We start from the raw sequence: 57314 nt of genomic DNA on the forward strand, positions 1-57314 counted from the left end.
GGGCCGCTCCCGGCAGCGCGGTTCTGCCCGACGGGCGGCATCGCCGCGGCGTCGGCCCCGTCGTACCTGTCCCTGCCGAACGTCGGCTGCGTCGGCGGTACGTGGATGGTCCCGGCGGACGCGCTGGCGGCCAAGGACTGGGACCGGGTCGAGTCCCTGGCCCGCGAGGCGGCGACGCTGCGGGAGACACGCCGCCCCTGAACCCGGCTCTGCGGGCCCGAGGCCGGCGCGTTCCCGTCAGCGCAGATGTGACGTGTCGTTCAGCAGCCGCACCGACGCGTTGCCGTCCGCGTAATACGCGACCACCGACACAGAAGCGGCGGACAGCTCCATCCGGAACAGCGACTCCAGGGGCGCGCCCAGGGCCAGTTGCACCAGCGTCTTCACCGGCGTGACGTGCGTGACCAGCAGCACCGTCCGGCCCCGGTACCGTTCCAGCAGCCGGTCGCGGGTGGCCTCGATACGGCGGGCGACCGTCGCGAAGCTCTCGCCGCCGCCCGTGGGGGCGACGGAGGGGGAGGCGAGCCAGGCGTTCAGGTCGTCGGGGTAGCGGTCCCGCGTCTCCGCGAAGGTCAGCCCCTCCCACGCGCCGAAGTCCGCCTCGCGCAGGCCGTCCTCCACGGTCACCTCCAGGCCGAGCCGGGCGGCGACGGCGGCGGCCGTCTCGCGGCAGCGCCGGAGCGGTGAGCTGACGATGTCCTGGACGGTGCCGCGCTCGGCCAGGGACGCGGCGATCGCCTCGGCCTGGCGGCGGCCGACCGGGGACAGTTCGGGATCGGTGCCGCCGCTGCCCGAGAAGCGCTTCTCGGGCGTGAGGACGGTCTCGCCGTGGCGGAGGAGGACGAAGACGGCGGGAGGGCCGAGATCGGCGGGGCCCCAGCCGACCGACGAGGTCTCGGTGCTGAGGACGGCGGGGCCGCTCTCGGCCACGGCCGCCGTGACGCCGGTACGGGCCTCCGTGGCGACGACCGCGCCGGTGCCCGCGCCGACGTCCGTACCGGCCTGCGTGCCGGCGACGTGCGCGCCGGAGGCCGCCGCGACCGTGCCCGCGTCCGCCGGGGCCGCGTCCACCGGGGCCGTTCCGGCCGGCCCGGCGGTTTCCGCCGCCGCGACCCCGTCCGCGGCCTCGACGCCGGTTCCGGGCCCGGCCCCGTCTGCGGACCCGGACCCGGACACCGCCGACGGCGCCTCCCACCGCTCGCCCCGCACACCCGCGTCCATCGCCTCGTTGGCCAGCCGGTCCGCGTGCTTGTTCCGCTCGCGCGGTATCCACTCATACGTGACCTGCGCCGCCGGGAAGACCCGCGCGGCCTCGGCGGCCAGCGGCCGCAGGTCCGGGTGCTTGATCTTCCAGCGGCCCGACATCTGCTCCACGGCCAGCTTGGAGTCCATCCGCACCCGGATCCGCGCGGCCGGGCCGAGCGCCTTGGCCGCCTTCAGACCGGCGAGCAGGCCCCGGTACTCGGCGACGTTGTTCGTGGCGGTGCCCAGGTACTCGGCGACCTCGGCCAGCGCCCGGCCGGTGCGCGGGTCCAGCACGACGGCGCCGTAGCCCGCCGGGCCCGGGTTGCCCCGGGACCCGCCGTCCGCCTCGACGACCAGCTCCGCCACGTGCCCCGGGTCCTCGGCCCCCGGTGTCGGCACGCCCATCGGCTACAGGCCCGACTCGGCGGTACGGACCAGGATGCGGCGGCAGTTCTCGCACCGCAGCACGGCATCCGGGGCCGCCGCCCTGACCTCGTTGAGCTCGGTGATGTTCAGCTCCAGCCGGCAGCCCTCGCAGCGGCGCTGGAACAGCCGCGCCGCCCCCACACCGCCCTGCTGGCCGCGCAGCTTCTCGTACAGCTTGAGCAGGTCGGCCGGTACGGAACCGGCGACGACCTCGCGCTCCTTGCCGACGGACGCCGCCTGGGCGTCGAACTCCGCGAGCGCGGCGTCCCGGCGCGCCGTCGCGTCGTCGGCCTTGACCTGGACGGCGGCGACGCGCTCCGTCAGCTCGGCGACCCGCTCCTGGGCGGACTCCCGGCGCTCCATCACCTCCAGGACGACGTCCTCCAGGTCGCCCTGGCGCTTGGCGAGGGAGACGATCTCGCGCTGGAGGTTTTCCAGGTCCTTGGGCGAGGTGACCGCGCCGGAGTCCAGTCGCTGCTGGTCGCGCGCGGCGCGCTGGCGCACCTGGTCGACGTCCCGCTCCGCCTTGGTCTGCTCGCGGGCGGTGTCGCTCTCCTCGGTGGTGGCGGCGACCAGCAGGTCGCGCAGCTGGGCGAGGTCCTTGGTGAGCGACTCGATCTCGGCGTGCTCGGGCAGCGAGGTGCGCTTGTGGGCGAGCTGCGACAGTCGTACGTCCAGGGCCTGGAGGTCGAGGAGTCGGATCTGGTCGGCGGGCGCGGCGTTCAGTTGGGGGCTCCTGGGGTGTCGACTGCGGCGCGCGAAGCGCTCGTCGGGTGGGTGGACTGGGACGAGTGGGTCGCCGGGTTCGGGGCGGGGTGGGTGACCGGGTGGGTGGAGGTGGGGGCGAAGTGGGAGGTCCAGGGGTCGGTGACCGTCTTCGAGACATGGACCCGCAGGTCCCAGCCGTGCCGGTCGGAGATCTCGTCGAGCTGGGCGGCGGCCTGCTCGCACCAGGGCCATTCGGTGGCCCAGTGCGCGGCGTCGATCAGGCCCAGCGGGGAGTGCTGGGTGGCCTCCGAGACCGGGTGGTGGCGCAGGTCGGCGGTCAGGAACGCGTCCACGCCGGCGGCTCTGACCTGGTCGAAGAGACTGTCGCCCGAACCACCGCTGACCGCGACCGTGCGTACGAGAGCGTCCGGGTCGCCCGCGATCCGCACCCCTTGGGCGGTGGCGGGCAGCCGGTGCGCGACCCGGGCGGCGAGGTCGCGCAGGGTGGCGGGCCGGTCCAGCTCGCAGACCCGGCCCAGGCCGCGCCGCCCGTGCGGGTCGGTGGGGTCCGGTACGAGCGGCCGGACGATCCGCAGGTCCAGCGCGCCGGCGAGGGCGTCGGAGACCCCGGGGTCGGCGGTGTCGGCGTTGGTGTGGGCGACGTGCAGCGCGATGTCGTGCTTGATGAGCGTGTGGACGACCCGGCCCTTGAAGGTCGAGGCGGCGACGGTCGTCGTACCGCGCAGATAGAGCGGATGGTGGGTGACGATCAGCTCGGCGCCCAGCTCGACGGCTTCGTCGGCGATTTCCCGTACGGGATCGACGGCGAAGAGCACCCGGGTCACGGGCGCGTCGGGGTCGCCGCAGACGGTCCCGACGGCGTCCCACTGCTCGGCCCGCTCGGGGGGCCAGAGAGCGTCGAGCGCGGCGAGGACATCGGACAGTCGAGGCACGGAAGACACAGCACAAAGGCTACCCGCCCGAGGGAACCCCCGACCCGGCCGTGGACGGCCCGGGGGCGGGGGCCGGTCGGGAGCGCGCCGGGGTCCGTACGCGGACGTACGCCGGTCGCGCCGACGGGCCGCCCGTCCGACACGTCGGCGGTCGCCTCGGCCCGCCTCGGCCGGCCTCGGCACACGTCGGCACACGTCACGGCGGCCGACGCGGCCACGCACACACCCGGCCGCGCGGCCCGCGCGGTCAGTGCCGTCCGCGCGGTCACTACCGTCAGCGCGGTCAGTGCGGTCAGCGCGGTCAGTGCGGACCCGGCGGACCGTGCCGGCCGGATCCGTCACTTCGCCGTCAAGTACCCCCGCAGGTCGGCCAGGACCTGGTCGGCCGCCGTCACTCCCAGGCCCAGGTACCACGTCTCGTCCTTGACGTCCTTCGCCCGGCCCTCCTCGACCGCCTTCAGGTTCTTCCACAACGGGTTGGACCGGGCCGTGTCGCGCTGGGTCTTGTCCGGGTCCCCGTACACGCCCGTGAAGATCCAGTCCGCGTCCGCCTCGTCGATCTTCTCCGGGCTGATCTCCACCGCCAGGTCCTCGACCTGCTGGTTCTTCGGCCTCGGGAGACCGACGTCCGTCAGGATCGTGCCGATGAAGGACGCCTTCCCGTACAGCCGCAGCCGGTCCGGCATGTAACGCACCATCGAGACCGTCGGCTTGTCCGCGCCGAGCTCGTCGCCCAGGGACTTCGCCTTCCGCTCGTAGTCCGCGAGTTCCGCCTTCGCCTCGGCCGTACGGTCCAGCGCCTGGGCGTTGAGGAGGTAGTTCTCCTTCCAGGTGAAGCCGGGCCGGATCGAGAACACCGTCGGGGCGATCGCCGACAGTTCCTTGTACTTGTCGGCCGCGCGCAGCTGGCTGCCGAGGATGAGGTCCGGCTTCAGACCGGCGATGGCCTCCAGGTTGAGGTTGTTGATCGTGCCGACGTTCTTCGGGCTGCCCGCATCCTTCTTCAGGTAGCTCGGGACACCCTCGTCACCCTCGGTCGGCGCGTAACCGACCGGCTTGACGCCCAGGGACACGACGTTGTCGAACTCGCCGACGTCCAGCACGACCACGCGCTCCGGGCGCTTTTCGAGTTCGGTCTTCCCCATCGCGTGCGTGATCGTGCGCGGGAACGCGCCCGGCGCCGCGTCCGTCCCGTACGACGCCGTCTTCTTCGCGGCGTCGGCGAAGTCCTTCCCGCCCGTCGCCACGGCTGCCTTCTTTCCGTCCCCGTCGCCGCCGGATCCGGATCCGGCCTTGTCGGAGCCGCCGTCGGCGGAGCCACCGCAAGCGGCGAGGGAAAGCGCGGCGGCCAGGGCCATGACGGCGGCGGTACCACGGGTCCTTATGGACATCTCTGGTGCTCCCTTGAGGGAAGGGCGGGGTGGTTAGGGCGACCTAACCCTAAGCTCCCGTCCGCCGCGCAGCACACCCACCCCCGCACTCCCTGATGAATCACCCTTCGGCCACCCATATAGGTGAAGTGCCGCCGGTGCTGTTGTTCGGGTGGAAGTGCGAAAACTAGCTTCGTCACCGGAGGTGACCATCCGATGACGGCTTGTGTTGCCGAGCGGCGCACGGCACTCGCGATCACTGCGGACGGGAGCTACGCCGCCCGGCTGACGCTCCCCTCGGCGTCCCCGGGCGCCGACGGCGGAGCACCAAGGGCAGAAGACGGCGGAGGCGGCGGTGGCGGCAGTGGCACCGGTGGCTGTGGTGGCGGTGGGGCCCGGGGAGATGCCAGTGGGGCCCGGGACATCGCGTACGGAGAAGGCGGCGGGCAGCAGGGGGACGGCTCCGGCGACGCCTGGTTCCCCGAGCGGTGGACCCTCGACGGGCCCGAGCCGTACGCCGTACCCCTCCCCCTCGACCAGCCCGAAGAGCCCGACACCGATGTCCTGCCGCTCGCCGACGGACGCGTGCTCGTACGCCGCCGGGTGGCGGACCGGCACGACTTCTGCCTGCTCTACCCGACCGGGCGCGCGACCGGCTGCCTGACCGGCCCCCCGGCGGCCGGGAGCGGGACCGGATACGGGTACGAGGTCGGGGACGGCGGCGGGGCCGGATACGGGGGCGGACAGCGGGCCGGCCTCGGCGCGCGCGGACGGCCGGCCGGATCCGCGCACGGGCGCCCCGCGGGCCCGGGGCATCCGGCCTGGCGCTCCCCCGCCGGCCGGGCCGGCGGCCCGGTGACGGGACAGCTCCCCGTGGGCGGTGTCGCGTGCGAGGAACTGGACCTGCTGCCGCCCTCCCCCGACGGCCGCCGCGCCTACGCCCTCACCTACGGCCCGCACTCCACCACGGTGTGGCTGGTCGCCGGCGCCTCGTCCGGACCGGAACGGATCGCCGAGGTACGGGGCCGCTGCTCGGGCGGTGTCTGGCTCGACCGTACGGGGCGGATGCTCGCCCTGGACCGGCGGTCGGACGACGGCGTGGTGAAGGCCGTCGCGGTCGACCTGGCACGGGGCGGCGAGGTGACCCCGCTGCTCCAGATCACGGACGAGAGCAATGACCGTCTGCTGCTCGCCGACCCGGACAGCGGCCTCCTGCTGATCCGGTCCGACGCGCCCGGCCGGGAGTGGCTGGGCTGGGGCGTCCTGGGCAGTTCGCTGCCCGTGCGCTTCCCCGAGTGCCTGCGGCCGGCGGACGGCCGTACGGTCACGCCGTTCGCCGTTCAGCCCGGTCAGGCGCTGACCCCGGAGGGGTGCGCCGTGGCGCTGCGGATCGACGGGGGCGGCGGGAGCTGGATCGGCGTGTGGCGTCCGGCGGGGCGGCGCCTGCACGAACTGCCCGCTCCGGAGGGATGGCTGGCGGGAGCGGGGCTGTGGACCCGGGACGGTGTGCTGCGGCTGCCGTACGCGACGGGGGCGGTGCCGTGCGGAATGTCGTACCTCACCGTTCCGTCGGACCCGCTCGGCGGAGGACCTGCGCCGAAGCGGGCGCGGAAGCCGGAACCGAAGCCCGAACCGGAGCCCGAACGGGAGCCCGCCCCCGGGCCCGGTGCCGCCCCCGAGGAGGAGAACGGACCTTCCGCCACCCCCGCTCCCCCCGCTCACCGCCCGGCGCACAGGCCCGTTCCGCTCCAACAGGCACCCCTCATCGGCCGGCGGCCGCCTGGTTAGACTTTCGCCGGGGCCCGCCCGGGGACCGCGAGGTGAGCGGTGCGCCCGTCGTACCGCCGGGGCGGTACGGGACGGCGCGGGCCCTGCGCCACAGAAGAAGCGATCGCAACGGGGTGACTTCCCATCATGTCTGAAGCCCGAACCGACACGGTCCAGGAGCGTGCGGGAGCGGCGGCCGCCGAGGGGGACGGCGGCGGCCTCGGAAGGCACCGAGGGGGTGCGGCGTCGACGGACGACTCCACGGCCCCCGTACACGGCCGTCACCGCCGCCCGGCGGGGTCGGACGGCGGTGACGCGACCTGAACATCGCCCTGTTCCGGTGGCGGGCCCCCGGAACAGGGCCTGTCGGCACACCACGGCAACGCCACCGGTCAACGCCACAGGTACCGACACGGACACCGGCGCAGAAACCGGCGCAGGGCAAGCAGACGAGAGGCCGTCCCGGCAACCCCGCGGCGGCCTCTCGCCGTTGTGGGCCACCTCCGCGTGACAAGGTGGCCGCCACGGCAGTTGAGCGACCCGCCGAACAAGCGGTTGCGCGATTCGCGCAATAGTGACGGCGTCGCGACCCGATACCTCGTCAGGCGGGCCGGCGCGGCGGGCTGGGCCGCGTCCCAGGACCGGAACCCGGGCCAGGGACCGGTACCAGGAACCAAGAACCAGAAACGAGGGACCACGCCTGCCCCCCCTACGCCCCTTCGCCCGCGAGCAGTGTTCACACCTACGGCATCGTCGGCCGATCATGACACAACATGCGCGGAACGCGCGAGACCTCTTGCGCACTTCGCGCGACCATGCGATCTTTTCGGCGCGAGCCGCCGCCTTGTCATCGCTCCTGAAAGGTCGAGGACCATGCCCGATGCCCTGCCCGAGCCCGGTACCCCCGCCGCGTTCGCCGCCGCCCTGCGCCGCCGCGAACGCCTCGTCGGCTACTGGTCCGTCCTCGACTCCCCCGTCTCCACCGAACGCATCGCCCGTCTCGGCTACGACTACGTCGCCCTCGACGCCCAGCACGGCCTGATCGAATACTCCGGCCTGCTCGCCTCCCTCACCGCCATCGACACCAAGGGCAGCACCGCCGTCGGTCTCGTCCGCGCCGAGGCCAACGACCCCGCGCCCATCGGCCGCGCCCTCGACGCGGGCGCGGCGGGCGTCATCGTGCCCCTCATCGACACCGCCCAGGACGCCGCCGACGCCGTGGCCGCCGTCCGTTACCCGCCGCACGGGGTGCGTTCGTACGGCCCCATGCGCGCGGCCCTCCGTATCGGCCCCGACCCGGCCGAGGCGCACGCCCAGACCGTCGTCCTCGCCATGATCGAGACCGCCCAGGGGCTGGCCAACGTCACCGACATCTGCGCCACCCCCGGCCTCGACGGCATCTACATCGGCCCCTCCGACCTGCGCATCGCACTCGGTGGCGCGAGCTCCACCGACCCTGCCCTCGACGAGCCCTTCGAGCGCGCCCTCGACACCATCCGTCGCGCCGCCGAGCAGGCGGGTGTCGCCGCGGGCATCCACACCGCCGACGGTGCCACCGCCGCCCGCCGCCTCGCCCAGGGGTTCACGTTCGCCACCGTCTCCAGCGACCTCACCCACCTCGAACAGATCGCCCGCCACCACCTCGCCGACGCCCGTACCGCCGGCGGCCAGGCATGACCGGAGCAGCCGGCGGGGGCGGGCTCGGGGCCTCGGCCACCACCACACTCGTCACCACGCCCACCTTCGCCCGCTTCTCGCCCGACCCCTGGGAACTCCTCGACCGGGCGGGCGCCGGACCGCTGCGCCCCGTCGAAGGCGCCGCACTGCCGGCCGGTGAACTGCTGGCGCGGGTCCCCGACGCCGACGCCCTGATCGTCGGCATGGACGCGATCACGGCCGAGGTCATCGACGCGGGACCCCGGCTCAAGGTCATCGCGAAACACGGGGTGGGCGTGGACACCATCGACCTCGACGCGGCGCGCGCCCGCGGCGTCCAGGTCGTCTGCGCGCCGGGCAGCAACTCCCGGGCCGTCGCCGAGTTCACGTTCGGTCTGATCCTGGACGCCTCGCGCCGCATCACCGCCTCGCACACCCGGGTGGCGGGCGGTGACTGGCCCAAGCTGTTCGGCCCGGAACTCGCCGGGAAGACCCTGGCCGTCGTCGGCTTCGGCCGGATCGGACGGCTGCTCACCGGCTACGCGCTGGCCTTCGGCATGACCGTGCTCGCCCATGACCCGTACGTCGGCGGCGCGGACATCGAAGCCCTCGGCGCACAGCCCGCCGCGCTCGACGACTGCCTCACCCGGGCGGACGTCGTCAGCCTCCACCTGCCCGCCGACCCGGCCGCCGGCCCCCTGCTGGACCGCCGTCGGCTCACCGCCATGAAGCCGGGCGCGCTGCTGGTCAACGCGGCACGCGGCGGCCTGATCGACGAGACGGCACTCGCTGAGTTGCTCGACGACGGGCACCTGGGCGGGGCCGCGCTGGACGCGTTCGCCCAGGAGCCGCTGGGCGACAGCCCGTTGCGCCACGCGCCGAACGTCCTGCTCACCTCGCACATGGCCGCGTGCAGCAACGAGGCGAACCGCGCGATGGGCATGCTGGTCGCCGAGGACGTCGTACGCGTCCTGGCGGGCGAACCCCCGCTGCGGCCGGCTCTCTGACCGGTGCCGGGAGGGGGACCGGGGCGTCCCTCCTCGCCCCCCTCGGCCCCCTCGGCCCCGGCCGGGCCCTGGCCGGCGTGGCCGTCCGTTCCCGCACTGCCGACGCCGGCCCTCCTCGGTCGCACTCCCCGCTCGCCCCCGCTTCCCGCGCCCGTCTTCCCTCACCTCCCGATCTCCCGATCTCCCGATCTTCTCCCCCTCTCCCCGTCCCCGCGCCGGCGACGATGCCGGCCGACGCAAGGATCCGTCATGCCGAAAACGACGACACGGACGTCGACGTCCGCCGCCCCGGGTGCCACGGCAGAGCCGCCCGACCCGTACGCGCTGCGCGCCGAGGACGTCCGCGAGGCACCGACGACGTTCGCGGGCCGGCTGCGCCACCTCGGCCCCGGCTTCGTCCTCTCCGCCGCCGTGGTCGGGTCCGGCGAGCTGATCGTCACCACCTCACTCGGCGCCAAGGCGGGCTTCGCCCTGCTCTGGCTGGTGGTGATCAGTACCGGAGTGAAGGTCTGGGTCCAGATGGAACTGGCCCGCTGGACCATCCTCAACGGCCGTACGGCACTGGACGGCTACCGCGAGATAGGCCCCCGCGTCGGGCCCGTGAGCTGGATCAACTGGCTCTGGATCGGCATGGACTTCGCCAAGATGTTCCAGCGCGGCGGAATCATCGGGGGGACGGCGGCCGCCTTCTCCATCCTCTGGCCGATCACCGGTGAGCCGCTCAGTCACCAGTCGCTCGCGGTGTGGGCCGTCCTCGTCACCGCCTTCACCGTCACCCTGCTGAGCACCGGCAGGTACGGCATGGTGGAACGGCTGTGCGTCGCCTCCGTCGTCGTCTTCACCCTCGCCACCCTGGGGCTGGCGCTCGGCCTGCCGATGACCGAATTCGGCTACGGGTCAGCCGAGTTGGGAGAGGGCTTCAGCTTCCTCATCCCGGTCGGCACCGCCGGTGTCGCGCTGGCCATGTTCGGCATCACCGGGGTCGGCGCCGACGAGATGACCACGTACACGTACTGGTGCCTGGAGAAGGGCTACGCGCGCTGGACCGGCCCCGACGACGGCAGCGAGGACCGGGCGCGCCGGGCCGCCGGCTGGCTGAAGGTGATGCGGCTCGACGTCGCCGCGGGCTGGCTGGTCTGCACGGTGTGCACGCTCTCCTTCTACGTGATCGGCGCAGCCGTCCTGCACCCGCAGAACCTGGTGCCCGAGGGCAACTCGATGATCACGACGCTGTCGCGCATCTACACGGACACCATGGGGCCGTGGGCGGAGTACGCGTTCCTCGTCGGTGCCATCACCGTGCTCGGTTCGACGCTCATCGGCTCGGTCGCCAGCGTGCCGCGCCTGTGGACGAACACCCTCGGACTGCTCGGTGTCATCGACTGGAGCGATGTGCGGGTCCGGCTGCGCACGATCAGGATCCTCACCTTCTGTCTGCCCGCCGCCTGGACCGTCCTCTTCCTCTTCGTGCAGTCGCCCGTCCTGATGGTGCAGATCGGCGGCATCGGGGGCGGTGTGTTCCTGCTGGCCGTCGTGATCGCCGTCTGGCGGCTGCGGTCGACGGGTGTCGATCCCCGTTTCCGGGGCAGCGGGTGGCTCACGGTGGCGCTCGGTGTCAGCAGCGCGGCGATCGTGTTCCTGGGGGTGTACGGCGTCCTGGACGTGCTCGGGATCAGCCTCACGGGCTCCTGAGCTCCCCTCCGCGCGAGGCGAGTAGACCGACCGGGCACGCCTGAGTACACGTACTCATGAACGGTCCCCCCGCCTCGTACAGGCTGGTCGAACAAGTCAGCCAGAAGGAGCCAACTGTGCGTACCAGCAGCCGAGTTCACCCCACGTCGTCCGCGACGTCCCGCCGTCGCACTCGTGGTCGCGGTCGAGTGACGCGCTCCGTATGGGGCCTCGCACTGGCCGGCGTGACCGCCGCGGTGCTGACCGGCTGCTCGATGGAGGAAGCGATCTGCAGCGATGGCGAGTACCCGGTCATGACCGTCGGCGGCACCGGCAGCGCGTGCGTGGCGAACGACGAGGAGCCGCCGAAGGGCTACGTGCGCTACCCGGAGGGAAAGGTCCCGGAGCACGTCGGCGACAAGTGGGACACGTACTGGGACACTCACACCGTCGACGAGAACGGCAAGATCATCGACGCCCCGGGCGAAGGGGAGTGAGCGGGCCCCTCGATGGACGCGAGGTGAACGGCCGATGTGGCGTGACGGCCGGGGCGGCGTAACGGCCGACGCGGCGTAGCGGTTGCGGAGTCGGCGGAAGACGGAAGAAGGAAGGCGGCATCCCCGGGCGGACCGGGGGTGCCGCCTTCCGCGTCGTGCGGGGGCACGCGCGGTCACGCGCCCTCACGGGAAACGCGCCCCGGACACCTCGGCCGGGCCCCGGGCGCGCCCTCCCCGCCCGGCGGCACACCCGGCGAACTACCTGACGCCTCATCAGGTGTCGGCTTCGGCGGAGCATCGTGAACATCGAATCGCGTTCGTCGCGCGTTTCCCGGAATATGGCGGAGGGCCGGAAGCGTTCACGATGCATCCACTTGGCGGCCGAGGCCGTCCATCGACGCCGAAGCACGCCCACGCGCGCCACATACGCCCATATTTGCCCCTTATTCCCTACCCGGAGGCCGCACATATGCCAGAGACGACGACCGATCAGCACGCCGGAGGCGCCGCCGGCCGGCCGCTCCCCGAAGTGGCCGAGCCGCGCGAAAGGCGCACCGGCGCCGTCGTCCCCGTCCTCGCCTTCGCGGGCATCACCGTCGCCGTGATGCAGACCCTGCTCGTCCCCGTCATCAAGGACCTGCCCGCCCTCCTGGGCACGGCGCCCGCCGACGCCACCTGGGTCATGACGGCGACCCTGCTCGCCGGCGCCGTCTCGACCCCGATCATGGGGCGGCTCGGTGACCTCTTCGGCAAGCGGCGGATGCTGCTCGCCAGCCTCGCCGTCATGGTGATCGGCTCGATCGTCTGCGGATTCACCGACGACCTCGTGATCATGATCGTCGGACGGGCGCTCCAGGGCTTCGCCATGGGCGCCATACCCCTCGGCATCGGCATCATGCGCGACGAGCTGCCCCCTGAGCGGCTCGGCTCGGCGATGGCGCTGATGAGCTCGTCCATCGGCGTGGGCGGCGGGCTCGCCCTGCCGGCCGCCGCGCTCGTCGCGCAGAACGCCGACTGGCACGCCCTGTTCTTCGGCGCGGCCGGGCTCGGCGCGCTGTCCATGCTGCTCACCGTCGCGTGCGTGCCGGAGTCCTCGGTACGGGCGGAGGGCACCTTCGACTGGCTCGGGGCGATCGGGCTGTCCGCCGGGCTCGTCTGCCTGCTGCTGCCGATCACCAAGGGCGGCGACTGGGGCTGGACCTCGGGCACGACCCTCGGACTGTTCGGGCTGGCGGTGGCCGTCCTGCTCGCGTGGGGCGTGCTGGAGCTGCGCAGCTCCGCCCCGCTGGTCGACCTGCGGACCACGGCCCGCCGGGAGGTGCTGCTCACGAACCTCACCTCGATCATGGTCGGGGTCGCCTTCTACGCGATCTCGCTCGTCCTGCCCCAGCTGCTCCAGCTGCCCGCCTCGGTCGGCGGCCTGGGCCAGTCGATGGTCGTGGCCGGTCTGTGCGTGGCGCCGCTCGGCCTGACCATGATGTTCACCGCGCCGGTGTACGCCCGGATCTCCGCCCAGCACGGCCCCAAGGTCTCGCTGATGCTGGGCATGCTGATCATCGGCATCGGGTACGGTGGCGGGCTCGGCATGATGGGCGCCGCCTGGCAGACGATCGTCGTCTCGGTGGTCGTGGGCGCGGGCATCGGCCTCGCGTACTCCTCCCTCCCCGCCCTGATCATCGGCGCGGTCGACCCCTCGGAGACCGGCGCGGCCAACGGCCTGAACACCCTGATGCGCTCCATCGGCACCTCGGTGTCGAGCGCGGTGATCGGCATGGTGCTGGCCCACACCTCGGTCCGTACGGACGGGGTGACGGTGCCGACGCTGCACGGCTTCCGGATCTCGTTCCTCATCGCCGCCGGCGCGGTGGCCGTCGGTCTGCTGCTGGCGTTCTTCCTGCCGTCGCGGCGGGCGACGGTGGTGAAGAAGTCCCTGGCGGTGCGCCCCGGCGAGGGCGAGGCCGACGACGCGGAGCCGGTACGGGAACCGATGCCGACGCTCGTCGCGGGCTCCGGCGGCTTCCGCGGGCGGGTGCTGGACGCGGACGGTACGCCGGTGGCGCGGGCGAACGTCACACTGATCGACCGCCGCGGCAGGCAGGCGGGCCTCACCACCGCCGACGCGGACGGCCGTTACGCCCTGCTGCCGCCGAGCAGCGGCTCCTTCGTGGTGGCGGGTTCGGCGACCGGCCACGCGCCGCAGGCACGGCCCGCGGTGTACGCGGGTGACGGCGTCCCGGTCGAGGTCGACCTGGTGCTGGGCCCGCTCGGTTCACCGGCCGCGACGGCGGCGGCCCCGACGACGGCCTCGGCGGCCCCCACCGCGGCGTCGGCGGACAGCGCGCCGTAGACGGGCCGCCGCCCCGCAGCAGGCTCGTCGAGCCGATCGCGCTCGCCGGCGCCGAGCGCCGTGGCCGGACCTGAGCACGTGGGCGCCCCCGAGCCCCACAGGCCGGACCTGAGCGGGTGGCCGGGCCCGGGGCCCACAGGCCGGACCGGGCACGGCAGCAGGGGCGAGGAGCGCGAGAGCCGCCCGTCCCACCTTCGTGCCCCGGCCGACCGGGCGGCTCGGGGCGTACGGCAGCATGGGCGGCCAGCATGTCGGCGGGGCCGCGCTCCTGCCCGGGGCGGAACTCCGTACCCGGGCCGACGCGCGTACCCGTAACCGCGTCCGCGTCCGCCGCCGCGGACGTATACCCATCCGTACCGACCCGCCCCGCAGGAGACGAGCCGATGCCCACCCCCACCGAACCCGCGCCGGCTCCCGCGCCGGAGACACTCGCCGCCTTCCGGGCCGCCAAGGGCTTCATGCCCGAGCACGAGGGGCTCGCGCTGTACGCCGCGGCGGCCGGGGCGGCCACCGCGCTGGGGCTGCCGCTCCTGGAGGTCGGCACGTACTGCGGCCGCTCCACGCTCCTGCTGGCCGCCGCGGCCCGTGACGCCGCCACGGTGGCGGTCACCGTCGACCACCACCGTGGCAGCGAGGAACAGCAACCCGGCTGGGAGTACCACGATCCGAGCGTCGTGGACCCCGACACGGGCCGGACGGACACGCTCCCCGCCTTCCGCCGCACGCTCCACCACGCCGGTCTCGAGGACCACGTCGTCGCGGTCGTCGGCAGGTCGCCGCAGGTCGCCCGCCTCTGGGGCAGGCCGCTCGGCCTGGTCTTCATCGACGGCGGCCACACCGACGAGCACGCGACCGGCGACTACGAGGGCTGGGCCCCGCACCTCGCGGAGGGCGGGCTGCTGGTGATCCACGACGTGATCCCCGACCCGGCGCTCGGCGGCCAGGCGCCCTACCGCGTCTTTCTCCGGGCGCTGGCGTCCGGCGCCTTCGCCGAGGTCTCGGCGACCGACACGCTCCGCGTGCTGCGGCGGACGGCACCGGGCATCTGACCCGTACCCGGTCTACGATCGCCGCGTGTCGTACGACGAGAGCCCCCCGCAGCCCGTCCGCCGCCGGCCCGGCCGGTCCACCCTCACCCTCGCGGCCGCCGCCCTGGTGCCGACCGCGCTGGCCGGGTGGTTCGTCTGGCACGGTGCGAGCGGATCCGACGACGATCCCCGCACAACAGCGGCCGGATCCGTTTCCGCCTCTTCATCCGCGCCGTCCACAACCGGCGCACAAGATTCACAAGGCGCACGGGACAGCCAGAACAACGGCAGTACCGGCAGTACCGGCGATAACGGGGATTCGGGGGTTACCGGCGGCGCCGGTAACCCTGGGAACTCCGGGAACCCCGCGCACGCGGGGAAGCCCGGCGACCCCGGAAACGCGGGCGGCGGGCAGGACGGGAAAGAAGCTCCCCCGACCGGTCCGCTCGCCGGGAAAGTCGTCGTCGTCGATCCCGGGCACAATCCCGGCAACCGCGATCACACCGAAGAGATCAACAGGCCGGTGGACATCGGAACGAACAGCAAAGAATGCGACACCACCGGCACCTCCACCAATGCCGGTTATCCGGAAGCCACTTTCACCCTCGACGTGTCCCGCCGGCTGCGCACCCTTCTCCGGGAACAGGGCGCTACCGTCACCTTCACCCATGACGCCGACCGCCCGTACGGCCCTTGTGTGGACGAGCGGGCCCGGATCGGCAACAAGGCGAAGGCCGACGCCGTCGTCTCCGTCCACGCGGACGGCTCGGCGCCCGGCAACCGAGGCTTCCACGTCATCCTTCCGGCGCTGGTCAAGGGCGGTGGGGCGGACACCGCGCCCATCGTCGGACCGTCCCGCGATCTGGGCGAACACATCGTCGGGAAGTTCGCCCGGGCGACGGGCAGCGCCCCCGCCAACTACCTCGGCGAGGGGACGGGTCTGGACGTACGGGACGATCTCGGCGGCCTCAACCTGTCCACCGTTCCCAAAGTCTTCGTCGAGTGCGGGAACATGCGTGATTCCAAGGACGCGGCGTCGCTGACCGACGCGGAATGGCGGCAGAAAGCGGCCCAGGGTCTCGCGGACGGCATCGGGGGCTTCCTGAAGAAGTGAATCCGGAGAAATGGATCCGGAGAAATGAAACGGTGAACCCGCGCGGGACCGGCGCCTCGCGCCCTCCCGCGCGATTCACACGGGCCCCCGCGCCCGGTCGTCCCGTATCGCCTCGTAGCGGCCTTCTCCACGGTCGGTCTTCGTCACGGCCTTGGTGACAACACCCGTAACGCGCCCCGGAACAGCCCGCGCGACGAGCGTCGCGACACCGATTCGCAAGGGACTTCGTACGCGCTTCGTAACGGGTGGATAGCGGCCCGGATACCCGGCAGACGTCCCGTACGGGCAGACGATAGATTCATCCGTACGATAGGGAGCCGCCCCCGAGCTTCGCACCGTGCACCGCCGCGCCATACCGGCGGCCGCGACGACCGCCCCGACGAGACGACTGACGAAGGACTTTCACGTGAACATCCGCTCCCTCACGAGAGGTGACGGCGTGGTGATCGGAGCAGCGGTGCTGCTGTTCATCGCCTCGTTCCTCAAGTTTTACGACTCGGCCTACAGTTCCTCGAAGGCGTGGGACATCCTGGGCGTCGTGATGAGCATCCACCTGGCCGGAGTCATCGCCGCGGCGCTGATCGTCACCGCCCGCGCCCTGCCCCAGCCTCGGAAGCTCGCGGGGCTGGACATCGCGCAGTTCGGCGTCGCGCTGGCGATCTTCGCCGCCTGGACCTCGTTGTGGTACCTCATCGGTGACGGCACCGCGGGCGCCGGCCAGATCCTCGGCTTCATCGGCGCCGTGGCCCTCGCGGGCGCCGCCGTGGCCACCCCGCTCGTGCCGCAGCTCCAGCCCGCCCTCGTCGGCGCGCCGAAGCCGCAGACGCCGCAGCCGTACGGCGGCCAGCCCGGCGCCCCCGGCCAGGGGTACGGCTACCCGGGCGGCCCGCAGCCGTACGGTACGCAGGGCCAGCCCCAGCAGTACGGTGCGCAGGGGCAGCCGGCGGCGGACGGGAACGCGCCCGCGGGCGACTTCTCCCCGTTCTGGTTCGCGGTGCCGGTGGCGCGCCCGCTGTTCGGCGAGGACGGCGCGCCGTCGCCGATCGCCGAACTGGCGCCCGGCACCTGGTACCTGGCGGTCGAGCAGCGCGGCGCGGGCCTGGTGGCCCAGACGCAGGACGGCCGCCGGGGCGTGCTCCAGGACACCTCGGGCATCCAGCGCGGCTGACGCCCGTCGCCGGGCCGCCGCCGTCCGACGAGACGGCGACCGGCACGACATGACATGACATGACCGTGGCCCCCGTTCCACTCCGGACGGGGGCCACGGTCATGTCATGTCGTGCGCGCACGGCGTCCGTCCGACGGTACGGACGCCGCCGGGTGGGCTCCGTCGTCTCAGCCGAACGACGCCCTCTCCAGCCACTGGTCCAGCAGTTCGGCGTCACCGACCACCTCGACCAGCTCGCTGTCCACGGGCAGCCGACGGTAGAAGGCGCGCAGCACCTCGGTCAGCGGGCCGCGCAGGGTGACCTCCGCCTCCGGCGCCTTCTCCGCGTCCAGTGCCTCCTCCGCCCCCGCGGCCACCGCTGTCCCGCGCCACTCCCCCTGTCCGCGCCGCCAACGGAAACCGCCGTCACCGAACTCGAACAGCCAGTCGGCGTCCAGCCCCTCCGGGGCGTCGGTGGCGGTCAGCCGGATCGTGCGCCGCCGACCGCTCCGCAGGGAGGCGAAGCGCGGATCCTCACCCGCGGCCACGAAGCCGACGAGCTGGAGCCACTCGTCGATGGCGTCCGCCGCGACCCACGGATCCGCCTCGTAGCGGACACCCGCGGCCACGGCGGCGTCCGCCCGGTGGATCAGCGTCTCGTGGGTCATCCGGCGCGCCCAGAAGGCGGTGCCGCGCTCCCAGGCCCAACTCCACACATCCGTGCCGGGACCGGCCTCGCGCAGGGCGGCGACGGCCTTCTCCGCCCCGTCCGCCAGCCAGGCGTCCAGCGCGGCCGGGCCGTCGGCGTCGGGCTCGGTCCCGGTGACCTGCTCCGTCGGAACCGCTTCCGCGGCCCTGGTCCGCACGATCAGTTCGACCCAGCGATGGGCACCGCCGACATGGCGGGCGAGTTCTTCGAGCGTCCAGTCGGGGCAGGTCGGCACGGTGACCGAGAGATCGGCACCGGTCAGCGCCGCCCTCAACGCGGCGGTCTCGTCGAGGATTTGTGCGCAGTAGCGGTCATAGTCCAGAAGCGTCATGGCCGTCAGCCTAATTTCGGCGGCGGACCGAGTCAGCCGGTTTCGCCGCGTTTCACGCATGCACAAGCGGTAACACGAACGGCATGTCCTCACGTCATCGCAGTGGAAGCGGTTCCGTGGCGACGGCCGTCGTCGTCGTCGCGGACGTCATGGCCCTCATCCTGGGTCTGTGGATTCTGATGTACCTGCTGGACGCCAACCGCGGCAACGAACTGGTGGAGTTCGTCCAGGGCGCCGCGCGCCGGCTCGCCGGCTGGTCCTACGACCTCTTCACCTTCGACGCGGCCTGGGCCCGGGTGGTCTGCGGCTACGGTCTCGCGGCGATCGTGTACCTGGCCATCGGCCACGGCCTCGCCAACAGGCTGCGCCGGCTCTGAACCCCGGGCTCGGTCACGGGCCCCGGCGGGGCCCGTGTCCTGCCCGGGACTACCCGCAGCAGTCGGGCTCCAGGCCGCGTGGGAGTCGTTCGCCGCCGAACACGGCGGTGGTCGCCTCGTCCCCGCCCAGCGCGGCCACCGCCAGCAGCAGCGAACCGGCGGTCCAGGTGGTGAACTCCTCCGGCCAGAAAGCCCGTTCGCCCTCGAAGACGTACCCCGTCCAGTACCTGCCGCCCTCGGCGCGCAGATGCTGGACGGACTGGAGTATCTCCAGCGCCCGGTCGGACTCGCCGATCGCCCACAGCGCGAGGGCGAGTTCACAGCTCTCACCACCGGTCACCCAGGGGTTGGACGCGACGCAGCGCACGCCGAGCCCCGGCACGACGAAGCGGTCCCAGCCGTCCTCGATGCGGGCCTTGGCCTGTTGCCCGGTCATCGCGCCGCCGAGCACGGGGTAGTACCAGTCCATCGAGTAGCGGTTCTTGTCGAGGAACCGCTCGGGGTGGCCGGTGATCGCGTGCCCGAGCGCGCCCGCCGCCAGCTCCCAGTCCGGCTGCGGCTCCTCACGCTCCTCGGCGATCGCGAGCGCGCAGCGCAGCGCGTGGTAGACGGACGAGCAGCCGGTCAGCAGCGCGTCGTGGACCGCCGTGCCGTCCGCCTCGCGCCGCCAGCCGATCTGCCCGCCTGGTTGCTGGAGTTCGAGGACGAAGGAGACCGCCGCGTGCACGACCGGCCACATCCGGTCGAGGAACGCGTCGTCACCCGTGGCCAGGTAGTGGTGCCGGACACCGACGGCGGCGTACGCGCAGAAGTTGGACTCGCGGCCGAGGTCCTCGGGCGGGGAGCCGGCCTCGTCCCGGTAGGCGGCGTACCACGAGCCGTCCTCGTTCTGGTGCCGGGCCAGCCAGTCGTACGCGCGGGCCGCCGCCTCGTGTTCGCCCGACGCGTCCAGCGCCATCGCCGCCTCGACGTGGTCCCAGGGGTCGAGGTGGTGTCCCCGGAACCACGGGATCGCGCCGTCCGGCCGCTGGACGGCACGGATGCCGGCGACGGTCTCGGCGGCCTGCTCGGCGGTGAGGACGCCGGGCAGGACGAGGTGTTCGGCGGCGTCCGGCCCTCGGCCGGGCAGGGTCACCTGGCGTCCGGTGCGGACGCGGCGGGCACGGACGGGGCGGCCGGCGGGACCGCCGGGGCCGGCGAGGGCAGGTGCGGTTTCGTCGCGTACGCCACGAAGCTCTTGCCGACCACCGGATTCAGCAGCTGTTCCGCGACCCGGGTGGCCAGCGGCTTCTTCATGATGTCCCAGACGAGCAGCTTGTGGTAGGCGCGAACGGGCAGCGCCTGGTCGTTGTCCACGCCGAAGGCGCACTTCAGCCACCAGTACGGGGCGTGCAGCGCGTGCGCGTGGTGGGTGCCGTACGGCTTGAGCCCGGCCTTCCGCATCCTGCCGAGCAGTTCGTCGGCCTTGTAGATGCGGATGTGGCCGCCCTCGACCTCGTGGTACGCGTCGGAGAGCGCCCAGCACACCTTCTCGGGCCCGTACCTCGGCACGGTGACCGCGATCCGCCCGCCGGGCCGGAGCACCCGCACCATCTCGGCGAGGAGGCCCTTGTCGTCCGGGATGTGCTCCATGACCTCGGAGACGATCACGACGTCGAAGGACTCGTCCGGGAAGGGCAGGTGCAGCGCGTCGCCCTCCATGGCGGTGGCGGTGGCGCCCGGCGGGGCCTCCCCCGCCTCCCGCATCGCGGCGAACCAGGCCGCGACCTCGCGTATCTCCGCGCCGTTCCGGTCCAGCGCCACGACCCGCGCGCCGCGCCGGTAGCACTCGAAGGCGTGCCGGCCCGCGCCGCATCCCAGGTCGAGCACGCGGTCACCCGCGGCGAGCGGGAAGCGGGTGAAGTCGACGGTCAGCACGGGGTCCTGCTTTCGCGGTCGGGGGAACGGCGGGAGCCGGAAGGGCCGGAAGAGCCGGAAGGTTCGGCGGGAACGGAGGAGTCCGGGATCCCCGTCGGGGAGGATCGGGCGGACTGGCCGGGCCGGCCGGATCGGTCGGGGGCGGCGGGCCGGCCGGAGCCGTCGTGGGGCCCCGAGCCGTCGTAGGGCCCCGGCGGGCGGGGCGACCGCGACCTCGTCGGCGGCGTCAGCGGCGTCCGCCCGGGCGCCCGGCGGCGGGCGATCGCCTCGCGGTACAGCTCCACCGTGCCCCGCGCGGCCCTCGCCCAGGTGAACCGGGCCAGCACCCGCTCCCGGCCCGCCGCGCCCAGCCGGGCCCGCAGTCCGTCGTCGGCCAGCAGCCGGCCGAGGGCGGCCGCCAGCGCTCCCGCGTCGCCCGGCGGGACGGCCAGGCAGGTCTCGCCGTCGGCGCCCGCGACCTCCGGGATCGCCCCTCCGGTCGTGGCGACCAGCGGGGTGCCGGTGGCCATGGCCTCGGCCGCGGGCAGGGAGAAGCCCTCGTACAGCGACGGCACGCACGCGACCTGCGCGCCCCGTATCAGCTCGACGAGTTCGGCGTCGGAGATGCCCTTGACGAACTCGACGGCGCCCTCCAGCCCGTACCGCTCGACGGCCGTGGCCACCGGCCCCTCCTCCGGGCGCCTGCCGACGACGACGAGGTGTGCGGCGGGGTGTTCGGTACGGAGCTTGGCGAGCGCCTCGATCAGGTACACCAAGCCCTTGAGCGGTACGTCCGCGCTGGAGGTCGTCACGATCCGGCCGGGGACCTCGGGCACCGCCGGGTCCGGCGCGAACAGATCCGTGTCGGCCCCGATATGGACGACGTGGACACGGTCCTGGCGCACCCCGAGCTGGTCGGTGATCTCCTGCCGGGAGGACCCGGAGACCGTGAGCACCGAGGGCAGCCGGCGCGCGACGCGCTTCTGCATCCGGGTGAAGCCGTACCAGCGGCGTACGGACGCGCGCCTGCGCCAGTCCTCGGCTGCGGCCAGGTCCAGCCGCCGGTCGACGGTGATGGGGTGGTGGATGGTGGTGACCAGGGGCGCGCCGAGTTCGCCGAGGAGGCCGTAGCCGAGCGTCTGGTTGTCATGGACGACATCGAAGTCGCCCGCGCGGGCGAGGAGATGGCGGCGGGCGCGGAGCGAGAAGGTCAGCGGCTCGGGGAAGCCCCCGGTCCACATGGTGGCGACCTCGAGGCCGTCGATCCAGTCGCGGAACTCCTCGCGCCGGGGAGTGCGGAACGGGTCGGGCTGCCGGTAGAGGTCGAGGCTGGGCAATTCGGTGAGGCGTACGCCGTCGGTCTCGTCGAGCACGGGGTACGGCTGGGACCCGATCACCTCCACGCGGTGGCCGAGGCGGGCGAGTTCGCGGGAGAGGTGGCGTACGTAGACGCCCTGACCTCCGCAGAAAGGATTCCCCTTGTAGCTGAGGAGCGCGATGCGCAACGGCCGCTCGTCGCCGCTGTCGTGACCGCCGGTACCGGTGGCGCCATCGCCGGTGGGGGACTCCGCCCCGGTGCCCGCCTCTGTGGACTCAGCGGTCACTCCCGGCCCCCTTCTCACTGCACTCTATGTGCGTAGCACGCATGTTCGGCGGAGCGTAACCGCCGACGACGAGCCGGAACAAGTTCCCCCCGGGCGCGCGGCCAGGGACGATCGCCCACGACTCTCGAATTTACCGGCAAGTAGCGTGATCGTACGGGCCGGGCCGGGTGATTCACACCACGGCGCCGCCCGCGGCGGTCCGCACGTCCTGCGTACCGGTCCCTCCCCTCGCACGGACCCCTCCGCGCGCACCGGGCCCGCTCCCTCACAGAGCCCCGCATTGCTCCATACGGCCCGTGCCCGCTCCAGGGCCGGGTGCCAGGTGGCCGATTGACGGGTGGTCGCGCATGCGGCGACACACACCGGTACGCCGATGCGCGATGCCCTGCAGGAGCGCGTGCCGCTGCGACGGCCCTCGCGGCCGGGACCCCCGCCGCCCCGGCGCGGGCGGGGTCCCGGCGCTGAGCTGGGGGCTGGACCGGATCGACCAGCAGGTGCCTGTCGCTGTACGCGCCGCGCGTGGACATCGTCTCCGCCAAGCTGGGCGGCGGCTCGGTCGCCGAGAGCGGCACCTCGATGGCGGCCCCGCACATGACCGGCGTGGCGGCGCTGTACAAGGAGGAGCACCCGACCGCCTCGGCTCTATTGGTCAAGACGTGGCCGGCCGGCCGGTCCACGAGGAACGTCGTCTCCCCCATCAGCCCGTCCTCGCCGAACCGCCTGCTGTGCACCGGCGGCCTGTGAGGTCCCGGGACAGCGAGAAAGCCAGGGCCCCGGTACCGCGCGTCCCCGCGTCGTCCCGGGGCCCGGGGGCCGTCACCGCCGTCGCCGTCGAGATCACCACTTGACAAAAGCAGTTGCCGTCACGGCAAATGAACCCCATGGCGGAAGACGACTTCACCCCCGTGCTGGCGGCCGTGGGTCCCCGGCTGCGAGCGCTGCGGCGCGCGCGCGGCGCCACCCTGGCCCAGTTGAGCGAGCGGACCGGGATCTCGCTCAGCACCCTCTCGCGGCTGGAGTCCGGGCAGCGCAAACCGACGCTCGAACTCCTGCTGCCGCTGGCCAAGGCCCATGGTGTGCAACTGGACGAACTGGTGGGCGCGCCGGCCACCGGGGATCCCCGGATCCACCCGCGTCCGTTCACCCGGTACGGCCAGACGTTCGTACCCCTGACCAGGCACCTCGGCGGGCTGCACGCCTACAAACAGATCATGCCCGTCACCATGTCTCCCGACGCGCTGGGCGGCCGGCCCGAACAGCGCACCCACGAGGGCTACGAGTGGCTCTACGTCCTCTCCGGCACACTGCTCCTCTACCTGGGGGAGCACGACCTGGTCCTGACGGCGGGAGAGGCTGCCGAGTTCGACACGCGCACCCCCCACGCGTTCCTCAACGGGGGTGACAGGCCGGTGGAATTCCTCACTCTGTTCGGGGCGCAGGGGGAGCGGGTTCATGTCCGGGCGCGCCCCGCAAAAGGCGCGTGAGGCGGAGGAAACCCGGCGCGCGGGGCGCGCGTGCCGCCGAGGTGTGATGCGTGCGCCGTTGGTCCAACCGTCTACCACGTACGGGCAATCCCTGGATGCGCCGGGGCCGCGCCCAACAGACTTCGGTCATGAGCGAAACGACGACGACCAGAACGGAAGCGGTCCCCCGCGGACTGCTCAACGCCAAGATCGCCTTCGTGACCGGTGCCGGCCGGGGCATCGGGGCCGCGGCGGCGCGGCTGTTCGCCCGGGAGGGAGCCAAGGTGGTGCTCGCGGCCCGTACGGAAGCCGAGCTGAAAGCGGTCACCGAGGACATCCGGGCAGACGGCGGCACCGCCGACTACGTGTTGTGCGACCTCGCCGAGCCCGCCGGTGTCAAGGGCGCGGTCGACGCCGTGGTGGAGTTGCACGGCCGGCTCGACGTGGCGTTCAACAACGCGGGGATGGGGGTCCCGCCCGCCCCGCTGGCCGAGATCCCGGAAACGCACTTCGACCGTGTCCTCACGATCAACCTCAAGGGCACCTGGCTGGCCATGTCGGCGGAGATCGCGGCGATCCGCGCGACGGCGGGCACCGGCGCCATCGTCAACAACAGCAGCGTCGGGAGCCTGCGGGGCAATCCGGCCCTGCCGGCGTACGGCGCGGCCAAGCGCGCGGTGAACAGCCTCACCGAGTCGGCGGCGGTCACGTACGGCCCCGAGGGCATCCGTGTCAACGCGATCGCGCCCGGCACCACCATGACCGAACTGATCGAGGAGTGGGCCACGCACCAGCCCGGCATCGTCGAGCAGCTCAACGCCCAGACGCCGCTGCGCAGGCCGGCCCAGCCGCACGAGGTGGCGGAGGCGGCGGCCTGGCTGCTCAGCGACCGCGCGTCGTACGTCACCGGGGTGGTGCTGTCGGTGGACGGCGGCATGCGCGCCTGAACGGCCACGGCCACGGCCCGGCCCTCGGGCCCGAGACGCGTGTGGCGTGCACGCGGAAGGCACGTGCACGCCACGCCACAGCCCGACGGGATCGTCGTACGACTGGTCCTACTTGATGCGCACGACCTGCGGGTCGTGGTCGCTCGTCTGGTCGGCGAACTCCGCGTTGATGTGGACGACCTCGTAGCCGGGCTTCTTGATGGCCGGGCTGACCAGGATGTGGTCCAGCGTCTGCGAGTTTCCGTCGTAGACGTAGCTGTAACGCTCACCCCGCGGCAGGGTGTTGATCAGGTCGACGAGGACGCCGCCCCGGGTGAGCGTGGTGAGCGGCTTGGAGAACTGGTAGTCGTTCATGTCACCGAGGACGACGACCTTGGCCTTCTTGTCCTTGGCGAGCAGGCCGGAGACGAAGGTGTTGACCTCCTTGGCCTGGGCCAGTCGCTGCGTCTCGGAGCCCAGCGTCGGCGGCTGGAAGACACCGTGCACCGGCTGGTCGCCGCCCTTGGAGTTGAAGTGGTTGCCGACCACGAACACCTGCCTGCCGCGGAAGGTGAACTCGCCGGCCAGCGGCTTGCGGCTGTTCTTCCAGGCGTCCGAGACGGGGTTGATCCGGCCCGGGGAGGCCGAGAGCGCGACGCCCTTCTTGCCGTTCTTCACGACCTCCACGGGTGTGGTGGCGTCGCCGCCCGGGCGGTCCACGAAGCTGACACGCTTGGGGTTGAAGAGGAAGACGTTACGGATGTTTCCGCCCGGTTCGCCTCCGTCGGCCTTGTTCTGCGGGTCGATGGCGCGCCAGTCGTAGGCCGGACCGCCCGCCTTCTTGATGGCGTCGGCGAACTTGGCGAGGGTCTGGTCGGCCGCGACCGTGCCGTCGTCCGTGGCCCCGTTGTTGTCCTGGATCTCCTCCAGGCTCACGACGTCCGGCGAGGCGAGGTTCTTGACGATGCCCTGGGCGAGCTTGTCGTACTTGCTCTGCGGCTCCTGCGGGTCCAGGTTCTCGACGTTGTACGTGGCGACCGAGAGCTCGTCGGACTTGGCCGGCTTCGCCACGTCCGGCTCGAGGCCGCCCGGCCGGACCGCGCCCAGGGTGGTCGACTGGACGCCGTAGCCGCCGTAGTTGGCGTAGTCCAGCGGGCCGGCGGTGGTGCCGGAGAGGGTGTCGCCGACGTTGGCCTTGAGCTTGCCGCCCGTCAGCGAACCGATCAGGAGACGCCCGGAGTTCGGGTTGTCGTAGCCGGTGAGGACGGTGCCGCCGCTGGGGGTCGGGTTCTGCCCGGGCTTGGTGGTGATCCAGGTCTCGTTGTACGCGTTGGACGCGCCCACCACCCGGACGTCCTCGACCCGCACCCGCATGCCCTCGCGGGACTCGTACCAGTCCAGCGCGTACCGGGACGGCTTCAGCTCGAGCGGCTCGATGCTGCCGCCCTTCGCGTCCGGCGCGTAGTTCTCGGGCACCGTGCCGGCGTCGATCGCCTCGGCCGCGGGCAGTTCGTTGCCGGAGGACAGGACGGTGGTCGTCGGGCCGCTCAGCTCCGTGACGGACTGCGAGCCGGAGCTCTGGCCGCCGGGGTAGTACTCGGTGATCCTGCCGGAGACGAGGACCGAGTCGCCGGGCTCGACCCGCGGTGTGGCGGAGCCGGTGAAGACGAAGAGGCCCTCGCTCGTGGCGGGGTTGTCGTCGGGCTCGGGGTCCTGGAACCAGAAGCCCCGCGAGGAGCCGGTGGACCGGACCGCGGTGACCACACCCGGGACGTTGGTGACGCTCTTGCCCGCGTACGGGGAGAGCCGCTTGGCGCCCTGGACCTCATGGATGCGCACGTCACCGGGGGTGGTGTCGCCGGGCGAAGGGGTGGGGGACGGCTCGCCGCCACCGTCGCCGCCGCCCGTGCCGCCGCCCGCGCTGTTACGGGGGGTCGGTGCGGCCCCGGTCAGGTCGGCGGAGTTGTCGTCCGTGTCGGTGAGGGCGGCGTTCCGGGTGACCGAGGTGGTGTTGCCCGCGCCCGTGGCGGGGGCGGTCTCCCGTACGACGGCGGTACCGAAGCCGACCAGGTCCTTGACCCTGTCGTCCGCCGCGCAGTCGGCGGCGGTCAGGCAGGTCAGCGGGGTCGTGGAGTGGACGAGGGCGACGGTGCCGCCGGTCGCCGACATCGCGATGGCGCCGCTCGCGTCGGGCGTGGGCAGCGCGGTGTCGCCGCCTGCCCCCTTGGCCTCCTGGACAAGGTAGCCGCCGCCCGCCGGAATGGCCCCGGTCACCTCGGTGACCTGCCACTTCGAGTTGGCGGTGGGCGCACCGCTCAGGTACTGGACGGACCAGCCGGTCAGGTCGAAGGGCGCGTCACCGGAGTTGCCCAGTTCGATGAAGTCGTGGGAGAGGGCGGCGCCCGAGTTGCCACCGCCGCCGAAGACCTCGGAGATGACGGCGTCCGGCGAGGGAGTCGCCTGCGCGGTGAGCGGGAGCGCGAGAAGTGATCCCGCCACTCCCACGGGGAGGAGGAGCGCGAGTCGTCCGGCGCGTCTGCCGACGGATCCGCCGCGGTGCCGGCCGTGCGGCGCCGGGGAGGCCGGGGGTATGGATGAGGACACGGGGAACTCTTTCTTACGGATGGCAGGTGTGTGGGGTACGGAGGCGGGGAGCACCGCGGAGGGTGCGGAGCCGTACCACGAAAAGGCGGGAAGGCGGCTCAAGATACGCGCGTAGACATCACGCCAACAAGAGGGCTGCCTGGCCAAAGGGCAAGTGTTTCCCGACTGTTCGCCGGATTTAACCCAAAATCGCGCATCACTGACACCACGTAAGGGAATCAACTGGCACAAGACCGGACGCAACGGGACGCCATGCATGCCTCATGTCCACGCCCATGCGTGTCCGCGCCCGCCCTGACCGCACTCGCGCCCGACCACACCGCCCACCGCCCCGGAGGGGTCCTTCCGCGGGCCGGTAGAGTGGGCGGGTCGTCATCATGCCCGTACGGGGGAAAGCCGGTGGAAATCCGGCGCTGACCCGCAGCCGTGAGCCGCCGTCACCGGTGGCGAGCCGGATCGCCCCGCACATGGTCGTGACCGGCTCGTGCCACCGGAAACCGCCGGTGGCCGGCACCGTCGAGGTTTACGGGCCGGAGCCTGGTACCCGAGTGTGCCGGTGCCCGGCTCCCGCAGGAGAGGCCCAGCCCGCCCATGACCACCGTTCGCCGCTGCGCCGCCGCGCTCGCCGCATCCGCCGTACTCGGCGTGGCCCTCGCACCGGCCGCCCACGCGGGAGGTGATGTGCCCGTCACGCCCGCCCCGTCCGCCTCCTCCCCGGCCCCGGACGCCTCCTCTCCTCCGACTGCTCCGCCTCCCTCGCCGTCGAAGCCCGCCTCCGGGGGCCTCCCGGCGGGCCTGTACGGCACCAAGGACCCCGCCTACGACGGTGTGTGGCGCCAGTCGCTGGCACTCCTGGGCCAGTACACCGGCGGGTACAAGCCCGCGAAAGCGGCCGTCACCTGGCTGAAGGGCCAGCAGTGCGCCAACGGGGCCTTCCCGGCCTACCGCGCCGACCCCACCACTCCCTGCGACACGACGACCGCGGTCGACTCCAATTCCACGGCCGCCGCCGTGCAGGCCCTCTCCAGCCTGGGCGGCCAACGACCGGCGATGCGCCGGGCGGTCGCCTGGCTCCGCTCCGTCCAGAACGCGGACGGCGGCTGGAGCTACACCCCCGGCACCCCGAGCGACGCCAACTCCACCTCCCTCGTCATCGGCGCGTTCACGGCCGCGGGCGTACGGCCCGGTTCCGTACGGTCCCCCGAGGGGAAGAACGCCTACGACGCCCTGGTCGGCTTCGCCATCCCCTGCGAGCCGGGCGCGGACGCCGGGGCCTTCGCCTACCAGCCCGACGCCGCCGGCCGGCTGAGCGCCAACGAGGACGCCACCGCCGCCGCCGTCCTCGCCGGGCTCGGCAAGCGGATGGTGACCGCTCCGGTGCCCCCGGGACCCGCTCCGGACTGTGTGCGTACGGCGGCCCCCTCGCCCGAGCGCGCCGCCCGCAACGGCGCCGCCCATCTGGTGTCCGCGCTCGGCCCGTCGGGCCATCTCGTCCAGCCGCCGCTGCCCGGCACCGACGACAGCACGCCCCTGCCCGACGTCGGGAACACCGCCGACGCGGTCGTCGCCCTGGCTGCCGCCGGATACGGCGACCAGGCGGCCCAGGCCCTGGAGTGGCTGAAGACGAACGCGGCCGGCTGGGCCGAGGAGAACGGCCCCGCCGCCTACGCCCAGTTGCTCTTCGCCGCCCATGCGACGGACACCGACCCACGCGACTTCGGCGGCGTCGACCTCGTCCAGCGTCTGAACGCCACCGGCCCCACCCCCACTCCCCTCCCCTCCTCGAGCGCGTCGGCCACGACGGCGAGCGCGGCCGACGACGCGGCCGGCCCGGTCCTCCCGTGGGCCGTCGGTATCGCACTGGTCGCCTCTGCCGGACTCGGTCTCCTGATCCGCCGCCGCGGAAGGGCACGGCGGTCATGACCGGGTCTCGCATACCGCTGCCCGTCCGCGCTCCGCTGTCGGCCGGCGTGCCACTCCTCGTCTCCCTGCTGGTCGCGCTCGGCGCCGGGAGCGCCCAGGCGGCCGGCTACCGCTACTGGTCGTTCTGGGAGAGCGACGGCGGGGAGTGGGCGTATGCCACGGAAGGTCCCGCCACGGCTCGCCCGGCCGACGGCTCCGTCACCGGCTTCCGGTTCTCGGTGAGCGCGGACAGCGGCGACGCGGCGAAGCCGCGCGGCGTGCCGGACTTCGCGGCCGTGTGCGGGGACACCGCGGCCGAGGCCGGCCGCAAACGGGTCGCCGTCGTCGTCGATCCCGGTACGGCCGCCGACGCCCCGGACGGTGAGCGGCCGCCCGCGCCCCGGGCCACGTGTGCCCGGGTCGGCGAGGACGCGACCGCCGCCGAGGCCCTCGCCGCGGTGGCCGAACCCCTGCGCTACAACGCCGACGCGCTGTTGTGCGCCATCTCCGGCTACCCCGCGTCCGGCTGCGGCGAGCAGGTACGGGACGGCGAGAAGCAACCCGAGGAGACCGCGCCGGCGGCCCCGCCGGGGACCACCCCACCGACCACGCCGACGACGGCGGGCACGACGGCCGGGGGCTCCCGGGACACCGCGGCCCCGGCCACCGGCGCGGAAGGCGACCACGACGGCGGCCCGTCCCTGGGACTGGTCGCCGGTGTCGCCGCCGTGGCCGCCCTCGCCGCGGCCGGCCTCTGGCGGGCCCGCCGCCGACGCGGCTGACCCGCACGTCATGAGCTCCACCCCGAACCTCCCCGTACCGTCCCGCCGCACCGCCGTCCGGCGCGGCCCGTCCCGTCGTCGTCCCCCGTTCGTGCTCCGGGCCCCCGCCGCCGACCGGTCCAACGCCCTGCACGCGGGGGCCTGGTGGCTGTGGGCCCTCGGGCTGGCCACGGCCGCGTCCCGGACGACCAATCCGCTGCTCCTCGGTCTGCTGGTGGCCGTCGCCGGCTATGTCGTCGCGGCCCGCAGGACCGACGCGCCCTGGGCCCGTTCGTACGGCGCCTTCGTGGCGCTCGGGCTGGCCGTCATCGGCATCCGGCTGCTGTTCTCGGTCTTCCTCGGCTCCCCCGTGCCCGGCTCTCATGTGCTCTTCACCCTGCCCGAGGTGCCGCTGCCCGACTGGGCGCGGGGCGTGCGGATCGGCGGCCGGGTGACGGCCGAGCAGCTGCTCTTCGCCCTGTACGACGGCGGGAAGCTGGCGACGCTGCTGATCTGCGTGGGCGCGGCCAACGCGCTCGCCAGCCCGGCCCGGCTGCTCAAGTCCCTGCCGGGCGCGCTGTACGAGGCCGGGGTCGCCGTCGTCGTGGCCATGACCTTCGCACCGAACATGGTCGCCGACGTCCGGCGCCTGCGCACGGCACGCAGACTGCGCGGCCGTCCCACCGGCGGTGTACGGGCAGTCCTCCAGATCGGACTGCCCGTTCTGGAGGGCGCGTTGGAGCGGTCGATCGCCGTCGCCGCCTCCATGGACGCACGTGGATACGGCCGGACGGCCGATGTTCCGCGCGCCGTCGCCCGGCTCACCACCGTCCTCACGCTCGGCGGGCTGCTGGGCGTCTGCGCCGGTTCGTACGCGCTGCTGGCCGCGCAGGGTGCCGGATACGGCCTGCCGGTGCTCTGCGCCGGTGCCGTCGCCGCGCTGGCCGGGCTGTGGCTCGGGGGCCGGCGCTCGGCCCGCAGCCGGTACCGCCCCGACCGCTGGGGGGTGCGGGCCTGGCTGGTGGCGGCCTCCGGTGCGGCGGTCGCGGTGGTGATGATCCGCGCGGGCGTCGGCGACCCGGAGGCTCTGCGTCCGGGCGTCGTCCCACCGACCGCGCCCACCCTCCCGCTCTGGCCCGCAGCGGGTGCCCTGCTCGGTCTGCTGCCCGCCGTCGTCGCGCCGGCGCCGGCGTCCGCTCCGCTTCCCGTTCCCGCTCCCCCGCCCAAGCCCACGCCGCCGTCACCCTCCTCGTCCACCCGGGCGGTGACCGGGGACGCGCCGGAACCGAAGGAGACGACACCATGATCCGCTTCGAAGACGTGTCGGTCACCTACGGCGACACCGCCGCACCCGCGATCAGCGGGGTCGATCTGACCGTTCCGGAGGGCGAACTGGTCCTGCTCGTGGGGCCTTCCGGAGCCGGCAAGTCGACCCTGCTGGGAACCGTCTCCGGGCTGGTCCCGCACTTCACGGGCGGCACCCTGCGCGGCCGTGTCACCGTCGGCGGCCGGGACACCCGGACGCACAAGCCCCGCCAACTCGCCGACCTCGTCGGCACGGTGGGCCAGGACCCGCTCGCCCACTTCGTCACCGACACGGTCGAGGACGAACTGGCCTACGGCATGGAGTCCCTGGGCCTCGCACCCGATGTGATGCGCCGCAGGGTCGAGGAAACACTGGACCTGCTGGGCCTGGCCGAGCTGCGCGACCGGCCGATCACCACGCTCTCCGGCGGCCAGCGCCAGCGCGTCGCCATCGGCTCCGTCCTGACCCCGCACCCCCGGGTGCTGGTACTCGACGAGCCGACCTCGGCCCTGGACCCGGCGGCGGCCGAGGACGTCCTCGCCGTGCTGCAACGGCTCGTGCACGACCTCGGCACGACCGTGCTGCTCGCCGAGCACCGGCTCGAACGGGTCGTGCAGTACGCGGACCATGTCATCCTCCTTCCCGGTCCCGGCCAGGCCCCCGTTCTCGGGAGCCCGGAGCAGATCATGGCCGTCTCCCCGGTGTTCCCACCGGTGGTGGAGCTGGGCCGGCTGTCGGGCTGGGAGCCGCTGCCCCTGTCCGTACGCGACGCCCGGCGCAAGGCGGCGGAGCTCCGCGAACGCCTGGCCGACCGGACCCCCGCGCCTTCGCCCGCCCCCACGGCCGGGCCGTCAGCGCCGGACCACGGGACCCCGGTCCCCGGCTCGGCGCCCGCCAGGGCAGGGTTCGTCCGGTCCGCGTTCGCCCGGTTGTTGCGCCGAGGCACGGACACGGCTCCCGACCAGGGCCGTTCGGCCGGCACCGCCTCCAGTGCCCCGGCCGACGCCTCGCCTCCCGGCGGTGGGCCGGCCCACGCTCCGCTCGCCTCCATAACCGGCCTGACCGTGCGGCACGGGCGGACCGAGGCGCTGCGCCGGGTGTCACTGACCGTCGCGCCGGGCGAGACCGTCGCGCTGATGGGGCGTAACGGCGCGGGGAAGTCCACCCTGCTCGGGTCCCTCATCGGTACGGTCGAGCCCGCCTCCGGCACCGTCCTCGTCGGCGGCCACGCCCCGCACCGCACCTCGCCGCGCGAACTCGTCCGCCAGGTCGGTCTCGTACCGCAGGAACCACGCGACCTGCTGTACGCCGACACCGTCGCCGCCGAGTGCGCCGCCGCCGACAACGACGCGGGCGCGGCGCCCGGCAGTTGCCGGGCGCTGGTCGAGCGACTGCTTCCGGGGCCGGCCGACACGACGCATCCACGTGACCTGTCCGAGGGGCAGCGGCTGGCGCTGGCCCTGGCCGTCATCCTGACCGGGCGGCCCCCGCTGCTGTTGCTGGACGAGCCGACCCGGGGGCTGGACTACGCGGCGAAGTCCCGTCTCGTGGGGATCCTGCGGTCGCTCGCGGCGGCGGGACACGGAACCGTCCTGGCGACCCACGATGTCGAGCTGGCGTCGGAGCTGGCCGACCGGGTGGTGATCCTCGCCGACGGCGAGATCGTCGCGGACGGCGCGACCTCCCAAGTCGTGGTCTCGTCCCCCGCGTTCGCGCCCCAGGTCGCGAAGGTCCTGGCGCCCCAACCATGGCTGACGGTGGCACAGGTCCGTTCGGCCCTGTCATCGGACGGGGGCGACCGGCCCGCATGACCCCCGACATCCCCGCACCCCAGAGCAGTCCCGGCACTCCCGGCACTCCCGGCGGCCCAGCGGCCCGGGATTCGGACTCCGGCCCCAGCCCCAGCCCGAGCCCCGGCTCCGGCTCCGGCTCCGGCTCCGGCTCCGGCTCCGGCTCCGGCTCCGGCTCCGGCTCCGGCTCCGGCTCCCAGGATCCCTGTCGGCGGCCGCCTCGCCCTCCGGTGCCGCAGGGGCGTGCCGTGCGGCTGGGGCCGCGCTCCGTCTGCGCGCTCGCCCTCGTCAGCGCCATCGGAGTCGTCGCCTTCGGCTGGCCCCTGCTGGCCGACCCCGCGTCCGGGCTCGCCCATTCCCAGGACGCGCCCTGGCTCTTCGCGCTGCTCCTGCCCCTCCTCATGGCTGTCGTCGTCGCGACGATCGCCGATTCCGGACTGGACGCCAAGGCGGTCGCGATGCTGGGCGTCCTGGCCGCCGTGGGCGCCGCCCTGCGGCCGCTGGGGGCGGGCACGGCCGGGCTGGAGCCCATGTTCTTCCTGATGGTGCTGAGCGGCCGGGTCCTCGGCCCCGGCTTCGGATTCGTCCTGGGCTCCGTCACCATCTTCGCGTCCGCGCTGCTGACCGGCGGGGTCGGTCCCTGGATGCCCTTCCAGATGCTCGCGATGGGGTGGTTCACGATGGGCGCCGGGCTGCTGCCGGAGCCCGACCGGCTGCGCGGCCGGGCCGAGTCGCTGATGCTCGCGCTGTACGGCGCGTGCGCCGCGCTCGCATACGGCACCGTCATGAATCTCCAGGGCTGGACGTACCTCGGCGGGCTCTCGTCCGGCATCTCCTTCCACCCGGGCGAACCCGTCCAGGACAACCTCGTCCGCTTCCTCGCGTACTGCGCCGCGACCTCACTGGGCTGGGATCTGGGCCGGGCGGCGCTCACGGCCGTCCTGACCCTGACCGTCGGCGGCACCCTGCTCAAAGCGCTGCGCCGGGCCACCCGCAGGGCGGCCTTCGAGGCGAAGGCCGCCTTCGCCCGGCCCGAGTGAGCCGAGCGCCCGACGCGGCGGGCCATGTGCCCGGCCATGTGCCTTGCCACGCATCCGGCCACGCGTCCGGCCACCCAGCCCGCCGGACCGAGGACCGCGCGCCGCGCGATACGTACGACAAGGTCCGAGCGTCGAACTTCCGAACTATTCGTCATGCACGGAAAGCTACCCGTGCTCACTCTCCGTAAACGCCGGCTTCTTCCGCTCCGTCCCCGTCGGCGCGTCCGGCCCCTCGTCCAGTCCCTCGTCGCGCCGCTCATCACGGTCCCCGTCGCGGCTCTCGTCCCCGTCCCGCCGCTCGCCGCTGCCCCCGTCGGGCGCTTCCTCCCGAGCGCCACCCACAACAGCCCCGTCCCTGCCCAGCGCTGCGCCCTCGCCCAAGCGGAACGGGTCCCGCTTCTCACCCGCCTCCGGCATCAGCTTCCGCGGCCCGGCCAGCACGTACGTCAGCGCGAATCCGGCACCCACGACCGCCGCGCCACCCACCGCGTCCAGCACCCAGTGGTTGGCCGTCGCGATGATCGCGCACACGGTGAACAAGGGATGCAGCAGCCCCAGCAGCTTCATCCACAACTTCGGCGCCAGTACGACGACCACGACGCCGCACCACAGCGACCACCCGAAGTGCAGCGAAGGCATCGCCGCGTACTGGTTGGTGACAGCGGTCATCGCCCCGTAGTCAGGGTTCGCCAGATCCTGCGGGCCGTGCACGGTGTCGATGAAACCGAGGCCCGGCATCAGCCGCGGCGGGGCCAGCGGATAGAACCAGAAGCCGATCAGCGCGAGGACCGTGGCGAAACCGAGCGAGGAGCGCGCCCAGCGGTAGTCGGCGGGCCGGCGGACGTACAGGACACCGAGGATCGTCAGCGGCGCGGCGAAGTGGAAGGACGTGTAGTAGAAGTTGAAGAAGCTCTCCGCCCACTTCATCTCCACGACCGCGTGGTTGGCCCAGCGCTCGATGTCGATCCCGAGCGCCTTCTCAATGCCGTGGATCTGCCGGCCGTGCTCCTCCGCCGCCGCCCGGCCACCCGTCGCGACCAGCCGGATCTGGGAGTAGACGGCGTACCCGACGCGGATCACCAGCAGTTCGAGCAGCAGATTCGGCCGGCTCACCAGCCGCCGCCAGAACGGTGCCAGCGGGACCCGGCTCCAGCGCGCGGGCACCGGTCGCGCGTACCCGGTCGGGACGGGCTTGTCGAAGTACGGCGAGGTCCGCAGCAGGAACGGCACTCCGCAGGCCGCCGCCAGCGCGGCGATCAGCGTCACGTTCTCCCGTATAGGAGACAGCAACGCCATGCTCGGCAACAACATCTTCCCCGGCAGTGTCATCGTCAGCACCACCAGCACGGGCCACACCATCCGGTCCCTGGCCCGTGTACCGACCCGCCCCACCACCGCCAGCAGCAGCCACAGCAGCTGGTGCTGCCAGGCCGCGGGCGAGACCGCGACCGCCACACAGCCCGTCAGCGCGACGGCGAGCAGCAGTTGCCCGTCCCGGGCGTAGCGGACGGCGCGCCGCAGTCCGAGGGGGACGACGGCCGCCGCGAGGAGAACGAAGAGGACGACTTCCAGGGGCCCCGTCAGGCCGAGGCGGAGCAACGCGCCGTGCAGGGACTGGTTGGCGAGGCTGTCCGGGCTGTCGCCGAGGCCCGCCCCCGCCACATGGTGCACCCAGTACGCCCATGAGTCGCTGGGCAGGGCCGCCCAGGCGAGGGCCGTACCGAGGACGAACGTCCCCGCCGTCGACACCGCCGCGTTCTTGCGCCCCGTCAGCCACAGCAGCGGCGCGAAGAGGAGCATGGCGGGCTGGAGGGCCGCGCCGACGCCGATGAGCACGCCCGGCTCGCGTTGCCCGCGGACGACGAAACAGCCGACCAGTACGAGCAGCACGGGGATGATGCTGGTCTGGCCCAGGTGGAAGCTGTTGCGTACCGGCAGGGACAGCATGAGCAGGCTGATCGCGACGGGCGCGGCGAGCAGTCCCGTACGGCGGGAGACCCGGCCCGGCAGGGCGCGGGCCGCGACCAGTCCGAGTGCGACGACCAGCAGGAGGGTGCCGAAGGTCCAGGCGATGCCGAGACTCTGCTCGGCCGAGCGGGCCAGCGGTCTGAGCACGAGGCCCGCGAACGGGGTTCCGGTGAACTTGCCCGTTTCGTACAGGGAACCCGCCACGTGCAGCACGCCGTTGTCCCCGACCCACGTCTCCAGATCGGTCAGCCGCTCACCGGGCGGCAGGCGGAGCACCGCCGCTGCCTGTCTTATCGCCAGCACGCCGGCGAGCAGCCAGAGAACCACGCGCACCCTGCCGAAACCGGCCCCCGCCACACCCGCCGTGCCCGCCACACCCGCCGCCCCGACCACACCGGGGGCTCCCGCCGCACCGGCCGCCGCGCCGCCGCCGTGCACGCTGTGCTCCGCTTTCCCCACGCCGCGCCGCCCCTCCCTCCGAAAACGCCATACCTGGGCATAGAGCCTCGCACTGCCCTGTTCAGAAGACTCAGGCAACCCCCTCTTCGCCTGAGTGTCACCCCTGTTTTGTCTCAATGACCGCGCCCTCCCCCCGCCCGAACCCGCCAGGGCACAGGCGACGCCCGGGGTGTCAAAGACATGGGTGGCACAGGAGACACGGGTGATACGGGCAATACGGGTGGCGCAGGCGGCTCGTGAGACGCCTGCAACGCGGGGCGCGACAGGCGTACGGAGCATATCCGGGGGACCGTGCCACGCCGAAACGCGAACGGTCGGCTGACCCCGCGCGCACGCGGACGGAGGCGGCGGGCCGTCCCTTGCCCGCCGCCTCCGAGTTCATTCTGTGCCCGACGCCGGGCCGGTCCACGGATCCACGGACCGGACGGATCCGTGGACCGGACGGATCAGACCCGCAGCAGCCGTTCGGTCACCTCGCGGTAGCTCTGGAGCGCGACGCGCAGCCGCTCGGTATCGGCCGGGGCGGCCCCGTCGCCGCCGTTGTCCCAGCCTGCCCGCAGCGTACGGGGGCGCTCCGCAAGCGCGTGTGTCAGTCGCTCGGTGGCCTCCTCCAGTACGCCGGCCGCCTCTTCGACGGAGCGCCGGGGGCCGTCCACGAAGTGGTGGAGCGCCTCCTGGAGGCGCAGAGCCAGTTGGTCGCTCTCGCCCTCGGGGAAGAGGCGCGGTTCCGAGCGACGCGCGGTATCGGTACGGGCACCCGTACCGGCACCCGTGCCGGCACCGGCACCGATCGAAGCACCCATCGGTGTGCCGGGCATGACGTCGGCACCGCCGGTACGGGCATCGGCGCCACGGTGCTCTCGGTGCTCTCGGGTGTCGTGGACCTCTCGTAGCTCCCGCACCTCCGGGGTCACGGCGTTCTTGGCGATCGTCGGTTCCCTGGTACCCGCCGTGTTCCTCGCACGCGTCGCGTGCAGGTCGTGCGCCGAGTCCGCCATATCCGCCGCGTGCGCCGTGTCCGCTCCGCTCGCCTTCTCCAGGTTCTTCGGGTTGTCCGGATTCTTCGAGTCGTACGCCATCACGCACCACTCCCCTTGGGCCGTAGTGAAAAGTTCCGGTTCCGGCCGGCATCGCCGCGTCCTGGGCGGCCGCCGCCCCACTCCGGCCGGGTGGTGATCAGTTCCTCGAAGAGCTCACGCGCGCCGACCATCACCTCTCGGAGTTCCTCCGTACTCACGCCGGTCCCGCCAGGCGCACCGCTGTCCTCACGCGTGCTCGGGCTCGTGCTCAGAGCGGTCGCGTGCTGATGCACGCGCCGGTAGCCCTCCACCTGGCGCGCGTGATGGACGGAGAGGGCGTCGAACTGGTCGTCGAGTCGCGAACCGGCCGGGTAACCACGGTCCTCCGCCAGCCGCGCCAGCAGCCGGTCTGCCTCGACCACGGCCTGGCCCGGGGAGTCGACGAAGCCTTCCTGGAGCCCGGCCCACCGGGCGACGTACTGTTCCCGCCGTTCGGCGGAGAGCGGATTCGGCCGCAGCCCGCCGTGGCGCTGGAGGCGTTCGCCCAGCTCGCGCTCGGCGGCCTTGGTGTCACCACCGTGCCGGGCGGCGACCCGGTCGTACTCGGGGCCGAACCGGCGTTTCAGCCCGCTCCGCCCGGTCCCCCGGCCCGGCCTCGCGTACAGGAACACGGCCGCGATGATCACGAAGACCGCGATCAGAGCGACGACGATCAGAAGTGTGGACATGGCTGCCTTCCTGAGTTCATCGGCTCGGCCGGCCCCACCGGTCCGGCGCCTCGAACAGATCGGCCGGGCCGGGTGTGCCGACGCCGACCCGGCCCGCGCGCAACGGTCGTTCCTACGATTCGAGTTGCCGCTTATTCGGTGGCCAAACGGCTCACCGTCCGGTAGAGAGCCGCCCATGAGCCATCAGAGCTGGTTCGTGGGGCCCGAGCACTTCGCGACCGCCGACGCCGCCCGGCTGCGCCTCGCGTACTACGCGGAGGTCGCCGGGCGCTACTGGGGCCGCCCCGCGACCGAGGCGGAGATCGCACGCGGGCTCGCCGAGGACCCGCCCGACGCGCTCACGCCGCCCACCGGGGAGTTCGTCGTCGGGCGGTACGGCGGCGAGGCCGCGTGCTGCGGCGGGCTACGGCTCCTGGACGCGGGTACGGCCGAGCTGACCCGGGTGTACGTGAGCCCCGCCGCGCGCGGCACCGGGGGCGGCGGCGCCCTGCTGGCCGCGCTGGCCGGGGCCGCGCGGCGGCTCGGCGCGCACCGGCTGGTCCTGGACACGCGGCTCGACCTCGTGGAGGCGCGCGGGCTCTACGTCAAGCACGGTTTCCGGGAGATCCCGGCGTACGGCGAGCCCGGCCCGTACAGCCAGATCTGGTACGGAAAGGAGCTGGGCGCGCCCGCGTCGGCACCGGGGGCCGCGCGGCCCGCCCGGCCCGCGCCCGCGCCTCACCGGCGCGGCGGCCAGTAGTGTGAGTCCCGGGGCAGGCCCCGTCGTGCGGGCCCGTACCGTGCGGGCCGCGCGCTCCACGCGACGTACCGGGCCGGGGTGCCGGCCGGGTCTTCAGGCCAGGTGGTCCCTGGGCGGCGGCGGAGTGTACGGCCGCTCCCCGTCCGAACCGCACAGCTCGGCGCTCAGCCGCTCCACCAGCTGTACGAGATCGGTCGGCCGGTCGGGTCCCCACCAGTCCCCCAGCAGTTCCGACAGCGACTCCTCCCGCGCCGTGGCCAGCGCCTGTGCGACCAGCTCGCCCCGCTCCGTGAGCACCAGGTCGAGTCCCTGCCGGCGGGCCAGCCCGCGCTCCTCCACCTGCCGGGAGGCGTCGGTGACCGACCTGACCGGGACCGACAGGGTCTCCGCGAGCGCGGCGGGCCGCACGGAACCGTGCCGGCGGATGCGCAGCAGGAGCCAGCCGGCCGCGGGGAGCAGGTCGTAGCCCGCCCTCGCGACGACGGTCTCGTAGATCCGGCGGCGTCCCTCGCGCGTACCGAGCACCGAGAGGGCGCGCGCCACCTCGTCGCGGGAGGAGCGCTCGACCGGATTGACGGCCAGGGTCTCGCTTATCTCCGGCGCGGTGACCGAGCGGCGCAGCCGGTCCTCCTTGAGGAACCACGTGACGGCGAACGCGACCAGCACCACCGGGACGGCGTACAGGAAGACATGGGTGATGGAGGTCGCGTACGCGTCGAGCACGGCGGGGCGCAGCGCGGCCGGCAGCCGCCCGATCGCCCGGGGATCGGCGGCGAGCGAGCCGGGACCCACGCCGGGCGGCAGCGGCTCGCCCGCCAGGGCGTCGGTCAGCCGACGGGTGAGCAGGCCGGTGAAGAGGGCTCCGAAGACGGCGACGCCGAAGGACGCGCCGATCGACCGGAAGAAGGTGACGCCCGACGTGGCCACGCCCAGGTCGGAGTAGCCGACGGCGTTCTGGACGACCAGTACGAGCACCTGCATGACCAGCCCGAGCCCGGCACCGAAGACGAAGAGGTAACCGCTCGTCTCCCAGGTCCCGCTGGTCACGGTGAGCTGGTGGAGGAGGAGCAGCCCCACGGCGGTGACGGCCGTGCCGAGGACGGGGAAGGCCTTCCAGCGGCCCGTACGGCTGATGATCTGACCGGACAGGGTGGACGTGATCAGCAGGCCGATCACCATGGGCAGCATCCGCACGCCGGACGCGGTCGGGGTCACGCCCTGCGCGACCTGGAGGAACGTGGGCAGGTAGGTCATGGCTCCGAACATCGCGAAACCGACGACGAAGCTGATGACGGCGACGAGCGCGAAGGTCCTGATCCGGAAGAGCCGCAGGGGCAGTACGGGCTCGGCCGCACGCCGCTCGGCCCGTACGAGGAGGACGAGCAGGACGGCCGCGAGCAGCGCCAGGCCGATGATCTCGCCCGAGCCCCAGGCCCAGGTCGTCCCGCCGAGTGAGGCGATCAGCACCAGGCAGGTGGCGAGGGACGCGATCAGGAAGGTGCCCAGGTAGTCGAGGGTGTGGCGGGCCGTGGACGCGGGGAGGCGCAGGGCGGACGCGATGACGAGCAGGGCGACGACGCCGAGCGGCAGGTTGACGTAGAAGACCCAGCGCCAGCTGAGGTGCTGGGTGAGAAAGCCGCCGAGCAGCGGTCCGAGCACGCTGGTGGCGCCGAAGACGGCCCCGAACAGGCCCTGGTACTTGCCGCGTTCGCGCGGCGGCACGAGGTCCCCGACGATCGCCATCGACAGCACGATGAGCCCGCCGCCGCCCAGGCCCTGGAGCGCGCGGAAGGCGATGAGTTCGGGCATGCTCCGGGCGAGACCGCAGAGCGCGGAGCCGACGAGGAAGATGACGACGGCCGTCTGGAACAGCCTCTTGCGCCCGTACTGGTCGCCCAGCTTTCCCCAGAGCGGCGTGGCGGCGGTCGAGGCCAGCAGATAGGCGGTGACCACCCAGGACAGGTGCTTGAGGCCGCCGAGGTCGCTGACGATGGTGGGCAGGGCGGTGGAGACGATCGTCTGATCGAGCGCGGCCAGCAGCAGTCCCATGAGCAGGGCACCGACAGCGGCGAGGACGGTACGGGGAGGACGGCCCTCACCGGGGGCCGGGCTCACCGCCGGGACGCTCACGTCCTGAGCCATGGGACCTCACTTCGACGATGTGCCGACGTGCTGGGGTGCGGCCGCACGGGACGGACGGGGCGCCCCGGGCAACCCTTGCGGGATGGCAATGACTGCTCTCCATCCTGGCCGCTTCGTCCCGTTATGGCCTGTCGAGCGGACCGCCGGGATCGAGGTGGGGTGGCTTCGCGGGAAGCCGTTTGTATAATGACGAAACAAAGTGGGTCCGTCCGTCCCACCCTGACCGGCGGGCGGAGCCACTTGACCTCCGCCGTACCCGTCCCGCCGCCCGCTGTTCGCCGACGCCTTCCGTCCGCGCCTCCCGCCCGCTCCCGCGCCTCCTGGAGAATCAGCCGATGTCGGCCACCGCCTCCTCCGCGACGTCCGTCCTGACCACGCGGGGCTTCCTGCTCGACATGGACGGCACGCTCGTCAATTCCGACGCCTCGGTGGAGCGCAACTGGCGTGTCTGGGCGATCGAGCACGGGCTGGACCCGGAGGCGGTCCTCAAGGTCGCGCACGGCCGGCAGGCGCACGCCACCATGGCCCTGCTGCTGCCGGACCGCCCGATGGAGCTCAACCACGCCGACAACCGCGTGATGCTGGCGAACGAGACGGCGGACACGGAAGGCGTGGTCCCGATCCCCGGCGCACGGGACTTCCTCGCGGCGCTCGCCACGCTCCCGCACGCCCTCGTCACCTCGGCGGACGCGGCCCTGACGGACTCCCGGATGGCGGCCGCGGGACTGGTCGTACCGAAGATCCGGGTCACGGCCGAGAGGGTGACGGCGAGCAAGCCCGACCCCGAGGGCTTCCTGCTGGGCGCGGCGGAACTGGGCCTCGCCCCGGAGAACTGCGTCGTCCTGGAGGACTCCGGGGCCGGCATCGCGGCGGGCCGGGCGGCGGGCATGCGCGTGGTGGGTGTCGGCCCGCGCGCGGCGGCCCTGTCCCCGGACGCGCATGTCGCGGACCTGACGCAGCTGCGGGTGGAGGCCCTGCCGACGGGCGAGATCCTGCTGCACGTGGGCGCGCGCGGCTGAGCCGCGCGAAGCATGGGCGCGCACGACTGAGCCGTACGTAGCACGAGCGCGCGCGGCCGAGCCGCATGTACGTACGTCGGCGCGCACGGCCGCGCGGCACTTCCGGAGCCCGCGTACGAGCGGAGCCACGAGGCCCCCGTCGGCAACCCGGGACAAGCTCCCACGCGACCCTCGACCCGCGACCCTCGACCCGCGCCAACCCCGCGACCCGTCCCGAGCGTCACATGTCGCGGTGGATCCGTCCCCGCGCCACCAGCTCCAGCACCACGCTCACCGCCACCGCCTGCACCGCCATCAACGCCACCAGCACGAACAGCTGCACCGCGCCCGCCAGCACCGGCGACGCCCCGCCCAGCAACATGCCCACGAACGCGCCCGGCAGCGTGACCAGCCCGACCGTCCTCGTCTGGTCCAGACCCGGCAGCAGCGCGTCGGACGCCGCCGGCCTGGCCACCTCCATCCGCGCGTCCCGGTCGAGCATCCCCAGCGCGAGCCCGGCCTCCACCTCGCCCCGCCGCGCGTGCAGTTCGTCCAGCGCTCGTCGGCCGCCCAGCACCGTCGCGGTGAGCGCGCCGCCGATGAGGATGCCGGTGACGGGGATCAGCGCGATGCCCTTCGCGGGGACGGCACCGACGAGCAGGAGCACCGCCATCACCGGCCCCACCCCCGCGCCGATGGGCACGGCGGCCCACCACCACGTGCGGTTCGGGGTGACCCGGCGCCCGGCGGTACGGACGGCCACGGCGTACATCAGGGCCACGAACCCGATCGTCGGCGGTACACCACCGACCACCCAGCCGATCAGGAACGAGACCGCGCCGAGCTGAAGCGCCGCCCGCACCCCGGCGACGGCGATCTCGCGGGCCCGGCCGAGGCGGGCGAGCGCCACCACGGCCACGGCGGCGACCAGCAGCAGGCCGAGGACGACCCCGAACGTGACATCGACCCGCAGCAGCACGCGCCCACCCTATGCCGCTCTCCGTGCCCGCACCCGCGCCGTCCGGCGGCGACCGCCCGGCACCCGGCACCGCCCCACACGCCACCCGGTACACCGCCCCCGACCCGGCCGCCTCGCACGGCACCCCGCCCGCGCCCCGTCGGCGCGCCCCCGCGCATCCGTCGGGCGACGGCACCGGCCGGCCCTCCGGCCCGCCCCGCCCACACCGCCCCTCACCTCGTCAATTCTGCACCGATAGGCACCAATTGCCGCCCCGCCGAACCAACATCACCCCACGCTCCCCCTTGATGTGACGTGCACATGTCGCCACTCTGTTACCTGACGCACCCCCCACGGAAACCGGGCGCCACCACGCTGGCGCCCGGGCCGGTCGAACCTCGCACCGGAACCGCACGCCGCATCACGTCCCCTCACCCTCAAGGGAGTTCGCATGTCAGGTGTCTACGCGCGTCGCATGCCGCGCATCGCCGTCCTCGCCGCGTCCGCCGCACTCGCCTCCGCCACCACCCTGCTCTCCGCCCCGACCGCGCAGGCCGCCATGCCCACGCCGGTCAGCGCCGCCACCGCCCGGACGTACCTGAGCCAGCTCACGGTGCAGGCGGAAGGTTCCTCCAGCGGTTACAGCCGGGACAAGTTCCCGCACTGGATCACCCAGTCCGGCACCTGCAACACCCGTGAGGTCGTGCTCAAGCGCGACGGTTCGAACGTCCAGCAGGACTCCAGCTGCGCCGCCGTCAGCGGCAGCTGGTACTCGGAGTACGACGGCGCCACCTGGAGTGCCGCCTCCGACGTGGACATCGACCACATGGTGCCGCTCTCCGAGGCGTGGAAGTCGGGCGCGAGCGGCTGGACCACCGCGCAGCGGCAGTCCTTCGCGAACGACCTGACCCGCCCCCAGCTCATCGCGGTCACGGACAACGTGAACCAGTCCAAGAGCGACCAGGACCCGTCGACGTGGCTGCCGCCGCGCACCTCGTACCGCTGCACGTACGTCCGCGCGTGGGTGCAGGTGAAGTACTACTACAAGCTGACCGTCGACTCGGCCGAGAAGAGCGCGATCAGCAGTGTCCTGAACGGCTGCTGATCAGCGCACTCGCCACGGCCCGCCGGTAACCGGCAGGTCTCCCTCCCGCACTCCTCCGTCGTTCCGTACCGTACGGGGCGATGGAGGAGGCACATATGACCGGGCTGCGTCTGGGGCCACTGCTGCGACACGTCGACTGGGAGGGCCACGGCACGGCGACCGTCTGGGTCGAGGCCGACCGCCCCGCCACGGCCGAGGTCCGCTGCGCGGACGGCGCGTACGGCTCGTCCCGTACGTTCCGGATCGCCGGACACCACTACGCGCTGATCCCCGTGACCGGCCTGACGCCCGGCACCACGACGGCGTACGAGGTGGTGCTCGACGGCCGCCGGGTATGGCCGCCGGAGGACTCGCCGTTCCCGCCCAGCACGATCCGCTCCCCCGCCGCCCCCGCCCCCGGAACGCCCGGCCCCGGAGTCCGCGTCGCCTTCGGCTCCTGCCGCTGGGCGGCCCCGGCCCACGGGGAGCCGGACCCGATCGGCCCCGACGCCCTGGAGGCGCTCGCCACCCGCATCGCCGGTCGCGCCGCCACCGCGGGCCCCGAGGAGGCGGACTCCGCGCGGCCCGATGTCCTGCTCCTCCTCGGCGACCAGGTGTACGCGGACGAGACGTCCGAGCCGACCGGACAGCGGCTCGCGCTGCGCCGCGACCTGGGCGAGCCGCCGGGCGCCGAGGTCGCGGACTACGAGGAGTACACGTACCTGTACGACGAATCGTGGGGTGCCCCGGCCGTACGCTGGCTCCTCTCCACCGTTCCGAGCTGCATGATCTTCGATGACCACGACCTGATCGACGACTGGAACACCAGCGCCTCCTGGCTCGCCGACATGCGGGCCACGCCCTGGTGGCGCGAGCGGGTGCTCAGCGGACTGATGTCGTACTGGGTCTACCAGCACCTCGGCAACCTCTCCCCCGCCGAACTGGCGGCGGACGAGCTGTACGCGGCCGTGCGCGCCGAGCCCGACGGCACCGGTCCGCTCCGCCGGTACGCCGACCTGGCGGAGCGCGACCCGGCGGCCGTGCGCTGGAGCTACCGGCGCGACTTCGGCCGCACCCGGCTGCTGATGGTCGACTCGCGCGCCGCCCGCGTCCTGGACGAGGGTGAGCGGGCGATGCTGGCCAAGGGCGAGGCCCAGTGGGTGAGGGACCAGGCACTCGCGGGCCGCGCGAGTGCCTCTCGGCCCCCGGTTCCCCGGCCCCCGCACGACCCTCGACCCTCGCAGGACCCTCCTTCCTCGCAGGACCCTCGATTGCCGCACGTCTCCTGGTCCCCGGAGGCCCCGGAGACGTCGCGCCCCGGGCCGTACGCCCCCGATGGCCCACGGCCGTACGACCCCGACGACCGCGGACCGGGCCCCAACGACCACCGCGCCCCGTACGACCACCTCCTCATAGGCAGCTCGCTGCCCTGGCTGCTCCCGCCCCTCATCCATGACGGCGAAGCCTGGAACTCCGCCCTCTGCCGAGGCGAACGCGGCCCCCGCTGGGCGCGGTTCGGTGAGCGGCTGCGCCGGGCGGCCGACCTGGAGCACTGGGCCGCCTTCCCCCGCTCATTCGAGGAGCTGACGGCGCTGATCGCCGAGGCGGGCAGTGGCCCCGACGCCCCGGCGACGGTGTGCGTGCTCTCGGGAGACGTCCACCACGCGTACGCCGCCGAGCCCGCCTGGACCGCGGGCGACGGCCCGGACGCGCACGTCGTCCAGCTGACCTGCTCCCCCGTGCACAACTCGGTCCCCGCGTACTTGAAGCTCGGCTTCCGGTTCGGCTGGAGCGGGCTCGGACGGCGCACGGGCCGGCTCCTCACCCGGCACGGACGCGTCGCCGCACCCCCCATCAGCTGGCGCAGAACGGGCGGGCCATGGTTCGCCAATCAGCTGATGACCCTCACCACGAACGGCCGTTCGGCCGTCCTCCGGCTCGATCACGCCCGCACCGAGGACGGCGGCGCGACGCTGGTGTCGGTGGACGAAAGGGTCCTGTCCACGGATGAAAAGGACTGGGCCATGGGACGACGAGCCCTGGCCGCGGACGGAAACAGGTCGGCTCCCGGGCCGAACACCCTCTGAATTCGGACGAGTCACCCTCCCTGCCCGGTGTCAGGGAGGCGTGATCCTTGCCACACGAGATGATCCTTCACCCACGGGTTCGAACTCCCGGCCAAGCAACGGCATGATGATCGGACCATCCACTTCCAGCAACCCCACATGCCCCGGGAGTCACAGCTTTGTCCGATGTACGGCCTCACCTGTCCCGCTCCCTCGCCGTCGTCGGAGCCGGTCCCCGTGGCACCTCCGTCCTGGAAAGACTCTGCGCGTCCGCGCCCGAACTGGCCCCGGACACCGCCCTGACCATCCATGTCGTCGACCCCGCCGCTCCCGGCGCGGGCCAGGTCTGGCGCACCGACCAGTCCGGCGAACTGCTGATGAACACCGTGGCGTCCCAGGTGACGGTGTTCACCGACGAGAGCGTCGTGTGCGACGGCCCGATACGCCCGGGCCCGAGCCTGTACGAGTGGGCCGCCTCCCGGCCCGCGGAACGGCTCGGGCCGGACGACTACCCGACCCGCGCCGCCTACGGGCGCTACCTGGAGTGGGTCTTCCGCCGTACGGTGGCGAACGCTCCGGAGCGGGTCACCGTGCGGGTCCACCGGGCGCGTGCCGTCCGGCTGGACGACGACGTGACCCCGGGCGGCGGCCTCGCGGACGCCCCGCCGGCCCACAGCGCCGACTCGTCCCTCGGCGACCGCGTTCCCCCCACCCAGACGCTCACCCTGGACAACGGCACCACCCTGACCGGCCTCTGCGGCGTGGTGCTCGCCCAGGGGCATCTGCCGGTGATTTCCGGTCAGACCGAGGCGGCGTTCTCGGAGTACGCGGTGCGTCACCGGCTGCGCTACCTGCCGCCCGCCAACCCGGCGGATGTCGATCTCTCGGACGTCGCCCCGGGCGAACCGGTGCTGCTGCGCGGCCTCGGGCTCAACTTCTTCGATCACATGGCGCTGCTGACGGCGGGGCGCGGCGGGATTTTCAGCCGCGACGCCGAAGGTGTCCTCGTATACCACCCGTCGGGGCGCGAGCCGCAGCTGTACGCGGGGTCGCGACGCGGGGTCCCGTACCAGGCGCGCGGGGACAACGCGAAGGGGTCCTCCGGCAGGCACCTGCCTCTGGTGCTGACGCCGGATGTGATCGCGGTGTTCCGCAAGCGCGCGGACGAGGGCGACCCACCGGACTTCCGCCGCGAGATATGGCCACTGGTCGCCAAGGAGGTGGAGGCGGTCTTCTACGGGGCGGTCTGGGCGGCGAACGGCCGGCCGACGAGCGCGTGGGAACGGGTGCTCGACCGCTTCCTCGCCGCGCCCCATGGCAGCGCCCAGGAGGCCGCGGTCCTGGACGAGGCGGGTTTCGCCGGGACGGAGCGCTGGTCCTGGGACGCGGTCTCACGTCCGCACGCGGGGGCGAGCTTCCGCGACCCGGCGGACCATCGTGCCTGGCTGCTGGCCCGGCTGCGCGACGACGCAGCACAGGCCGCGCTCGGCAACGTGGCGGGTCCGCTGAAGGCGGCGCAGGACGTGCTGCGCGACCTGCGCAACGAGGTACGGCTGATCGTGGACCACCGGGGCCTGTCCGGGACCTCCCGGCGCGACCACCTGGACCGCTGGTACACCCCGCTGAACGCCTTCCTGTCCATCGGCCCGCCGCGCCGTCGCATCGAGGAGATGGCCGCGCTGGTCGAGGCGGGAGTGCTGGACGTGATCGGCCCCCGTACCGCCGTACGGATGGCTGACGGAGTGTTCACCGCCGAGTCCCCCGACGTGCCCGGTTCACTCGTCCACGCGAGGACGCTCGTGGAGGCCCGGCTGCCGGAACCGGACCTCCGGCGCAGTTGCGATCCATTGCTTTCGCGACTGCTCAAGACCGGGCAGTGCCGGCCGCACCTGGTCGGCGGTTACGAGACAGGTGGGCTGGATGTAACCCCTCGGCCATATCACTTGATAGACCGCCAGGGCAGGCCGCATGCCCGACGGTTCGCGGTGGGCGTGCCGACCGAAGGAGTGCACTGGGTGACCGCCGCCGGCGCCAGGCCCGGCGTCGACTCGGTACTCCTCTCGGATTCGGACGTGGTGGCACGTGCCCTCCTGCGAACTCCGCCCCCCGGAGGGACCGAAGACTCGGCGCGAATTGGCCCAAGGCAGAATGTTGAACTTGCAAGCATCGATTAGGCCAGCCTAACGTGCAGGGGAACGTCCTCATCGGTCCGGACCATTGATCGAAGGAGAACAACCCCCCATGTTCACCCTGTACACCCGCCTCAATCACGCCAGGCCCTATGCGCTGGGCCTGTTCCGCATCGTCGTCGGGCTGCTCTTCACCTGCCACGGGCTGGGCTCGCTCTTCGGCGCCTTCGGCAAGGAGAGCGTCCCCGTCGGGACCTGGCCCGGCTGGTTCGCGGCCGTCATCGAACTCATCGGCGGAATCCTGGTCCTGCTGGGCCTCGGTACCCGGATCGCCGCGTTCGTGTCATCCGGTGCCATGGCCTACGCGTACTTCGTCGTGCACCAGTCCGACGGCCTGTTCCCCATCGAGAACAACGGCGAGCTCGCCGTCGTGTTCTGCTGGTCGTTCCTGCTGATCGTCTTCACCGGGCCGGGCGCGTTCGCCCTGGACGCGCTGTACGGTCCCCGTGACGGCGTCGAGAACAAGAAGGACGAGCACCGCACGACCGTCGCCGCCTGAGCCGACGCCGCAGCCGGTACCCGGACCGTGGCGGGGTCCGGGCACCGGCTTTTTCGCGCCCCGTGCCGCCCTCGCGTACCGCACAGGCGTACGCTGTACGTCGATGGCCGCCCAGCCGCTCGCGCGACGTCCCGGCGCTGTCACGGGACCGGGCAGTGCGTGGGCGGGGAGTCGCAGAAGTGCTGGAAAGCCTGGGGGCGCTGACCGGCAGCCCATGGATCTACGCCGTCGTGGCCGTCTCCGTGCTGCTGGACGTGTTCCTGCCCGTACTGCCGAGCGGCGTACTGGTGATCACCGCGGCCACGGCGGCGGCCGCCGGGTCGACCACGGCCGCGGGTGTGGCGGCCGTGGGCGCCGCGGGCAGGGTGGCGCAGCAGGTGCCGCGCGAGGTGCCCTCCCTGCTCCTGCTGATGCTGTGCGCGGTCGTCGCGTCCGTACTGGGCGACCTCCTGGCCTTCCGGCTGGCCCGGCGCGACGGCAGCCGGATCACCCGGGCGATCGCCCGCTCGCGACGGCTGACGTCGGCCCAGCAACGGCTCGGGAACGCTCTCGGCCGGGGCGGCGGGCTCCTGGTCGTGATCGCCCGTTTCGCGCCCGCCGGCCGCTCGGTGGTCTCCCTGGGCGCGGGCGCGGCCCACCGCGAGGTGAAGGAGTTCCTGCCCTGGTCGGCGCTGGCGGGCGTGGCGTGGACGGGCTACAGCGCGGGCCTCGGCTACTTCGGCGCCCGGTGGCTGGGGGCGGGCTGGATCGGTGCGCTGGTGTCCGTACTGGCACTGTTCCTGGCGGGCTCGCTGGCGGCGTACGTGATACGGCGCCCGCCGTCGGCGGACGCGGCGGGCGCGACGGCGTAGCGACCGTGGCCCGGCCCGGCCCTTGACGGGCTCAGCCGGACGCCCCCGACGACGCCGTACGAGCCGGCCCGCCCCGCACCTCCAGGTCCTCCAGGAGTCGCGCGGTCGACCGGGCGATCTCGTCGACGGCCCGCTCGAACACCTCACGGTTGTGCGCGGCGGGCTGCCGGAAACCGGAAACCTTGCGCACGTACTGGAGGGCGGCGGCCCGGATGTCGTCCTCGGTGGCCTCCTCGGGGAGCACGGGCGGGCGGAGGGTCTTGATGCTGCGGCACATGCCTCCAGTGTCGCCGCCCGCCTCTCCGCCGCGCTAGTGCCCCTCCCGGCAACGTTTGCCCCGTCGCGACGCCCGGCACGCGCGCTCGCCGCGTTGGCCAAAAGCCCAGGTAGCTCCGCTACATGGACTTCTGGCCGCCTTGCGATCACACGCACCGGACGCCGCTCCTTGACGGGCAAACCTTGCCGGTCGCGGCACTAGACGTCACACTCCGCTGAAAGGTGCCGATCAGCGCCGAGGAAGTCGATGGCGTACTCGGTTACCGAACCGTGCTGGTCCCAATAATGATTGGTCATGGTCAAGGCGAGAGCGCCCACTGGGGCGTCAAGAAGGTGTGCAACCTCCGCCGACACCGGACGCAGTGACACAACGTCACGCCTACGGACCGCACGGCGGCCAGTACGCTCTTCCACCAAACCGAACGTCATCTTCGGCAGCGGCTCCAAGGTGATCAGTTCAGGAGCGCTGTCCGCGAATTCCCCCGGCAGCCAAGACGTGGAAACAGCTACAACGCCGTCGTCATCCAGATACCGCCGCCGACGCCTGATGACGGAGGCTTCCTCCGCAAGCCCAAGAGCCTCCGCCACCTCCACGGGCGCCGGCACGAGGCCCGCGCTGATGATCTCGACCCGTTCGCCAGGCCGGAACCCAGTGCCACCGACCCTCAGCATCTGGAGGCGGTCCGCTCCGGTCGTCTGCTTCGCTCCCAGGTCCACGAATGTTCCCTGAGTCGAAGATCGCACATACCCCTCTGCCTGTAGTTGCTTGATCCCCTTGGCCGCTGTGGCCGTGGCGACGCCCCACTCCTCGGAAATGGCGGCGATGGAAGGCAGCTTCACGTCGGCAGCAAGCACTCCATCAATGATCATCTGCCGAAAGTGGTCTGCAATCTGAACGAACGGCGGCGGTTCTCGCCGTACTCGTGGCGCCATGTCCCCTCCCGTCATCGCTTGCTAGCACACGGAAAGAGTACCCCCGAAGGGGATTGACAGACGTGAGCTAGCATACGCATGCTCATCGTGAGCTAGTACACAGACACCCGGGAGCACTGATGCTGAACCCGATGCTTGAAGCCACCGACCGGCCCACCCGCCCGGCGCCGACGCCCGGCCCGGTGCCGTACATCGCCATGTGGAGCGCCGAGCAGGCACCCCGCATGCGCGTCGTCATGAAAGGCGGAGGCATCGGCTATGCCGACGAGCGGCCGTACGACCGCGACACGGACGGCGTGCTGTGGACCCGCGTACCCTCACAACCCGGCAAGGGCCGACCGGAGTTCGGCAAGGTCCACGCGCTCCGACAGCGGCGAGCCATGCTCGAACTGCTGTGCCAGGTCTGTGGCCGACCCGCCGACCGCAATGCGGACGGTGTGCTCTGGCTGGTGAGCGAGGACCCCCACGACATGGCTCCCCTGCCCGGCGATCTCACGACGACCCATCCGCCGCTGTGCGCCCCCTGCGCCTTCCGCTCCACCCACGTCTGCCCCCACCTGCGGTCACGGTACGTGGCCCTCCGCGTGCGGACTTCCGTGCCGGCCGGAGTGCAGGGCGCGCTCTACCGCCCAGGACATCCGGCGCCCACGGCGGTGATGGCCACTGGGGTGGCCTTCGGAGATCCCCTCATCCACTGGGTCAGAGCAGGACAACTCATCGTGCGGCTGCGTGAATTCACCGTAGTGGACCTGAAGCCGGAGGCCGTCCGAGCACCGACCGGCTGAGCCTGCTCGGCTCCCTTCCGCCCCTGCATCCCCTGCCCGCACGCAAACCGAAACGAGACACATGCCCGCCTCCATGCCACCTCACCTTCGTACCGCGACCAGGGCGACGAGCCCACTCCGGAGCCGGCCTGCCGTCCGGAGCCTGCTGGAGCCGCAGACACTCACTCCGGCCGATCTGTCCATGGTGCTGCTCGTCACGGCGGAACCCGCCGACAAGCCCATGCCCACCGTGACGACCGAGCACATTCCCGCCGCGATGCGCGAGGCAGCGGCCCTCGGTATCCGGTCCGTGAAGCTGTTCGCCGAGTCGGCCGAGCGTGACGCCACAGGAGAGATCTCCCTGGCCCCGGACTCGCTGATGTCCCGTGCGATCCATGCGGCCAAGGACACCGAACCGTCCATCGCGGTCATGACGGAAACATGTCTGTGCTCATACACAGCCGACGGTGTCTGCTACCTCGCGGGAACGCACGGGCAGCCGGACGTGGCGGCACTCACGTCGACGCACACACGGGACAGCGAGACGTCCGTCGTCTGGTGGAACTCTTCACCATGCTCAAGCGTGCTGGGGCCAGCGCGAGCATGACCTACGCGGCGCTCGACATCGCTCGTCGGCTCAGCTGATCGCGAGAGCGGCCCGCACGGCGTCCAGAATGGAGTGCGCGCCTTGGTCGATCAGTTCTCCGGCCAAAGCGGCACCCAATTTTTCGGGCTCGCCGGGCGGGCCGACAAGCGTCCCTGAGACGCGCGCCGATCCGTCCAGCGACGTCACTTGGCCGAACAGTGAGATCTTCCCGTCCGGCAGGGTCTTGGCGTAGGCGCCCACGGGCACGCTGCACCCTCCGTGCAACTCCGCGAGGAGTGCCCGCTCCGCACGGACCTCCGCGTCAACCGAGTGGTCCCCTGTGGCGGACAGTATTTCGCGGACATCCACCGCTGCCTCACGGACCTGGATTCCCAGCGCGCCCTGACCGGGGCTCGGCGGGAACAGGTGGAGCGGCAACAACTCGCCGATTTCACTTTCCAGGCCGAGTCTGCGGAGCCCCGCCGCCGCGAGAACGACCGCGTCAAGGCCCATGGTTTCCATCTTCTTGAGGCGGGGCGGGACATTGCCGCGAATCGGCACCACCTCGAGATCGGGGCGTACGGCCAGGAGCTGAGCGATTCTGCGCGGCGCGCCGGTCCCGACTCGTGCACCCTTTCGCAGTCCCGCCAGCGTCGATCCGCACAAGGCGTCCCGCACGTCCTCGCGGCCTGGCGGGGGCAACAGGATGAGACCCGGCGGATTCGACGTGGGGAGATCTTTCAGCGAATGGACGACGGCGTCCATTTCACCCCGCGCCAACGCCGCTTCCTGCTCACTGCTGAACGCCGAACCACCGTTGCCCGTGGACACCCTGGCCAGCGGTGACGTGCGGTCCTTGTCCCCGCCCTCCAAAATCACCCGGTGTGTGAATGCGAGGTCCGGATAAAGCTCGCGCAGAGGGGCGAGAAATCCCCGCACTTGAGCTTTGGCAAGATTGCTGGCGCGTGAGCCGACACGAATATTGTTCACGGTGGCCGGACAACTCCCCGAGTAGGCCTGGCAGAGCGCCACCAGATTACGCGTCATAACCACGCGGACATGCAGACGCCAGGTCGGAAACAAAGGGCCGGCAACGTGTGGGGGCCCGCCCCCGGCTACGGCCGCCCCGTGCTGTCGCGGACCACCAGCCTCGTACCGAGTTCGATCCGCGTGTCCGCCTGGTCCGGGCGGCTCGGCTGCGCGGCGCGGTCGGCGCCCGCGCCGTCGCTGCGGGCCGTACGGGCCGCGGGGCCCGGGCGGCCCGACTTCCGTAGCCGTAGCAGCATCCGCGCGGCCTCCTCCGCCATCTCCACCAGCGGCTGGTGGACGGTGGTCAGCGCCGGGCTCGACCACCGGGCCGGCGGGATGTCGTCGTACCCCACGACCGACAGGTCCTCGGGAATGCGCAGTCCCAGCACCCGCGCCGCCTCCAGCACACCGAGCGCCTGGAGATCGCTGCCCGCGAAGATCGCGGTGGGGGGGTCGGGCCGCTTCAGGAGTTCCTTCGCGTGCGCGTGTCCGGACTCGACGTGGAAGTCGCCGTACCGCACCAGCTCCGGATCGACCGCGATCCCGGCCATGCCCATGGCCGAGCGGAAACCGTCCAGGCGCGCCAGCGAGCACAGCATGTCCTGGGGGCCGGTGATGACGGCGATCCGGCGGTGCCCGAGCTCGGTGAGGTGCCGGGTGGCGGCGAGCCCGCCGGCCCAGTTGGCCGATCCCACGGACGGCACGTCCGGCTCCGGATCGCCCGCCGGGTCGATGATGACGAAGGGGATGGCCCTCGACCAGAGCTTCCTCTTGAGGTCCTCGGGGAGGGTGGAGAAGACCAGCACGACCCCGAGCGGGCGGCGTCGCAGCGCGCCCTCCACCCAGTCGGCGCCCGGGGAGTGACGAGTCCCGGTCTCGGTGAGCACGACGCTCACCCCGGTCTCCTTGGCGACGTTCTGGACCCCTCTGATCAGCTCCATCGCCCAGGCGCTCTCCAGCTCGTGGAAGACGATCTCGATCAGCGGCGCCTCCGGAGCGGTGGGCGCGGAGCGCCGGTAGCCGTGCTCCTCCAGCAGTTCCTCCACTTTGCCCCGGGTGGGCGCCGATACATCAGGGCGCCCGTTGAGGACCTTCGAAACTGTCGAAAGGGAGACTCCGGCTTGCGAGGCCACCTGGGCGAGGGTGACCCGGCCCGCACTCCTGTCATCACGCATGGACCGAAGGATATGCCACCAGATATGACCAGGGCTCTCGGTAACGGTTTGGTCGCGCGACGACGGGGCTGTTGACCACTCAGGAGCGGAGTCCTACGGTCACTCGGCAGATACTTTCGGCAATGCAACCGATACTTTCGAGAGGCCGATCGATGTCATTACGCGCACGATTTCCTCGATCCGTCGCCGGCGGCGTGGCGCTCGCCCTCGCCCTGGGTCTCGCGGCCTGCGCTGGTGACGGCGGCTCCGCCGGTGGCGCCGCGGAGTTCCGCGTACTCGTCTACGGCGACGCGGCGAACAAGGTCGAGAAGGAGATCGTCGCGACCTTCAACAAGACCTCGGACGTCAAGGCGGTGCTGGACACCGTTCCGGGCGCGGACTACCAGCAGAAGCTCCAGACCATCATCAACACCCCGCAGGCGCCGGACGTCTTTTTCAACTGGGGCGGCGGCAGCATCCAGCCCTTCGTCAAGGCCGGCCTGCTGCTGCCGCTCGACGAACTGGGCCCGGACGCCGCCGGGCTGGAGACCAAGTTCCTGCCGTCGGTCTTCGACACGGCGGCGGTCGACGGCAAGGCGTACGGCGTCCCCATGCGCGGCACCCAGCCGGTCCTGCTCTTCCACCACCGGAAGGTGCTCGCGGACGCGGGCGTACAGCCGCCGAGGACCTGGGACGAACTGCTCGCCGCGGTGAAGAAGCTGAAGGCCGAGGGGATCACCCCGATCGCGCTCGGCGGCGGCGACCGGTGGCCGACCCTGATGTGGTTCGAGTACCTGTACGACCGGATCGCGGGGCCGGAACTGCTCAAGAAGGCGCTGGCGGGCGACAAGAGCGTGTGGGAGAGCGCCGACAGCCGGAAGGCGCTGAGCATGCTGAAGCAGTTGGTGGACGCGGGGGCGTTCGGCACCAACTACGACTCCGTCAAGTTCACCGACGGCGGGTCACCCGCGCTGCTGGCGAGCGGCAAGGCCGCCTTCGAGCTGATGGGTTCCTGGGAGTTCTCGACGCAGCAGGACGCGAACCCGGACTTCGCCACGAAGGACCTGGGCTACAGCGCCTTCCCCGCCGTGGCGGGCGGCAAGGGCGACCCCGCCGCCGTCGTGGGCAACACCAACAACTTCTACTCGGTGCTGAAGAAGACCAAGCACGCCGAGCACATAGCGAAGTTCCTGAAACTGATGTACTCGGACGACTTCGTGAAGGCCCAGCTGGCCATCGGCAACCTGCCCACCACGACGAACACCGAGAAGTTCCTGGCCTCGGCGGACAACGCGGAGTACCTGAAGTACCAGTTCGACATGGTCGACAAGGCTCCCTCGTTCCAGCTCTCATGGGACCAGGCATATCTCCAGACCAACGCCACTCCGCTGCACCAGGCCGTACAGCAGTTCTTCAACGGACAGACCGACGCGGACGGCTTCATCAAGGCGATGCAGTCCTTGAGCACGCCCTGACGTCTCCCCTCGCAACGCCCGGGGCGGCCGATCGCCCATCGCCGCGCGGCCCATGAGAACGAACCGAGAGCTGGGAGTGACACCCGAGATGGTTACCCTCGCCGCCCCGGCGAAGAGCGACCGGCGCCGCCCGCCGCCCCCGGGCACCGGGGCGGGCGACCGCGCGGTCGCCCGCCCCGGCCTCGGCTGGGCACTGCCCGCCACCCTCTTCTTCGCCCTGTTCGCGATCGTCCCGCTGCTGCTGGTCGCCGTCCTGTCCTTCGCCAGTTGGGGCGGCATCGGCGCACCGGAGTTCGTGGGCCTCGACAACTGGGTCACTCTGCTCCACGACCCGGTGATGATCAAGAGCCTGTGGCTGAGCGTGCTGCTCACCGCGCTCGGGGTGGTGACCCAGACGCCGCTGAGCATCCTGCTCGGCGTCTGGGCGGCCGGACCGCAGCGCAACCGCGCTGTCCTGTCCGCGATCTTCTTCGTACCGCTGCTGCTGTCCGCCACCGCCGTGTCCGTGCTGTGGCGGGCGCTGCTCGATCCCAATTTCGGGGTGCCGGCGCAGGCTCGCTGGCTCTTCGGGGACGGCAATCTGCTGGGCTCGCGCACCGGCGCGATCGCCGTCCTCGTACTGGTCGGCACCTGGCAGTTCACGCCGCTGCACACACTGATCTACCAGGGCGCGACCCGTGCGATTCCCGAGGTCCTCTACCAGGCGGCGGCCATCGACGGCGCCGGGACCGTACGGCAGTTCTTCCACATCACACTGCCGCAGCTGCGCAACTCGGTCATCACCTCGGTGATCCTGATGGTGGTCGGAGGGCTGACGACCTTCGACACCGTACTGATCCTGACGCAGGGCGGACCGGGTACGGAGACCACGATCAGCGCCTTCTACATGTACCAAAAGGCCTTCAAGAGCTTCGACTTCGGCGCCGGCGCGGCGATCGCGCTGCTGCTGGTGATCGTGGCGACGATGATCTCGCTGGTCGTCGTGCGGCTGTCCGGTTACGACAGGATGGCGAGCCCGAAGGAGGGCCTGTGACCGGCACGTACGCTCGGCGCCATCGTCCGGCCCCCCGTCGCCACCGGCCCAACTACCTCGCGGCGCTGGGCGCGCTGCTGTGGCTGTGCCTGGTCGCCCTCCCCCTCTACGTGATGCTCGGCGCGTCCCTGCGGACCCGCCCCGACTACAGCACGGGCGGCCCACTGTCGTTCCCCGAGCACCTCACCCTCGCCAACTACGTGCGCGACTTCTCCAGCGGCTTCGGCCGCTACTTCCTCAACACCATGATCGTCACGACGAGCGTCGTGGTGATCGTGCTGGTCCTCGTACCGCCCCTCGCGTTCTCCATCGTGCGAGGGCGCGGGCCCGCCACCGGCCGCGTCTTCCGGCTCTTCCTGCTCGGTCTCGCCGTACCGGCCCAAGCGGTGATCGTCCCCATGTTCTACGTCATCAGCACGGCCGGCCTGTACGACAATCTCCTCGGCGTCATCCTGCCCACCGCCGCCTTCTGTCTGCCCGTCTGCGCGCTCATCCTCACCGGTACGATGCGCGACATCACGGACGAACTCTTCGAGGCCATGGCCATCGACGGGGCGACCACCCGGCGGGTCTTCTTCCAGCTCGTGCTGCCGCTGTCCAGGGGCGGTGTCGCCACGATCGTGGTGTTCTCCTCGCTCCAGGCGTGGAACGGCTTCCTCTTCCCGCTCGTCCTGACCCAGTCCGAGGAGACGAAGGTACTCACGCTCGGGCTCTACAAC

48 protein-coding genes and 1 pseudogene (2 of these 49 running past the window's edge) are annotated in these 57314 nt (G+C 72.5%); 31 read left to right on the forward strand and 18 right to left on the reverse strand.

Translation table 11 applies throughout. The annotated features are described in order from the left end of the window. Nucleotides 1-201, forward strand: the 3' portion of a protein-coding gene (locus ACU6P3_RS09285; RefSeq protein WP_447196706.1) for a bifunctional 4-hydroxy-2-oxoglutarate aldolase/2-dehydro-3-deoxy-phosphogluconate aldolase. 432 nt of this gene lie to the left of the window's left edge; the window shows 201 of its 633 coding nt (coding positions 433-633); the start codon falls outside the window, past its left edge; its stop codon occupies nucleotides 199-201. 36 nt (nucleotides 202-237) lie between these two features. Here the strand turns inward: ACU6P3_RS09285 and ACU6P3_RS09290 are convergent, their stop codons facing one another. The 4 genes from ACU6P3_RS09290 to ACU6P3_RS09305 all read right to left on the reverse strand — a co-directional run bounded on the left by ACU6P3_RS09290 (nucleotide 238) and on the right by ACU6P3_RS09305 (nucleotide 4723). After that, complete coding sequence (locus ACU6P3_RS09290; protein ID WP_447196707.1) at nucleotides 238-1650, reverse strand: bifunctional RNase H/acid phosphatase; 1413 nt, start codon at nucleotides 1648-1650, stop codon at nucleotides 238-240. A gap of 3 nt (nucleotides 1651-1653) precedes the next feature. Further along, the gene (locus tag ACU6P3_RS09295) at nucleotides 1654-2397 is read right to left on the reverse strand and encodes a zinc ribbon domain-containing protein (protein WP_447197821.1); all 744 of its coding nucleotides are present in this window, start codon (nucleotides 2395-2397) and stop codon (nucleotides 1654-1656) included. Next, the gene (locus ACU6P3_RS09300; RefSeq protein ID WP_030746531.1) at nucleotides 2394-3332 is read right to left on the reverse strand and encodes a Nif3-like dinuclear metal center hexameric protein; all 939 of its coding nucleotides are present in this window, start codon (nucleotides 3330-3332) and stop codon (nucleotides 2394-2396) included. Before ACU6P3_RS09300 ends, ACU6P3_RS09295 begins: the two co-directional genes overlap by 4 nt. A gap of 338 nt (nucleotides 3333-3670) precedes the next feature. Further along, nucleotides 3671-4723 (reverse strand): ABC transporter substrate-binding protein, encoded by a 1053-nt coding sequence (locus ACU6P3_RS09305; protein ID WP_447196708.1) that lies wholly within the window; start codon nucleotides 4721-4723, stop codon nucleotides 3671-3673. A 195-nt stretch (nucleotides 4724-4918) separates the two neighbouring features. Here ACU6P3_RS09305 and ACU6P3_RS09310 point away from each other — a divergent pair, with 195 nt between their 5' ends. The 9 genes from ACU6P3_RS09310 (at nucleotide 4919) to ACU6P3_RS09350 (ending at nucleotide 16957) form a co-directional block, all read left to right on the forward strand. Further along, complete coding sequence (locus ACU6P3_RS09310) at nucleotides 4919-6490, forward strand: hypothetical protein (RefSeq protein ID WP_447196709.1); 1572 nt, start codon at nucleotides 4919-4921, stop codon at nucleotides 6488-6490. Between the two features lie 852 nt (nucleotides 6491-7342). Further along, the gene (locus tag ACU6P3_RS09315) at nucleotides 7343-8146 is read left to right on the forward strand and encodes an HpcH/HpaI aldolase family protein (RefSeq protein WP_447196710.1); all 804 of its coding nucleotides are present in this window, start codon (nucleotides 7343-7345) and stop codon (nucleotides 8144-8146) included. Then, nucleotides 8143-9132 (forward strand): phosphoglycerate dehydrogenase, encoded by a 990-nt coding sequence (locus ACU6P3_RS09320; protein ID WP_447196711.1) that lies wholly within the window; start codon nucleotides 8143-8145, stop codon nucleotides 9130-9132. The genes ACU6P3_RS09315 and ACU6P3_RS09320 overlap by 4 nt, the downstream gene beginning before the upstream one ends. A 249-nt stretch (nucleotides 9133-9381) precedes the next feature. Then, nucleotides 9382-10824, forward strand: a complete 1443-nt coding sequence (locus ACU6P3_RS09325; protein ID WP_447196712.1) for an Nramp family divalent metal transporter — start codon at nucleotides 9382-9384, stop codon at nucleotides 10822-10824. Nucleotides 10825-11012: 188 nt separating this feature from the next. After that, on the forward strand, nucleotides 11013-11300 hold the full coding sequence (locus tag ACU6P3_RS09330) for an SCO0607 family lipoprotein (RefSeq protein ID WP_447196713.1): 288 nt from the start codon (nucleotides 11013-11015) through the stop codon (nucleotides 11298-11300). Nucleotides 11301-11769: 469 nt separating this feature from the next. Further along, nucleotides 11770-13647, forward strand: coding sequence for an MFS transporter (locus ACU6P3_RS09335; protein ID WP_447196714.1), 1878 nt, complete (start codon nucleotides 11770-11772; stop codon nucleotides 13645-13647). A gap of 383 nt (nucleotides 13648-14030) precedes the next feature. Then, nucleotides 14031-14696, forward strand: a complete 666-nt coding sequence (locus ACU6P3_RS09340) for a class I SAM-dependent methyltransferase (protein ID WP_447196715.1) — start codon at nucleotides 14031-14033, stop codon at nucleotides 14694-14696. Between the two features lie 25 nt (nucleotides 14697-14721). Continuing rightward, a complete protein-coding gene (locus ACU6P3_RS09345) occupies nucleotides 14722-15789 on the forward strand; it encodes an N-acetylmuramoyl-L-alanine amidase (protein WP_447196716.1) in 1068 nt (355 codons plus the stop codon). Nucleotides 15790-16195: 406 nt separating this feature from the next. Beyond that, a complete protein-coding gene (locus tag ACU6P3_RS09350) occupies nucleotides 16196-16957 on the forward strand; it encodes a hypothetical protein (protein ID WP_447196717.1) in 762 nt (253 codons plus the stop codon). A 167-nt stretch (nucleotides 16958-17124) separates the two neighbouring features. Here the strand turns inward: ACU6P3_RS09350 and ACU6P3_RS09355 are convergent, their stop codons facing one another. After that, on the reverse strand, nucleotides 17125-17976 hold the full coding sequence (locus ACU6P3_RS09355) for a maleylpyruvate isomerase family mycothiol-dependent enzyme (RefSeq protein WP_447196718.1): 852 nt from the start codon (nucleotides 17974-17976) through the stop codon (nucleotides 17125-17127). An 83-nt stretch (nucleotides 17977-18059) separates the two neighbouring features. Between ACU6P3_RS09355 and ACU6P3_RS09360 the strand changes: the two genes are divergently transcribed. Continuing rightward, entirely contained in the window at nucleotides 18060-18353 is a 294-nt protein-coding gene (locus ACU6P3_RS09360; RefSeq protein WP_030746563.1) for a hypothetical protein, read from the forward strand. Between the two features lie 49 nt (nucleotides 18354-18402). Here ACU6P3_RS09360 and ACU6P3_RS09365 read toward each other — a convergent pair whose 3' ends face one another. Genes ACU6P3_RS09365 through ACU6P3_RS09375 form a run of 3 tightly spaced genes read right to left on the reverse strand, consistent with a single transcriptional unit; the run spans nucleotide 18403 to nucleotide 21853 of the window. Beyond that, entirely contained in the window at nucleotides 18403-19488 is a 1086-nt protein-coding gene (locus ACU6P3_RS09365) for a prenyltransferase/squalene oxidase repeat-containing protein (protein ID WP_447196719.1), read from the reverse strand. Then, nucleotides 19485-20270, reverse strand: a complete 786-nt coding sequence (locus tag ACU6P3_RS09370; protein ID WP_447196720.1) for a class I SAM-dependent methyltransferase — start codon at nucleotides 20268-20270, stop codon at nucleotides 19485-19487. The genes ACU6P3_RS09365 and ACU6P3_RS09370 overlap by 4 nt, the downstream gene beginning before the upstream one ends. Further along, complete coding sequence (locus ACU6P3_RS09375) at nucleotides 20264-21853, reverse strand: glycosyltransferase family 4 protein (RefSeq protein ID WP_447196721.1); 1590 nt, start codon at nucleotides 21851-21853, stop codon at nucleotides 20264-20266. The genes ACU6P3_RS09370 and ACU6P3_RS09375 overlap by 7 nt, the downstream gene beginning before the upstream one ends. Before the next feature lie 495 nt (nucleotides 21854-22348). On the opposite strand from ACU6P3_RS09375, the pseudogene ACU6P3_RS09380 reads away from it, so the two are divergent. The 3 genes and pseudogenes from ACU6P3_RS09380 to ACU6P3_RS09390 form a co-directional block, all read left to right on the forward strand. Beyond that, a pseudogene (locus ACU6P3_RS09380) lies at nucleotides 22349-22597 on the forward strand (S8 family serine peptidase); the annotation flags it as partial. A 137-nt stretch (nucleotides 22598-22734) separates the two neighbouring features. Further along, on the forward strand, nucleotides 22735-23337 hold the full coding sequence (locus tag ACU6P3_RS09385; RefSeq protein WP_447196722.1) for a helix-turn-helix domain-containing protein: 603 nt from the start codon (nucleotides 22735-22737) through the stop codon (nucleotides 23335-23337). 128 nt (nucleotides 23338-23465) lie between these two features. Beyond that, complete coding sequence (locus ACU6P3_RS09390) at nucleotides 23466-24263, forward strand: SDR family NAD(P)-dependent oxidoreductase (RefSeq protein WP_447196723.1); 798 nt, start codon at nucleotides 23466-23468, stop codon at nucleotides 24261-24263. Between the two features lie 108 nt (nucleotides 24264-24371). On the opposite strand, the gene ACU6P3_RS09395 is transcribed toward ACU6P3_RS09390, so the two are convergent. Continuing rightward, the gene (locus ACU6P3_RS09395) at nucleotides 24372-26747 is read right to left on the reverse strand and encodes a DUF8508 domain-containing protein (RefSeq protein WP_447197822.1); all 2376 of its coding nucleotides are present in this window, start codon (nucleotides 26745-26747) and stop codon (nucleotides 24372-24374) included. 690 nt (nucleotides 26748-27437) lie between these two features. Between ACU6P3_RS09395 and ACU6P3_RS09400 the strand changes: the two genes are divergently transcribed. The 5 genes from ACU6P3_RS09400 (at nucleotide 27438) to ACU6P3_RS09420 (ending at nucleotide 33645) form a co-directional block, all read left to right on the forward strand. Beyond that, complete coding sequence (locus tag ACU6P3_RS09400; protein WP_447196724.1) at nucleotides 27438-28769, forward strand: SCO2321 family membrane protein; 1332 nt, start codon at nucleotides 27438-27440, stop codon at nucleotides 28767-28769. Beyond that, nucleotides 28766-29530: an SCO2322 family protein gene (locus ACU6P3_RS09405; RefSeq protein WP_447196725.1), complete on the forward strand. Its 765-nt coding sequence runs from the start codon at nucleotides 28766-28768 to the stop codon at nucleotides 29528-29530. Before ACU6P3_RS09400 ends, ACU6P3_RS09405 begins: the two co-directional genes overlap by 4 nt. Nucleotides 29531-29540: 10 nt before the next feature. Beyond that, nucleotides 29541-30815, forward strand: coding sequence for an energy-coupling factor transporter transmembrane protein EcfT (locus ACU6P3_RS09410; RefSeq protein WP_447196726.1), 1275 nt, complete (start codon nucleotides 29541-29543; stop codon nucleotides 30813-30815). Then, on the forward strand, nucleotides 30812-32626 hold the full coding sequence (locus ACU6P3_RS09415) for an ABC transporter ATP-binding protein (RefSeq protein ID WP_447196727.1): 1815 nt from the start codon (nucleotides 30812-30814) through the stop codon (nucleotides 32624-32626). The genes ACU6P3_RS09410 and ACU6P3_RS09415 overlap by 4 nt, the downstream gene beginning before the upstream one ends. 227 nt (nucleotides 32627-32853) lie before the next feature. Further along, nucleotides 32854-33645, forward strand: a complete 792-nt coding sequence (locus tag ACU6P3_RS09420; RefSeq protein WP_447196728.1) for an ECF transporter S component — start codon at nucleotides 32854-32856, stop codon at nucleotides 33643-33645. A gap of 165 nt (nucleotides 33646-33810) precedes the next feature. Here the strand turns inward: ACU6P3_RS09420 and ACU6P3_RS09425 are convergent, their stop codons facing one another. The 3 genes from ACU6P3_RS09425 to ACU6P3_RS09435 form a co-directional block, all read right to left on the reverse strand. Continuing rightward, nucleotides 33811-36072 (reverse strand): bifunctional glycosyltransferase 87/phosphatase PAP2 family protein, encoded by a 2262-nt coding sequence (locus ACU6P3_RS09425; RefSeq protein ID WP_447196729.1) that lies wholly within the window; start codon nucleotides 36070-36072, stop codon nucleotides 33811-33813. Between the two features lie 446 nt (nucleotides 36073-36518). Continuing rightward, entirely contained in the window at nucleotides 36519-37151 is a 633-nt protein-coding gene (locus ACU6P3_RS09430) for a hypothetical protein (RefSeq protein ID WP_447196730.1), read from the reverse strand. Further along, nucleotides 37151-37819, reverse strand: coding sequence for a hypothetical protein (locus tag ACU6P3_RS09435; protein ID WP_447196731.1), 669 nt, complete (start codon nucleotides 37817-37819; stop codon nucleotides 37151-37153). Before ACU6P3_RS09435 ends, ACU6P3_RS09430 begins: the two co-directional genes overlap by 1 nt. A gap of 175 nt (nucleotides 37820-37994) precedes the next feature. Between ACU6P3_RS09435 and ACU6P3_RS09440 the strand changes: the two genes are divergently transcribed. Next, nucleotides 37995-38558 (forward strand): GNAT family N-acetyltransferase, encoded by a 564-nt coding sequence (locus ACU6P3_RS09440; RefSeq protein WP_447196732.1) that lies wholly within the window; start codon nucleotides 37995-37997, stop codon nucleotides 38556-38558. A gap of 93 nt (nucleotides 38559-38651) precedes the next feature. Here ACU6P3_RS09440 and ACU6P3_RS09445 read toward each other — a convergent pair whose 3' ends face one another. After that, the gene (locus tag ACU6P3_RS09445) at nucleotides 38652-40700 is read right to left on the reverse strand and encodes an MFS transporter (RefSeq protein ID WP_447196733.1); all 2049 of its coding nucleotides are present in this window, start codon (nucleotides 40698-40700) and stop codon (nucleotides 38652-38654) included. 335 nt (nucleotides 40701-41035) lie between these two features. Here ACU6P3_RS09445 and ACU6P3_RS09450 point away from each other — a divergent pair, with 335 nt between their 5' ends. Beyond that, complete coding sequence (locus tag ACU6P3_RS09450) at nucleotides 41036-41719, forward strand: HAD-IA family hydrolase (protein WP_447196734.1); 684 nt, start codon at nucleotides 41036-41038, stop codon at nucleotides 41717-41719. A 220-nt stretch (nucleotides 41720-41939) separates the two neighbouring features. Here the strand turns inward: ACU6P3_RS09450 and ACU6P3_RS09455 are convergent, their stop codons facing one another. Then, nucleotides 41940-42677, reverse strand: a complete 738-nt coding sequence (locus ACU6P3_RS09455) for an ABC transporter permease (protein WP_447196735.1) — start codon at nucleotides 42675-42677, stop codon at nucleotides 41940-41942. Nucleotides 42678-43107: 430 nt separating this feature from the next. Between ACU6P3_RS09455 and ACU6P3_RS09460 the strand changes: the two genes are divergently transcribed. From ACU6P3_RS09460 to ACU6P3_RS09480, 5 genes are all read left to right on the forward strand, one after another. Then, on the forward strand, nucleotides 43108-43761 hold the full coding sequence (locus ACU6P3_RS09460) for an HNH endonuclease family protein (RefSeq protein WP_447196736.1): 654 nt from the start codon (nucleotides 43108-43110) through the stop codon (nucleotides 43759-43761). Nucleotides 43762-43856: 95 nt separating this feature from the next. Continuing rightward, nucleotides 43857-45827, forward strand: coding sequence for an alkaline phosphatase D family protein (locus tag ACU6P3_RS09465; RefSeq protein ID WP_447196737.1), 1971 nt, complete (start codon nucleotides 43857-43859; stop codon nucleotides 45825-45827). 158 nt (nucleotides 45828-45985) lie between these two features. Next, on the forward strand, nucleotides 45986-47980 hold the full coding sequence (locus tag ACU6P3_RS09470; RefSeq protein ID WP_447196738.1) for an FAD/NAD(P)-binding protein: 1995 nt from the start codon (nucleotides 45986-45988) through the stop codon (nucleotides 47978-47980). Nucleotides 47981-48056: 76 nt separating this feature from the next. After that, nucleotides 48057-48494, forward strand: a complete 438-nt coding sequence (locus tag ACU6P3_RS09475; protein WP_107055609.1) for a DoxX family protein — start codon at nucleotides 48057-48059, stop codon at nucleotides 48492-48494. 179 nt (nucleotides 48495-48673) lie between these two features. Then, nucleotides 48674-49345, forward strand: coding sequence for a DedA family protein (locus tag ACU6P3_RS09480; RefSeq protein ID WP_447196739.1), 672 nt, complete (start codon nucleotides 48674-48676; stop codon nucleotides 49343-49345). A gap of 31 nt (nucleotides 49346-49376) precedes the next feature. Here the strand turns inward: ACU6P3_RS09480 and ACU6P3_RS09485 are convergent, their stop codons facing one another. Both ACU6P3_RS09485 and ACU6P3_RS09490 read right to left on the reverse strand, forming a co-directional pair. Then, nucleotides 49377-49622, reverse strand: a complete 246-nt coding sequence (locus ACU6P3_RS09485) for a DUF2277 domain-containing protein (protein ID WP_030746647.1) — start codon at nucleotides 49620-49622, stop codon at nucleotides 49377-49379. A 197-nt stretch (nucleotides 49623-49819) separates the two neighbouring features. Further along, complete coding sequence (locus ACU6P3_RS09490) at nucleotides 49820-50554, reverse strand: GntR family transcriptional regulator (RefSeq protein WP_447196740.1); 735 nt, start codon at nucleotides 50552-50554, stop codon at nucleotides 49820-49822. A 131-nt stretch (nucleotides 50555-50685) separates the two neighbouring features. Between ACU6P3_RS09490 and ACU6P3_RS09495 the strand changes: the two genes are divergently transcribed. Together ACU6P3_RS09495 and ACU6P3_RS09500 are read left to right on the forward strand one after the other, a co-directional pair. Further along, on the forward strand, nucleotides 50686-51339 hold the full coding sequence (locus ACU6P3_RS09495; RefSeq protein WP_447196741.1) for a hypothetical protein: 654 nt from the start codon (nucleotides 50686-50688) through the stop codon (nucleotides 51337-51339). Between the two features lie 73 nt (nucleotides 51340-51412). Next, nucleotides 51413-51925 (forward strand): porphobilinogen synthase, encoded by a 513-nt coding sequence (locus tag ACU6P3_RS09500; protein WP_447196742.1) that lies wholly within the window; start codon nucleotides 51413-51415, stop codon nucleotides 51923-51925. A 30-nt stretch (nucleotides 51926-51955) separates the two neighbouring features. On the opposite strand, the gene hemC is transcribed toward ACU6P3_RS09500, so the two are convergent. Both hemC and ACU6P3_RS09510 read right to left on the reverse strand, forming a co-directional pair. Further along, the gene (gene hemC / locus ACU6P3_RS09505; protein ID WP_447196743.1) at nucleotides 51956-52951 is read right to left on the reverse strand and encodes a hydroxymethylbilane synthase; all 996 of its coding nucleotides are present in this window, start codon (nucleotides 52949-52951) and stop codon (nucleotides 51956-51958) included. Between the two features lie 68 nt (nucleotides 52952-53019). Next, nucleotides 53020-54108, reverse strand: coding sequence for a LacI family DNA-binding transcriptional regulator (locus tag ACU6P3_RS09510; protein WP_447196744.1), 1089 nt, complete (start codon nucleotides 54106-54108; stop codon nucleotides 53020-53022). A 152-nt stretch (nucleotides 54109-54260) separates the two neighbouring features. Between ACU6P3_RS09510 and ACU6P3_RS09515 the strand changes: the two genes are divergently transcribed. From ACU6P3_RS09515 to ACU6P3_RS09525, 3 genes are all read left to right on the forward strand, one after another. Next, nucleotides 54261-55562, forward strand: coding sequence for an ABC transporter substrate-binding protein (locus ACU6P3_RS09515; RefSeq protein WP_447196745.1), 1302 nt, complete (start codon nucleotides 54261-54263; stop codon nucleotides 55560-55562). A gap of 88 nt (nucleotides 55563-55650) precedes the next feature. Then, nucleotides 55651-56595: a carbohydrate ABC transporter permease gene (locus ACU6P3_RS09520; RefSeq protein ID WP_447197823.1), complete on the forward strand. Its 945-nt coding sequence runs from the start codon at nucleotides 55651-55653 to the stop codon at nucleotides 56593-56595. Next, nucleotides 56592-57314, forward strand: the 5' portion of a protein-coding gene (locus ACU6P3_RS09525; protein ID WP_447196746.1) for a carbohydrate ABC transporter permease. Its footprint extends 135 nt past the window's final position; the window shows 723 of its 858 coding nt (coding positions 1-723); the start codon lies at nucleotides 56592-56594; its stop codon lies beyond the right edge, outside the window. The genes ACU6P3_RS09520 and ACU6P3_RS09525 overlap by 4 nt, the downstream gene beginning before the upstream one ends.

The sequence above is a fragment of the Streptomyces hebeiensis genome, assembly GCF_052983195.1.

Excerpts from the sequence above, each read along its gene's own strand:
- ACU6P3_RS09465 (WP_447196737.1), top strand. The coding sequence starts at position 43,857 with ATGACCGGGCTGCGTCTGGGGCCACTGCTGCGACACGTCGACTGGGAG.
- ACU6P3_RS09400 (WP_447196724.1), top strand. The coding sequence starts at position 27,438 with ATGACCACCGTTCGCCGCTGCGCCGCCGCGCTCGCCGCATCCGCCGTA.
- ACU6P3_RS09485 (WP_030746647.1), bottom strand. The coding sequence starts at position 49,622 with ATGTGCCGCAGCATCAAGACCCTCCGCCCGCCCGTGCTCCCCGAGGAG.
- ACU6P3_RS09340 (WP_447196715.1), top strand. The coding sequence starts at position 14,031 with ATGCCCACCCCCACCGAACCCGCGCCGGCTCCCGCGCCGGAGACACTC.
- ACU6P3_RS09515 (WP_447196745.1), top strand. The coding sequence starts at position 54,261 with ATGTCATTACGCGCACGATTTCCTCGATCCGTCGCCGGCGGCGTGGCG.
- ACU6P3_RS09310 (WP_447196709.1), top strand. The coding sequence starts at position 4,919 with ATGACGGCTTGTGTTGCCGAGCGGCGCACGGCACTCGCGATCACTGCG.
- ACU6P3_RS09430 (WP_447196730.1), bottom strand. The coding sequence starts at position 37,151 with ATGGCGTACGACTCGAAGAATCCGGACAACCCGAAGAACCTGGAGAAG.
- ACU6P3_RS09405 (WP_447196725.1), top strand. The coding sequence starts at position 28,766 with ATGACCGGGTCTCGCATACCGCTGCCCGTCCGCGCTCCGCTGTCGGCC.
- ACU6P3_RS09385 (WP_447196722.1), top strand. The coding sequence starts at position 22,735 with ATGGCGGAAGACGACTTCACCCCCGTGCTGGCGGCCGTGGGTCCCCGG.
- ACU6P3_RS09335 (WP_447196714.1), top strand. The coding sequence starts at position 11,770 with ATGCCAGAGACGACGACCGATCAGCACGCCGGAGGCGCCGCCGGCCGG.
- ACU6P3_RS09510 (WP_447196744.1), bottom strand. The coding sequence starts at position 54,108 with ATGCGTGATGACAGGAGTGCGGGCCGGGTCACCCTCGCCCAGGTGGCC.
- ACU6P3_RS09440 (WP_447196732.1), top strand. The coding sequence starts at position 37,995 with ATGAGCCATCAGAGCTGGTTCGTGGGGCCCGAGCACTTCGCGACCGCC.
- ACU6P3_RS09315 (WP_447196710.1), top strand. The coding sequence starts at position 7,343 with ATGCCCGATGCCCTGCCCGAGCCCGGTACCCCCGCCGCGTTCGCCGCC.
- ACU6P3_RS09490 (WP_447196740.1), bottom strand. The coding sequence starts at position 50,554 with ATGGCGCCACGAGTACGGCGAGAACCGCCGCCGTTCGTTCAGATTGCA.
- ACU6P3_RS09390 (WP_447196723.1), top strand. The coding sequence starts at position 23,466 with ATGAGCGAAACGACGACGACCAGAACGGAAGCGGTCCCCCGCGGACTG.
- ACU6P3_RS09520 (WP_447197823.1), top strand. The coding sequence starts at position 55,651 with ATGGTTACCCTCGCCGCCCCGGCGAAGAGCGACCGGCGCCGCCCGCCG.
- ACU6P3_RS09325 (WP_447196712.1), top strand. The coding sequence starts at position 9,382 with ATGCCGAAAACGACGACACGGACGTCGACGTCCGCCGCCCCGGGTGCC.
- hemC (WP_447196743.1), bottom strand. The coding sequence starts at position 52,951 with ATGACGCGTAATCTGGTGGCGCTCTGCCAGGCCTACTCGGGGAGTTGT.
- ACU6P3_RS09290 (WP_447196707.1), bottom strand. The coding sequence starts at position 1,650 with ATGGGCGTGCCGACACCGGGGGCCGAGGACCCGGGGCACGTGGCGGAG.
- ACU6P3_RS09410 (WP_447196726.1), top strand. The coding sequence starts at position 29,541 with ATGAGCTCCACCCCGAACCTCCCCGTACCGTCCCGCCGCACCGCCGTC.
- ACU6P3_RS09445 (WP_447196733.1), bottom strand. The coding sequence starts at position 40,700 with ATGGCTCAGGACGTGAGCGTCCCGGCGGTGAGCCCGGCCCCCGGTGAG.
- ACU6P3_RS09320 (WP_447196711.1), top strand. The coding sequence starts at position 8,143 with ATGACCGGAGCAGCCGGCGGGGGCGGGCTCGGGGCCTCGGCCACCACC.
- ACU6P3_RS09360 (WP_030746563.1), top strand. The coding sequence starts at position 18,060 with ATGTCCTCACGTCATCGCAGTGGAAGCGGTTCCGTGGCGACGGCCGTC.
- ACU6P3_RS09450 (WP_447196734.1), top strand. The coding sequence starts at position 41,036 with ATGTCGGCCACCGCCTCCTCCGCGACGTCCGTCCTGACCACGCGGGGC.
- ACU6P3_RS09435 (WP_447196731.1), bottom strand. The coding sequence starts at position 37,819 with ATGTCCACACTTCTGATCGTCGTCGCTCTGATCGCGGTCTTCGTGATC.
- ACU6P3_RS09495 (WP_447196741.1), top strand. The coding sequence starts at position 50,686 with ATGCTTGAAGCCACCGACCGGCCCACCCGCCCGGCGCCGACGCCCGGC.
- ACU6P3_RS09460 (WP_447196736.1), top strand. The coding sequence starts at position 43,108 with ATGTCAGGTGTCTACGCGCGTCGCATGCCGCGCATCGCCGTCCTCGCC.
- ACU6P3_RS09500 (WP_447196742.1), top strand. The coding sequence starts at position 51,413 with ATGCCACCTCACCTTCGTACCGCGACCAGGGCGACGAGCCCACTCCGG.
- ACU6P3_RS09415 (WP_447196727.1), top strand. The coding sequence starts at position 30,812 with ATGATCCGCTTCGAAGACGTGTCGGTCACCTACGGCGACACCGCCGCA.
- ACU6P3_RS09355 (WP_447196718.1), bottom strand. The coding sequence starts at position 17,976 with ATGACGCTTCTGGACTATGACCGCTACTGCGCACAAATCCTCGACGAG.
- ACU6P3_RS09305 (WP_447196708.1), bottom strand. The coding sequence starts at position 4,723 with ATGTCCATAAGGACCCGTGGTACCGCCGCCGTCATGGCCCTGGCCGCC.